At 68.2% G+C, this 53,809-nt stretch carries 60 protein-coding genes (1 of these 60 cut by a window edge); 23 read left to right on the forward strand and 37 right to left on the reverse strand.

Features of this window, described 5'->3' with window-relative positions; translation table 11 throughout:
* The 4 genes from QPK32_RS22695 to tsaB all read right to left on the reverse strand — a co-directional run.
* A partial coding sequence (locus tag QPK32_RS22695) for a DUF1853 family protein (RefSeq protein WP_290415055.1) occupies positions 1 to 325 on the reverse strand: 325 nt, incomplete at its 3' end.
* The gene (locus tag QPK32_RS22700; RefSeq protein WP_290415056.1) at positions 306 to 1,334 is read right to left on the reverse strand and encodes a uracil-DNA glycosylase family protein; all 1,029 of its coding nucleotides are present in this window, start codon (positions 1,332 to 1,334) and stop codon (positions 306 to 308) included. The genes QPK32_RS22700 and QPK32_RS22695, both read right to left, overlap by 20 nt.
* The gene (rimI, locus tag QPK32_RS22705) at positions 1,331 to 1,810 is read right to left on the reverse strand and encodes a ribosomal protein S18-alanine N-acetyltransferase (protein WP_290415057.1); all 480 of its coding nucleotides are present in this window, start codon (positions 1,808 to 1,810) and stop codon (positions 1,331 to 1,333) included. The genes QPK32_RS22700 and rimI overlap by 4 nt, the downstream gene beginning before the upstream one ends.
* A complete protein-coding gene (tsaB, locus tag QPK32_RS22710; protein WP_290415058.1) occupies positions 1,807 to 2,535 on the reverse strand; it encodes a tRNA (adenosine(37)-N6)-threonylcarbamoyltransferase complex dimerization subunit type 1 TsaB in 729 nt (242 codons plus the stop codon). The genes rimI and tsaB overlap by 4 nt, the downstream gene beginning before the upstream one ends.
* Positions 2,536 to 2,616: 81 nt before the next feature.
* Between tsaB and QPK32_RS22715 the strand changes: the two genes are divergently transcribed.
* Entirely contained in the window at positions 2,617 to 3,033 is a 417-nt protein-coding gene (locus QPK32_RS22715) for a thioredoxin family protein (RefSeq protein ID WP_290415059.1), read from the forward strand.
* Positions 3,034 to 3,070: 37 nt separating this feature from the next.
* Here QPK32_RS22715 and QPK32_RS26605 read toward each other — a convergent pair whose 3' ends face one another.
* Both QPK32_RS26605 and QPK32_RS26610 read right to left on the reverse strand, forming a co-directional pair.
* Positions 3,071 to 4,366 (reverse strand): EAL domain-containing protein, encoded by a 1,296-nt coding sequence (locus QPK32_RS26605; protein WP_308632653.1) that lies wholly within the window; start codon positions 4,364 to 4,366, stop codon positions 3,071 to 3,073.
* Positions 4,285 to 6,357: a PAS domain S-box protein gene (locus QPK32_RS26610; RefSeq protein ID WP_308632650.1), complete on the reverse strand. Its 2,073-nt coding sequence runs from the start codon at positions 6,355 to 6,357 to the stop codon at positions 4,285 to 4,287. Before QPK32_RS26610 ends, QPK32_RS26605 begins: the two co-directional genes overlap by 82 nt.
* A 227-nt stretch (positions 6,358 to 6,584) precedes the next feature.
* Between QPK32_RS26610 and QPK32_RS22725 the strand changes: the two genes are divergently transcribed.
* Positions 6,585 to 7,091 carry a DUF1993 family protein gene (locus tag QPK32_RS22725; protein WP_290415060.1) on the forward strand — a complete coding sequence of 169 codons (507 nt, stop codon included), beginning with the start codon at positions 6,585 to 6,587 and terminating at the stop codon, positions 7,089 to 7,091.
* A gap of 26 nt (positions 7,092 to 7,117) precedes the next feature.
* Here QPK32_RS22725 and QPK32_RS22730 read toward each other — a convergent pair whose 3' ends face one another.
* The 3 genes from QPK32_RS22730 to QPK32_RS22740 form a co-directional block, all read right to left on the reverse strand.
* On the reverse strand, positions 7,118 to 7,903 hold the full coding sequence (locus QPK32_RS22730; RefSeq protein ID WP_290415061.1) for a 2-keto-4-pentenoate hydratase: 786 nt from the start codon (positions 7,901 to 7,903) through the stop codon (positions 7,118 to 7,120).
* Positions 7,896 to 9,185 (reverse strand): MFS transporter, encoded by a 1,290-nt coding sequence (locus tag QPK32_RS22735; RefSeq protein WP_290415062.1) that lies wholly within the window; start codon positions 9,183 to 9,185, stop codon positions 7,896 to 7,898. Before QPK32_RS22735 ends, QPK32_RS22730 begins: the two co-directional genes overlap by 8 nt.
* 151 nt (positions 9,186 to 9,336) lie before the next feature.
* Entirely contained in the window at positions 9,337 to 10,554 is a 1,218-nt protein-coding gene (locus QPK32_RS22740) for an alanine--glyoxylate aminotransferase family protein (protein WP_290415063.1), read from the reverse strand.
* 191 nt (positions 10,555 to 10,745) lie between these two features.
* Between QPK32_RS22740 and QPK32_RS22745 the strand changes: the two genes are divergently transcribed.
* Positions 10,746 to 11,450 (forward strand): GntR family transcriptional regulator, encoded by a 705-nt coding sequence (locus QPK32_RS22745; protein WP_290415064.1) that lies wholly within the window; start codon positions 10,746 to 10,748, stop codon positions 11,448 to 11,450.
* 33 nt (positions 11,451 to 11,483) lie between these two features.
* On the opposite strand, the gene QPK32_RS22750 is transcribed toward QPK32_RS22745, so the two are convergent.
* Entirely contained in the window at positions 11,484 to 11,696 is a 213-nt protein-coding gene (locus tag QPK32_RS22750) for a DUF1289 domain-containing protein (protein WP_290415065.1), read from the reverse strand.
* A complete protein-coding gene (locus QPK32_RS22755; RefSeq protein WP_290415066.1) occupies positions 11,677 to 12,246 on the reverse strand; it encodes a DUF1415 domain-containing protein in 570 nt (189 codons plus the stop codon). Before QPK32_RS22755 ends, QPK32_RS22750 begins: the two co-directional genes overlap by 20 nt.
* A gap of 438 nt (positions 12,247 to 12,684) precedes the next feature.
* Here QPK32_RS22755 and QPK32_RS22760 point away from each other — a divergent pair, with 438 nt between their 5' ends.
* Both QPK32_RS22760 and QPK32_RS22765 read left to right on the forward strand, forming a co-directional pair.
* A complete protein-coding gene (locus tag QPK32_RS22760) occupies positions 12,685 to 14,031 on the forward strand; it encodes a transglycosylase SLT domain-containing protein (RefSeq protein ID WP_290415067.1) in 1,347 nt (448 codons plus the stop codon).
* A 414-nt stretch (positions 14,032 to 14,445) separates the two neighbouring features.
* Complete coding sequence (locus tag QPK32_RS22765; protein ID WP_290415068.1) at positions 14,446 to 15,957, forward strand: DEAD/DEAH box helicase; 1,512 nt, start codon at positions 14,446 to 14,448, stop codon at positions 15,955 to 15,957.
* 213 nt (positions 15,958 to 16,170) lie between these two features.
* On the opposite strand, the gene senA is transcribed toward QPK32_RS22765, so the two are convergent.
* Positions 16,171 to 17,391, reverse strand: a complete 1,221-nt coding sequence (senA, locus tag QPK32_RS22770; RefSeq protein WP_290415069.1) for a selenoneine synthase SenA — start codon at positions 17,389 to 17,391, stop codon at positions 16,171 to 16,173.
* 41 nt (positions 17,392 to 17,432) lie between these two features.
* Here senA and senB point away from each other — a divergent pair, with 41 nt between their 5' ends.
* Positions 17,433 to 18,446: a selenoneine biosynthesis selenosugar synthase SenB gene (senB, locus tag QPK32_RS22775; RefSeq protein WP_290415070.1), complete on the forward strand. Its 1,014-nt coding sequence runs from the start codon at positions 17,433 to 17,435 to the stop codon at positions 18,444 to 18,446.
* Positions 18,443 to 19,489, forward strand: a complete 1,047-nt coding sequence (gene selD, locus QPK32_RS22780; protein ID WP_290415071.1) for a selenide, water dikinase SelD — start codon at positions 18,443 to 18,445, stop codon at positions 19,487 to 19,489. The genes senB and selD overlap by 4 nt, the downstream gene beginning before the upstream one ends.
* Positions 19,490 to 19,644: 155 nt before the next feature.
* On the opposite strand, the gene QPK32_RS22785 is transcribed toward selD, so the two are convergent.
* On the reverse strand, positions 19,645 to 20,088 hold the full coding sequence (locus tag QPK32_RS22785; RefSeq protein ID WP_290415072.1) for a GNAT family N-acetyltransferase: 444 nt from the start codon (positions 20,086 to 20,088) through the stop codon (positions 19,645 to 19,647).
* A 26-nt stretch (positions 20,089 to 20,114) separates the two neighbouring features.
* Positions 20,115 to 20,348, reverse strand: coding sequence for a hypothetical protein (locus QPK32_RS22790; RefSeq protein WP_290415073.1), 234 nt, complete (start codon positions 20,346 to 20,348; stop codon positions 20,115 to 20,117).
* Between the two features lie 406 nt (positions 20,349 to 20,754).
* Between QPK32_RS22790 and leuA the strand changes: the two genes are divergently transcribed.
* The gene (gene leuA, locus QPK32_RS22795) at positions 20,755 to 22,446 is read left to right on the forward strand and encodes a 2-isopropylmalate synthase (protein ID WP_290415074.1); all 1,692 of its coding nucleotides are present in this window, start codon (positions 20,755 to 20,757) and stop codon (positions 22,444 to 22,446) included.
* 72 nt (positions 22,447 to 22,518) lie between these two features.
* On the opposite strand, the gene QPK32_RS22800 is transcribed toward leuA, so the two are convergent.
* The 13 genes from QPK32_RS22800 to QPK32_RS22860 all read right to left on the reverse strand — a co-directional run bounded on the left by QPK32_RS22800 (position 22,519) and on the right by QPK32_RS22860 (position 34,560).
* The gene (locus QPK32_RS22800) at positions 22,519 to 23,466 is read right to left on the reverse strand and encodes a type II secretion system F family protein (RefSeq protein WP_290415075.1); all 948 of its coding nucleotides are present in this window, start codon (positions 23,464 to 23,466) and stop codon (positions 22,519 to 22,521) included.
* A gap of 9 nt (positions 23,467 to 23,475) precedes the next feature.
* The gene (locus QPK32_RS22805) at positions 23,476 to 24,450 is read right to left on the reverse strand and encodes a type II secretion system F family protein (protein ID WP_290415076.1); all 975 of its coding nucleotides are present in this window, start codon (positions 24,448 to 24,450) and stop codon (positions 23,476 to 23,478) included.
* 12 nt (positions 24,451 to 24,462) lie between these two features.
* Positions 24,463 to 25,806 carry a CpaF family protein gene (locus tag QPK32_RS22810; RefSeq protein ID WP_290415077.1) on the reverse strand — a complete coding sequence of 448 codons (1,344 nt, stop codon included), beginning with the start codon at positions 25,804 to 25,806 and terminating at the stop codon, positions 24,463 to 24,465.
* Positions 25,803 to 26,984 (reverse strand): AAA family ATPase, encoded by a 1,182-nt coding sequence (locus QPK32_RS22815; protein WP_290415078.1) that lies wholly within the window; start codon positions 26,982 to 26,984, stop codon positions 25,803 to 25,805. The genes QPK32_RS22810 and QPK32_RS22815 overlap by 4 nt, the downstream gene beginning before the upstream one ends.
* Before the next feature lie 9 nt (positions 26,985 to 26,993).
* Positions 26,994 to 27,248 carry a hypothetical protein gene (locus QPK32_RS22820; RefSeq protein ID WP_290415079.1) on the reverse strand — a complete coding sequence of 85 codons (255 nt, stop codon included), beginning with the start codon at positions 27,246 to 27,248 and terminating at the stop codon, positions 26,994 to 26,996.
* The gene (locus QPK32_RS22825) at positions 27,245 to 28,717 is read right to left on the reverse strand and encodes a type II and III secretion system protein family protein (protein WP_290415080.1); all 1,473 of its coding nucleotides are present in this window, start codon (positions 28,715 to 28,717) and stop codon (positions 27,245 to 27,247) included. The genes QPK32_RS22820 and QPK32_RS22825 overlap by 4 nt, the downstream gene beginning before the upstream one ends.
* 14 nt (positions 28,718 to 28,731) lie before the next feature.
* Entirely contained in the window at positions 28,732 to 29,592 is an 861-nt protein-coding gene (gene cpaB / locus QPK32_RS22830) for a Flp pilus assembly protein CpaB (protein WP_290415081.1), read from the reverse strand.
* Complete coding sequence (locus tag QPK32_RS22835; RefSeq protein ID WP_374046779.1) at positions 29,568 to 30,953, reverse strand: ATP-binding protein; 1,386 nt, start codon at positions 30,951 to 30,953, stop codon at positions 29,568 to 29,570. Before QPK32_RS22835 ends, cpaB begins: the two co-directional genes overlap by 25 nt.
* Positions 30,941 to 31,495 carry a prepilin peptidase gene (locus tag QPK32_RS22840; RefSeq protein WP_290415083.1) on the reverse strand — a complete coding sequence of 185 codons (555 nt, stop codon included), beginning with the start codon at positions 31,493 to 31,495 and terminating at the stop codon, positions 30,941 to 30,943. Before QPK32_RS22840 ends, QPK32_RS22835 begins: the two co-directional genes overlap by 13 nt.
* Positions 31,496 to 31,574: 79 nt before the next feature.
* Positions 31,575 to 31,748 carry a Flp family type IVb pilin gene (locus QPK32_RS22845; protein WP_290415084.1) on the reverse strand — a complete coding sequence of 58 codons (174 nt, stop codon included), beginning with the start codon at positions 31,746 to 31,748 and terminating at the stop codon, positions 31,575 to 31,577.
* A gap of 37 nt (positions 31,749 to 31,785) precedes the next feature.
* Entirely contained in the window at positions 31,786 to 31,920 is a 135-nt protein-coding gene (locus QPK32_RS22850) for a hypothetical protein (RefSeq protein ID WP_290415085.1), read from the reverse strand.
* Positions 31,921 to 32,184: 264 nt separating this feature from the next.
* Positions 32,185 to 32,841, reverse strand: a complete 657-nt coding sequence (locus tag QPK32_RS22855) for a response regulator transcription factor (protein WP_290415086.1) — start codon at positions 32,839 to 32,841, stop codon at positions 32,185 to 32,187.
* 30 nt (positions 32,842 to 32,871) lie between these two features.
* Positions 32,872 to 34,560 (reverse strand): sensor histidine kinase, encoded by a 1,689-nt coding sequence (locus QPK32_RS22860; RefSeq protein WP_290415087.1) that lies wholly within the window; start codon positions 34,558 to 34,560, stop codon positions 32,872 to 32,874.
* 138 nt (positions 34,561 to 34,698) lie between these two features.
* On the opposite strand from QPK32_RS22860, the gene QPK32_RS22865 reads away from it, so the two are divergent.
* The 5 genes from QPK32_RS22865 (at position 34,699) to QPK32_RS22885 (ending at position 38,853) form a co-directional block, all read left to right on the forward strand.
* A complete protein-coding gene (locus QPK32_RS22865) occupies positions 34,699 to 35,169 on the forward strand; it encodes a TadE/TadG family type IV pilus assembly protein (RefSeq protein WP_290415088.1) in 471 nt (156 codons plus the stop codon).
* 2 nt (positions 35,170 to 35,171) lie between these two features.
* Entirely contained in the window at positions 35,172 to 35,777 is a 606-nt protein-coding gene (locus QPK32_RS22870; RefSeq protein WP_290415089.1) for a TadE/TadG family type IV pilus assembly protein, read from the forward strand.
* Position 35,778: 1 nt separating this feature from the next.
* On the forward strand, positions 35,779 to 37,164 hold the full coding sequence (locus QPK32_RS22875; protein WP_290415090.1) for a TadE/TadG family type IV pilus assembly protein: 1,386 nt from the start codon (positions 35,779 to 35,781) through the stop codon (positions 37,162 to 37,164).
* 113 nt (positions 37,165 to 37,277) lie between these two features.
* Positions 37,278 to 37,853 (forward strand): hypothetical protein, encoded by a 576-nt coding sequence (locus QPK32_RS22880; RefSeq protein ID WP_290415091.1) that lies wholly within the window; start codon positions 37,278 to 37,280, stop codon positions 37,851 to 37,853.
* A gap of 64 nt (positions 37,854 to 37,917) precedes the next feature.
* A complete protein-coding gene (locus QPK32_RS22885) occupies positions 37,918 to 38,853 on the forward strand; it encodes a cupin-like domain-containing protein (protein ID WP_290415092.1) in 936 nt (311 codons plus the stop codon).
* Here the strand turns inward: QPK32_RS22885 and QPK32_RS22890 are convergent.
* The 3 genes from QPK32_RS22890 to egtD are packed head-to-tail and all read right to left on the reverse strand — an operon-like array spanning position 38,850 to position 41,975.
* On the reverse strand, positions 38,850 to 39,770 hold the full coding sequence (locus tag QPK32_RS22890; RefSeq protein ID WP_290415093.1) for a YihY/virulence factor BrkB family protein: 921 nt from the start codon (positions 39,768 to 39,770) through the stop codon (positions 38,850 to 38,852). The genes QPK32_RS22885 and QPK32_RS22890 overlap by 4 nt on opposite strands.
* Positions 39,767 to 40,993 carry an ergothioneine biosynthesis protein EgtB gene (egtB, locus tag QPK32_RS22895; protein ID WP_290415094.1) on the reverse strand — a complete coding sequence of 409 codons (1,227 nt, stop codon included), beginning with the start codon at positions 40,991 to 40,993 and terminating at the stop codon, positions 39,767 to 39,769. The genes QPK32_RS22890 and egtB overlap by 4 nt, the downstream gene beginning before the upstream one ends.
* A 16-nt stretch (positions 40,994 to 41,009) precedes the next feature.
* Positions 41,010 to 41,975 (reverse strand): L-histidine N(alpha)-methyltransferase, encoded by a 966-nt coding sequence (gene egtD / locus QPK32_RS22900; protein ID WP_290415095.1) that lies wholly within the window; start codon positions 41,973 to 41,975, stop codon positions 41,010 to 41,012.
* A 219-nt stretch (positions 41,976 to 42,194) separates the two neighbouring features.
* On the opposite strand from egtD, the gene QPK32_RS22905 reads away from it, so the two are divergent.
* Complete coding sequence (locus QPK32_RS22905) at positions 42,195 to 42,842, forward strand: ABC transporter ATP-binding protein (protein WP_290415096.1); 648 nt, start codon at positions 42,195 to 42,197, stop codon at positions 42,840 to 42,842.
* A gap of 226 nt (positions 42,843 to 43,068) precedes the next feature.
* Complete coding sequence (locus tag QPK32_RS22910; RefSeq protein WP_290415097.1) at positions 43,069 to 43,380, forward strand: hypothetical protein; 312 nt, start codon at positions 43,069 to 43,071, stop codon at positions 43,378 to 43,380.
* Positions 43,381 to 43,391: 11 nt separating this feature from the next.
* On the opposite strand, the gene QPK32_RS22915 is transcribed toward QPK32_RS22910, so the two are convergent.
* A complete protein-coding gene (locus tag QPK32_RS22915; protein ID WP_290415098.1) occupies positions 43,392 to 44,012 on the reverse strand; it encodes a hypothetical protein in 621 nt (206 codons plus the stop codon).
* Positions 44,013 to 44,168: 156 nt separating this feature from the next.
* Here QPK32_RS22915 and QPK32_RS22920 point away from each other — a divergent pair, with 156 nt between their 5' ends.
* Positions 44,169 to 44,483, forward strand: a complete 315-nt coding sequence (locus QPK32_RS22920; RefSeq protein ID WP_290415099.1) for a PAAR domain-containing protein — start codon at positions 44,169 to 44,171, stop codon at positions 44,481 to 44,483.
* Between the two features lie 21 nt (positions 44,484 to 44,504).
* On the opposite strand, the gene QPK32_RS22925 is transcribed toward QPK32_RS22920, so the two are convergent.
* A complete protein-coding gene (locus QPK32_RS22925; RefSeq protein ID WP_290415100.1) occupies positions 44,505 to 45,674 on the reverse strand; it encodes a diguanylate cyclase in 1,170 nt (389 codons plus the stop codon).
* A gap of 127 nt (positions 45,675 to 45,801) precedes the next feature.
* On the opposite strand from QPK32_RS22925, the gene QPK32_RS22930 reads away from it, so the two are divergent.
* The 3 genes from QPK32_RS22930 to QPK32_RS22940 all read left to right on the forward strand — a co-directional run bounded on the left by QPK32_RS22930 (position 45,802) and on the right by QPK32_RS22940 (position 49,446).
* Positions 45,802 to 46,608: a methyltransferase domain-containing protein gene (locus tag QPK32_RS22930; protein WP_290415101.1), complete on the forward strand. Its 807-nt coding sequence runs from the start codon at positions 45,802 to 45,804 to the stop codon at positions 46,606 to 46,608.
* 124 nt (positions 46,609 to 46,732) lie between these two features.
* The gene (locus tag QPK32_RS22935) at positions 46,733 to 49,120 is read left to right on the forward strand and encodes a bifunctional diguanylate cyclase/phosphodiesterase (RefSeq protein WP_290415102.1); all 2,388 of its coding nucleotides are present in this window, start codon (positions 46,733 to 46,735) and stop codon (positions 49,118 to 49,120) included.
* Between the two features lie 110 nt (positions 49,121 to 49,230).
* Positions 49,231 to 49,446: a hypothetical protein gene (locus QPK32_RS22940; protein WP_290415103.1), complete on the forward strand. Its 216-nt coding sequence runs from the start codon at positions 49,231 to 49,233 to the stop codon at positions 49,444 to 49,446.
* A 21-nt stretch (positions 49,447 to 49,467) separates the two neighbouring features.
* Here QPK32_RS22940 and QPK32_RS22945 read toward each other — a convergent pair whose 3' ends face one another.
* Together QPK32_RS22945 and QPK32_RS22950 are read right to left on the reverse strand one after the other, a co-directional pair.
* Positions 49,468 to 49,842 (reverse strand): hypothetical protein, encoded by a 375-nt coding sequence (locus QPK32_RS22945; protein WP_290415104.1) that lies wholly within the window; start codon positions 49,840 to 49,842, stop codon positions 49,468 to 49,470.
* Positions 49,843 to 49,924: 82 nt separating this feature from the next.
* Positions 49,925 to 50,062 (reverse strand): hypothetical protein, encoded by a 138-nt coding sequence (locus QPK32_RS22950; RefSeq protein ID WP_290415105.1) that lies wholly within the window; start codon positions 50,060 to 50,062, stop codon positions 49,925 to 49,927.
* A 208-nt stretch (positions 50,063 to 50,270) separates the two neighbouring features.
* On the opposite strand from QPK32_RS22950, the gene QPK32_RS22955 reads away from it, so the two are divergent.
* Positions 50,271 to 50,474, forward strand: a complete 204-nt coding sequence (locus tag QPK32_RS22955) for a hypothetical protein (protein ID WP_290415106.1) — start codon at positions 50,271 to 50,273, stop codon at positions 50,472 to 50,474.
* A 72-nt stretch (positions 50,475 to 50,546) separates the two neighbouring features.
* Here QPK32_RS22955 and QPK32_RS22960 read toward each other — a convergent pair whose 3' ends face one another.
* Positions 50,547 to 50,714: a hypothetical protein gene (locus QPK32_RS22960; RefSeq protein ID WP_290415107.1), complete on the reverse strand. Its 168-nt coding sequence runs from the start codon at positions 50,712 to 50,714 to the stop codon at positions 50,547 to 50,549.
* Between the two features lie 38 nt (positions 50,715 to 50,752).
* Positions 50,753 to 50,932 (reverse strand): hypothetical protein, encoded by a 180-nt coding sequence (locus QPK32_RS22965; RefSeq protein ID WP_290415108.1) that lies wholly within the window; start codon positions 50,930 to 50,932, stop codon positions 50,753 to 50,755.
* Positions 50,933 to 51,056: 124 nt separating this feature from the next.
* Here QPK32_RS22965 and QPK32_RS22970 point away from each other — a divergent pair, with 124 nt between their 5' ends.
* A complete protein-coding gene (locus QPK32_RS22970; RefSeq protein WP_290415109.1) occupies positions 51,057 to 51,950 on the forward strand; it encodes a S9 family peptidase in 894 nt (297 codons plus the stop codon).
* A gap of 72 nt (positions 51,951 to 52,022) precedes the next feature.
* Here the strand turns inward: QPK32_RS22970 and QPK32_RS22975 are convergent, their stop codons facing one another.
* Positions 52,023 to 52,322: a 2Fe-2S iron-sulfur cluster-binding protein gene (locus QPK32_RS22975; RefSeq protein WP_290415110.1), complete on the reverse strand. Its 300-nt coding sequence runs from the start codon at positions 52,320 to 52,322 to the stop codon at positions 52,023 to 52,025.
* Positions 52,323 to 52,467: 145 nt separating this feature from the next.
* Between QPK32_RS22975 and QPK32_RS22980 the strand changes: the two genes are divergently transcribed.
* Together QPK32_RS22980 and QPK32_RS22985 are read left to right on the forward strand one after the other, a co-directional pair.
* Positions 52,468 to 53,499 (forward strand): L,D-transpeptidase, encoded by a 1,032-nt coding sequence (locus tag QPK32_RS22980; protein WP_290415111.1) that lies wholly within the window; start codon positions 52,468 to 52,470, stop codon positions 53,497 to 53,499.
* A 55-nt stretch (positions 53,500 to 53,554) separates the two neighbouring features.
* On the forward strand, positions 53,555 to 53,809 hold the start of the coding sequence (locus tag QPK32_RS22985; protein WP_290415112.1) for a M23 family metallopeptidase. 438 nt of this gene lie beyond the right edge of the window; the window shows 255 of its 693 coding nt (coding positions 1-255); its start codon is at positions 53,555 to 53,557; its stop codon lies beyond the right edge, outside the window.

The raw sequence follows: 53,809 nt of genomic DNA on the forward strand, positions 1-53,809 counted from the left end.
AAATCAAGGATGCGTTCCCCGGGAAAGCGCGATGAACCAAATAAAAGGCCATCAGCTTTTCCGCGTACAGGCCCAGGCGCGTGATCATTTTGGTGCCGAGGACGGCGTCCAGGCGCGACGGGTCGGCATCGACGTCGGCCAGCCAGCGCGCCGTCTCGGGCGATACGGGCCCCAGCGTGGCGATGCGCCCTTCCCAGTGCGGATCGTGGACGTCGAGCAGGTCGGGCGCGTCGAGCAGCCAGGCCAGCGCGCGTACGCGGGCGCGCCGCAGGTGGCCCCAGCGGCGCTCGAAGACGGCCTGGTAATTATCGGGCCGGGCGCGCACCGCCGGCCTTTTGCGCCGCCCTGGCGCGGCACAGGTCGGCCCAGGCCAGGGCCTTGTCGCCGCCGCGGCGCAGCAGCTCGCCCGGGTGCAGCGTGGCGACCAGGCTCACCTCGCTCTGCCCCTGGCCGTCGCCCTCCCCGCCTCCGATGGCGAGCGGATGCACGCTGCCGCGCGCGCCCGCCAGCGGCTCCTGCAGCGGCCGGCCCAGCAGCGTGTTCGCCGCGATCTGGCCGAGCGTGAGCACCGTGTGCGAGCCGGTCAGGACGGCCTCGCGTTCCAGGTAGGGACGGCAGGCCGCCGCTTCCGCCGCCGTCGGCGCGCGTTCGCCGCCGTTCGGCGAGGCGGGGCGGCACTTGATCAGGTTGGTGATGTAGACGTCGCGATCGCGGCCCATGCCCACCGCTGCAAGCATATTGTCGAGCAGCTTGCCCGGCTCGCCCGCCAGCGGCAGGCGCTCGCGGTCGTCCGCGGCCGTCGATGCGCCGGCGGCGACCAGCCAGCGCGCCTGCTTCGCCCCCGTCCCCGGCACCGGCGCGCGGCCGTCGCGGCAGGCGCTGCAGCGGCGGCACGAGGCGATGGCCACGGCCAGCTGGTCCCAGTCCATGCGCGCGATTTCCTCGGGGCTGGCGTCGGCCGGCAGCGCGGCATCGTCCCAGGCCGAGTCGAGGTCGGCGCCGTAGCCGTTGCCAGGCAAGGGCGGCTCCGGCACCGCTTCCAGCGCGGAGGCCGACTGGGCCACGCGCTGCAGCGGGCGCGGTCCGGCGGGCGGCGGCGCGGGCGGCGCCTCGGACGCCGGCGCGGGCTCGGAAGCCCGCGGCGCAGGCTGGGCGACGACGACGGGCGCCTCCGCTTCGATGGCCACGACCTCGACCTCGGCCACGGCCACGCCGCCGTCCTCGGCCACGGCCGCAGCGGCGGCGGCCTGTCCCGGCGCCGCGCGCAGCATCCACAGCGGACCCAGGCCCATCTCGTTCAGGAAGACGGTGTCGCGTTCGGAAAATCCATTCATAGTGCCATCCTCATCACGATCGCATCCTCGCGCCGGCCTTCGTGCGCCGGATAATAGCCCTTGCGGCGCCCGATCTCCTGGTAGCCGTAGCGCCGGTAGACGTGCAGCGCGCGCTCGTTCGACGGGCGCACCTCGAGCAGAATCGATTCCATGCCCTGGTCGCGGGCGCGCGCGGCGATGCGGTCCAGCAGGTAGCGGCCCAGGCCCGTGCCGTGGCGCTGCCCGGCCACGGCCACGTCCAGCAGGTGCGCTTCGTCGAGCGCGTACATCAACAGGAAATAACCGGCCAGCGCGCCTTCGCCATTGTCCTGCGCGGCTTCGCGCAGCACCCAGCAATCGTAGCCGCTGGAGAGCGAGTCGACGAAATTGGCGCGGCTCCACGGATGCGGGAACACGCTGCGTTCGAGCGCGTGCACGGCATCGATGTCATCGACGACCATCGGCCGCAGCGCCAGGCCGGCGGCGACAGCGCTCATGGCTCGCCGGCCTTGGCCGCGTTGATCGCCTGGCGCTCGGCGCTGGTGTAGGCGACCTTGTTGCGCAGGTACAGGGGCTGGGCCTCGTCGGCCGCGACGGCGCGGCCCGCGGCCAGCGCGCAAGCGCCCAGCACGGCCAGCTCGCGCGCATGCGGCAGGATGTCGGCGTGGGCATTGGCGGCGAAGCCGTGGCCCGCGAACGCGTCCGGATAGGCGGAGAAGCCGTTGCCGCAGGCGGCCAGGCCGTCGACGGCCACGGGCGCCACCGCCTCCGGCGCGCCCAGCGCCGGCGCGCACACGGTTTCCCATTCCCCGGCCCAGCGGTACTGGGCCCAGTACACCTCGTTCATGCGCGCATCGAGCACCGCCAGCACCTCGGTCGCGCCGGTGCGCGCGCGGCAGGCCTCGGCCATCGCTTCCAGCGTCACCAGGGGCAGCACGGGCAGGCGCGCGCCGAAGGCCAGTCCCTGGGCCACGCCGCAGGCCGTGCGCACGCCCGTGAAGGAGCCGGGGCCGGCGCCGAAGGCGATGGCGTCGCAGTCCGACAGCGAGATGCCGGCCTCGCGCAGCAATTCCTGCACCATCGGCAGGACGGATTGCGAGTGGGTGCGCACGCCGGAGGATTCGCGCGAGGTGACATGGACGTCGGTACTGGGTCCGGACCCGCGCGCAAGCGCGCAGGAAGCCAGCTCCGACGAGGTTTCGATGGCAAGAATGATAGGCATGGCGTATTTTAACCCGCCGGCGGCGCCGGCAAAAAGGCCGGGGAGGATGCCGGATCGGCCGGACCGTTGTAAAATCCGGCCATGTCCAGCATCACCCTCGAGCCCGATACCCGCGACCAGGTCGCCGCCGCCCTCGCCGGCGACGGCTGGATCGTCGCCTGCCTGTGCGCCGCCTGGTGCGGCACCTGCTCGTCCTACCGCGCCGGATTCGACGCCCTGGCCGCGCGCCATCCGGACAAGACCTTCGTCTGGATCGACATCGAGGACCAGGCCGCCACCGTGGGCGACCTCGACGTCGAGAATTTCCCCACCCTGCTGCTGCAGCGCGGCGACGACGTCGCCTTCTTCGGCACCATGGTGCCGGACCCGAACGTGGCCGACCGGCTGCTGCAGGCCCAGGCATCGCTGGCGGACGCGGACCTGGCGCGCCAGGCCGCCGCCCAGCCCGAGCGGCAGGCGTTCAACCTGCGCGTGCTGTTCGCCAACGCGGACGAATAGGCACGCGTTCGGTTGCCCACCGTGTTCGGCCCGGACGTCAAGCCGTGCCGTAGCCCCGCTCGTCCGCCGGCGCCTGCCCCCAGTCCTCCAGCACCCGGTCCGCCCCCACCGGCTTGCCATAGAAATAACCCTGCGCCTGGTTGCAGCCGTGGCGCAGCAGGAAGGCGGCCTGCTCGCTCGTCTCCACGCCCTCCGCGATCACCGACAGGTTCATGCTCTTGCCGAGCTGGATGACGGCGATGGCGATCGCCTCGTCGTTGGCATCGCTGTTGGCGCCGCCCGTGATGTCGCGGATGAAGCTGCGGTCGATCTTCAGCGTCTGCACCGGCAGCTGCTTCAGGTAGGCGAGCGAGGAATAGCCGGTGCCGAAGTCGTCGATGGCCAGGCCCACGCCGATCGCGTGCAGGTCGTTGATGTACTGGAGCGCGTCGCCCGTGTTCATGATGACCGACTCCGTCACCTCCAGCTGCAGCCGCCATGGCGCCAGGCCCGTGTCGGCCAGCACGCGCGCCACCCGCGGCGCCACGCTGCCGCGGTCGAACTGGCGGCCCGACAGGTTGACGGCCATCTTGGGGACCGACAGGCCGGCCTCTTCCCAGCACACCATCTGGCGGCACGCCTGTTCCAGCACCCAGTCGCCGAGCTGGCCGATGAAGCCGATGTCCTCGGCCAGCGCCACGAAACGCGACGGCGGCACCTGGCCCAGCTCCGGGCTGGTCCAGCGCACCAGCGCCTCGACGCCGATCAGCCGGCCGCTGTCGATCTCGACCTGCGGCTGGTAGGCCAGGCCGATCTCGTCCTTTTCGATCGCGCGGCGCAGCAGCGCTTCCAGGCGCAGGCGCTCGACGCCCTCGCCTTCCATCGACGGCAGGTACAGCTGGTAGCCGTTGCGGCCGCGCGCCTTGGCCTGGTACATCGCCAGGTCGGCATTCCGGATCAGCATGTTCAGGTCGGTGGCATCCTGCGGGAACAGGCTGATGCCGACGCTGGCGGTCACGAACAGCTCGTAGTCCGAGACCAGGATCGGGCGCTCGAACAGGCGCATCAGCTTTTGCGCGACCAGGCCGGCGCCGTCGGCGCCGTCGACGTCCTCGAGCAGCACGATGAATTCGTCGCCGCCCAGGCGCGCCAGCGTGTCGCCCTCGCGCAGGCAGGCGGCCAGCATGCCCGCCACCTGCTTGAGCAGCTCGTCGCCGACGTGGTGGCCGAGGGTGTCGTTGACGTTCTTGAAGCGGTCCAGGTCGATGAACATCACGGCCAGCTGGCGGTTCGCGCGCGCGGCGCGCCCCATCGCATGCTGCAGGCGGTCGTGGAACAGCAGGCGGTTCGGCAGGCCCGTGAGCGGGTCGTGGTGGGNAGCTGGCGGTTCGCGCGCGCGGCGCGCCCCATCGCATGCTGCAGGCGGTCGTGGAACAGCAGGCGGTTCGGCAGGCCCGTGAGCGGGTCGTGGTGGGCCAGGTGGTCGAGCTGGGCCTGTGACTGGCGCACCCTGGTGATGTCGCTGAACACGCACACGTAGTGGGTGACGGCGTCCCGCTCGTCGCGCACGGCCGACACGGTCAGCGATTCGAGGTAGGCCTCGCCGTCCTTGCGCAGGCTGCGCAGCTCGCCGCGCCAGAAGCCGCTCTCCTCGAGGTCGCGCCAGATCGCCTCGTAGGCGTCGTCGCCATTGCCGTCGCCGCGGTCCTGGCGGTTGCGGGCCAGGCGCGACCAGCCGCCCACCCGGTCCGCCTCGGTATAGCCGGTGATGCGCGTATAGGCCGGGTTGATGGCGACGATGCGCCCCTCCGGGTCGAGCACCATCGCGCCGTCGGCGATGTGTTCCAGCACGGTGGCCCACAGCCGCAGCTTTTCCTCGGCCGCGCGGCGCTCGCTGACGTCGGCGAACACCCAGATGCTGCCCTCGCCGGGCTGCTCGGGGTCGAGCATGCGTCCGCTCACCATGCACCAGAACAGGCTGCCGTCGCCGCGCCGGAACTGCAGTTCGCCCGTGAAGTCGCGGCCGGCCGTCAGCACGGGCATGCTGGCCGCCTCGCCGCGCTCGTAGTCTTCCACGGTGGGGAACAGCACGGCCAGCGAATCGCCGACCAGGTCGCCCTCGCGGTAGCCGAACAATTCGTCGAAGCGGCGGTTGGTCGAGACCACGTGGCGCTCGCGCACGTGCAGGATGCCGAACATGACGTTGTCCAGCACCGCGCCCTGCTCGGCCAGCAGGCCCTCGATGCGCATCTCGTTGTATTTGCGCTCGCTGATGTCGGAGATGATCCCGTCGATCCAGGAGCCTTCCTCGCCCAGCGCCGGCTGGCCGCTCTCGAGCACCCAGCGCTCGATGCCGAAGGCGTCGACGATGCGGTATTCGATCGCGTAGGCGCACTGCGCCTGCACGGCTTCGCGCACCAGGTGCCAGTAGGTGCGCCGGTCCTCCGGGCAGATCAGGTCGACCCAGCGTTCCGTGCTCTCGCCGATGAAGCGGCGCGCCGGGTAGCCGGCGATGGTTTCGATGGCGTCGCTGACGAAGTCGATCGTGCCGCCGCCGCGGGCGCGGAACACGGCCCCCGGCACCTGGGTCACGATCGAGCGGAAGCGTTCCTCGCGCCGGCCGATGTCCTGGAACAGTTCGCCGATGGCGATGCGCATGCGCTCCAGCTGGCGGCCCAGGCGCCCCAGCTCGTCATGGGCGGTCAGCACCAGCGGCGCGTCGAACTTGCCGCGCGAGAGGCGATCCGAAAAACCCATCAGGGCGCGCAGCGGCGCCACCAGGCGGTGCTTGAACAGCAGGACGATCAGCAGCAGCGACACGGCCAGCTGCCCCGCCAGCACCATCGCGTAGCGCCACTGCTTGACCCGCAGCGCCTGCTGGCTGCGGCTGTCGTCCAGTTCCAGCACCACGTGGCCGATGCGCTGGCCGCGCGCCACCACGTCGCGCTCGGCGCGCAGCACGCGGCCGGCCGGAGACATCGGGGCGCGCTGGTCGATCACGGCGGCCCCGTCCTGGGCATGCACGGCCACGCGCAGCACGGCCGGGTCGCGCATCAGCGAATCGACCAGCGAGCGGGCCGCATCGGGATTCATGTTCCACAGCGGTTCCTGCATGCCCAGCGCCAGGATCTCGGCGTCGCGCTGCAGGGTGTCGTCCAGGGTGCGCTCCGCTTCGCGCTGTTCCTGCACGCCGATCAGGAAGTAGCCGCCCACCAGCGCGGGCATCGCCAGGCCGGCGAACAGCATCAGGAGCAAGGCGCCGACCAGCGAACGGCCGTACAGGCGCGCAAGGCGCGACGGCAAGGCCCGCAGGGCAATCCTGGAAATGACATCCTTGATGAGCATGGGTGGTCGAGCGTACTTTCCGATAATCAATATTGCCGAAAATCAAATATGATTGTTCGCCATCGGATTATGCACGCAAGAATTGCCAAGAGTCACCAAGTTCCCGTGACCGACCGGGACAATGACGGCAGAACGTGTCCGCCCAGCCACGCTTGCCGGCGACCCACGTCCCGGCAGCCCGCGCCAGGCCTTGCTATCATCGCCATCTTTCACACAGGAGTTGAACGATGACGATGTCCTTGTACGGTGCCTCGGTGCCCGTGTTCCGCCAGATCCTGGGCAGCCTGGCGACCATCCTGGCCAAGGCCGAGGCCCATGCGGACCTGAAGAAGCTCGATCCGAACGCGCTGCTGCAGGCGCGCCTGTTCCCGGACATGCTGCCGCTGCTGCGCCAAGTGCAGCTGGCGACCGATTTCGCCAAGGGCGCGGCGGCGCGCCTGGGCGGCGTCGAGGTGCCCCGCTACGAGGACGTGGAAACGGACTTCGCCGGCTTGCAGGCGCGCCTGGAAAAGACCCTCGCCTTCCTCGACACCGTCGCGCGCGAGGCGATCGATGCCGGCGGCGAGCGCGACATCGTGATCGGCACGGGCGACAACCAGCGCCGCTTCAAGGGCACCGCCTACCTCGTGCACTACGCCCTGCCGAACTTCTACTTCCACGCCACCACCGCCTACGACCTGCTGCGCCACAACGGGCTGGAGATCGGCAAGCGCGACTTCATCGGCACCTTCTGATCCCGCGCTGGGCGCGGGCGCCCACCCTACACGATGTCGAAGCGGATCGGCGGCAGAGCGCCGATCCGGCCCTCCACCGTGCCCGCCTCCTGCGGGAAGAACATGCCCGTGTAGGAACCGGCCGTGATCGGCGTGCCGGCCGGGAGCGGGATGCCCTGCGCGTGGCAATGCCGCACGACCCAGAGCAGCAGGCGGCGCGGATCGCCGGCCGGATTGCCGCCGGCGCCGGCGAACACCTCGCGCCCGTTGAACGCGAGCCGCGCCTGCGGCGTCAGGAAATCGATGCCGTCCCAGCGCCCGACCCACTCGCCCACCACGAGGGCGCCATGGTTCTGCAGGTCGGCCAACTGGCTCGGCTTGGGCACGTCGGGCCAGCCGGCCAGCCGGCTGGACACGATCTCGATGGACGCGGCCACGCCGGCGATGGCGTCCCGTACCTCCTCCTCGCCCGGCGGCGGCGCGCCGGGCAGGAAGTCGCGGCCCAGGCGGAACATGATCTCCAGCTCGATGCCGAGCACGGGAAAGCGCGTGCGCGGCAGCATGGCGGCATCCGGATGGATCCAGGCCTGCGGCAGCGGCGCGCCCTGGATCGGGCCGTCCGCGGACTTCGCCCCGACCTTCCAGCCGCCGATGGGACTGCCCAGCTGGTGCAGGAAGGCTTGCTGCACCCGGTAGGCGTCGGCATTGTCCTGCGGGGCGAGCGCCGGCGGCACGGCGGCCTGGGTCTTCTCGCGCCAGGCGCCCGCCAGCAGGCGGGCCAGCTCCTCGGGCCGCGTCATGGCGCCCGGCATGGGGCCGATCGTATCAGGCATGGTGTTTCACCCCCGTGTCCGCTTCTTCGGGCATGGCCGGCACATGCTTGAACTTGCTCTCCGGCTGCATGCGGAACGCCAGCACCACGCCGATGCCCATCAGGATCATGCTGCCGACGAACGGCAGCTCCCAGCTGCCGGTCCGGTCGATCAGGTAGCCCGACACGACGGGCGACAGGATGGCCGCCAGCGCCGACCCCGTATTCATCATGCCGCTGGCCGTGCCGGCGCAGTCCGGCGCGATATCCATCGGCAGGGCCCACATCGGGCCGATCGTCATCTCGGCGAAGAAGAAGCCGGCCGACAGGCTCAGGATCGACACGACGATATTGTGGGTCATCATCAAGGGGATCAGCGACAGCAGCGTCAGCAGCATGCAGATCGACACCATATAGCTGCGCGCCTTCTTGAGGTTGTTCGTCCTCTTGAGGATGCGGTCGCTGACGATGCCGCCCAGCGTGTCGCCCACGACGCCGGCAAAGAACACGCTGGACGCGAACAGCGCCGACTTCTTGATGTCCATGTCGTAGCTGTGCAGGAAGTACTGCGGGATCCAGCTCAGGAACAGCCACAGCGTCCAGCCATAGCAGAAGTACACGATGGTGACGGGCAGCATGCGCTTGAACAGCGGCCCCCATGCCACCGTCACGTTCTTCTTCTTGACGTGCGACAGCGTTTCCAACTCCTGCGGCGTGATGCGCGGGTGCTTGGCCGGATCTTCCGTGAACACGAAGGCCCAGCCGACGACCCAGGCCAGGCTGATGGCGCCGCAAATATAGAAGGACTCGCGCCAGCCGTGCGTCGCCATGATCCAGACGACGGCCGCCGGCGCCACCGCATTGCCGATGCGCGAGAAGGCATGGGTGATGCCCTGGGCGAAGCCGCGGTTTTCCTTGGCGACCCAGCGCGACATGGCGGAGGTGGCCGCCGGGAAGGTGGCGCCTTCGCCGAAGCCCAGCAGCAGGCGCGCCAGCAGCAGCGAGACGAGGCCGCCGGCAAAGCCCGTGAGGATGGTGGCGACGGCCCACAGCAGGCCGCACCAGATCAGCGTGCGGCGCGCGCCGAAGCGGTCGCTGACCCAGCCGCCGATGATTTGAAAGACGAGGTAGGGATAGGCGAAGGCGGAAAAGACGAGGCCGACTTCGGTCTTGGAGAGATTGAATTCCTTCCCGAATCCGACCGCCGCCGTGCTGACGTTGACGCGATCCAGGTAGGTAATGAAGTACATCAGGCACAGCATCAACAGGACGACGGTCGTCGCCCGCAAGCGTAGAACTCTCATTGCTGTCTCCTCTAGGGATGCCCGCCCGCCGGCATGCGCGGCGCGTTTTCTTCGAAACGGATGCGCGGCATCGAAGCGTATCGATATGCCGGCGCCGGGTCGTGCCCGGGCCGGCTCGGTTCCTCCGTCTTGCTTCGGATTCGGCCGCGGATCACGCCGCCTTCAGTTCCGGCTTCTGCTTCTGGGCGGCAAGCACGTCCATGGCAGCCTGGACGCCGCTGCCCGCCAGCAGCACGCCCGCCAGCTTCAGGCCCATCTCGCAACCGGCCAGCGTGGCCATCAGCGTCAGGTCGTTCGCTTCGCCCAGGTGGCCGATGCGGAACATCCTGCCCTTCAGCTTGCCGAGGCCGGTGCCGAGCGACATGTCGAAGTTGTCATAGATGAGCTTGCGCACGGCGTCGGCGTCGATCCCGTCCGGCATCATGACGCCGGTCAGCACCGGGGAGTACACGGCCGGATCCAGGCAGGTGATCTCCAGGCCCCAGGCCGTCACGGCCTTGCGGCATGCCGCCGCCAGGCGCTGGTGGCGGGCGAAGGTATTGTCCAGGCCTTCGCCGAGGATCATGTCGAGCGCTTCGGCCAGGCCGTACAGCAGGTTCGTGTTCGGGGTGTAAGGCCAGTAGCCGGTGGCGTTCATCTCGATGATCTCGTGCCAGCCCCAGAACGCCTTCGGCAGTTTGGCGGATTTGCTCGCTTCCAGCGCCTTCTTCGAGACGGCATTGAAGCTGATGCCCGGCGGCAGCATCAGACCCTTCTGCGAACCGGACACGGTGACGTCCACGCCCCACTCGTCATGGCGGTAGTCGGCCGAGGCCAGGCCGGAGATGGTGTCGACCAGCAGCAGCGCCGGGTGGCCGGCGGCGTCGATGGCCTTGCGCACGGCGGCGATGTTCGACGTCACGCCGGTCGAGGTCTCGTTGTGCACGACGCACACGGCCTTGATGGCGTGGCCGCTGTCCTCGCGCAGGCGCGCCTCGATCAAGTCGGCCTGGACGCCGCGGCGCCAACCCTCGATGCCGGGCAGGCCCAGGAACTCCGGCTTCAGGCCCAGCGCCTCGGCCATCTTCTTCCACAGCGTGGCGAAGTGGCCCGTCTCGTACATCAGCACGTGGTCGCCGGGGCTCAGGGTATTGGTCAATGCGGCTTCCCAGGCGCCCGTGCCCGAGGCGGGGTAGATGACGACCGGCTGCTCGGTCTTGAAGATCTTCTTGATGCCTGCCAGGACCTGCAGGCCGAGGGCGCCGAATTCGGGGCCGCGGTGATCGATGGTCGGGTAGCTCATGGCCCGCAGGATGCGGTCCGGGACCGGGCTCGGGCCCGGGATCTGCAGGAAGTGGCGGCCGGCAGGGTGGAAATCCAGTTTCAGCATTACTCCTCCATCGTGTGAATTTAACGCATCGTTCCTTGTTTTGTATTTTGCATGCAAAATTCAGTCTAGACTTCGACGCTGCGGCCGTCAACGACTATTTCGTATGCCCCGAGATCGCTATGGCGGCGTGGGATGCGGTGATAGAATTGGCGAGAAAGCGTTGACTAAAAAGCGGTCGAAAAGGATTTTGCATGCAAGACTCAGTCGTCGAATTCGACAACGATACCGATGCCTCCGCGCCCGCCCTGCCGCGGCTGGAGCGGCAGCACCTGCACGACACCGTCGTCGGCCACCTGCGCAACCTGATCGTCGAAGGGACGCTGGCGCCCGGCACGAAGCTCAACGAACGCGAGCTGTGCGAGACGATGGGCATCTCGCGCACGCCCCTGCGCGAGGCGTTCAAGGTGCTGGCCTTCGAAGGCCTGATCGAGATTGCCCCGAACCGGGGCGCGTCTGTCTGCAAGATGTCGCGTACCGAGATCCTGGAGACGTTCGAATTCATGAGCGGCCTGGAAGCGCTGGCCGGGGAACTGGCTTGCGCGCGCATCGACGCGGCTGGCCTCGCCGACATCAAGGCGCTGCATTACGAGATGCTGGCCTGCAAGGCCAGGAGCGACCTGCCCGGTTATTACGCCCGCAACCAGGCGATCCACAACCGGATTGCCGAGGCCGCCGGCAATTCGGTGCTGTACCAGACCTACCTGATGATGAACCGGCGCCTGCAGGCGCTGCGCTTCAAGTCGAACTACAAGCCGACCAAGTGGGACAGCGCCGCGCGCGACCACGAGGAGATGATCGTGGCGCTGGAAGCGCGCGACGGCAAGCGCCTGGCTGCGATCCTGCGCCAGCACTTGCTGGACAAGCGCGACGCCATCATGGAGATGGCGCCGGTGTAAGCGCGTGGTGGACACCACGTGCCCACCATCGCATCACGTATTCCTGCGCGGGTAGCCCTGGGCCAGGATCCGCTGCCACACGACTTCCTTCTGCTCGGGCGTCATCGACACCCAGTGCGCCACTTCGACGACGGTACGGCCGCAGCCGCGGCAGACTTCGTCGAAGGTGGTCGAGCAGACCGCCACGCATGGCGTGTCCGGGCGGACGGGCGGCTGCCCCGCGGGTTCAGCGTGCGGGTCCGACATCGAGCTTGTCCCAGCCTTCGTGGCCCAGTTTTTCCATGGTCTCGATATTCTTCTCGAAGATGTCGGCGGCGTCGGGGATCGCTTCCACGGCGCGGTCGATGCTTTCCTCGCGCAGCAGTTGCAGGATCGGGTACGGCGCGCGGTTCGTGTAGTTCGAGATGTCGTTCGGGTCCGTGTCGGCGAACTGGTAATCCGGGTGGAAATTGGCGACCTGTAGTTCACCGTCGAGATGCATGTCTTCGACGGCGGCATCGGCCACGTCGAGGAATTCGTTGAAATCCAGGAAGTCCTGCAGCACGAAAGGGTGGATCAGCAGCGTGGTGTCGACCTTGGCCGGGTCGGTATCGGACAGCAGCTGGAGCTCGTCCATCAAGGTTTCCAGCAATTCTTCCGGGGTGCGCGCGGGCGAGACGACGTAGCGCACCTGTTCCTTCGTGTACACCGCCTTGGCGAACGGACAAAGATTCAGGCCGATGACGGCGCGCTCGAGCCAGCGCCGGGTGGCAGCGACGATCGCGTCGTCGTCCGCGTTGAGGTTGGCAGTGCTCATCTGGGGCTTTCCAAAGATACAAACAAATACGTGATGCAAAGACGGCATTGTACGCGCATTTGCGTCCCCTCATGCCCTCCGCGGCCCAGCACGCCAGGATGTCGAGCATGTGCCCGGTAACTGGTATTGCGCGCCGGGCCCGGCGGTCGGCGCCGCCACCTTGTCGAAGAAGCCATCCGCAGCACCTGCGCTCAGGCCGGCAATTTTTGCTTACTCCCGGGGTGTATCGACGCTTTTACGTGTCGCGTACCCCTTGTATCGGGGCACTTCACAGATACTCCCTCGATCAATATCGAATCAAAACAAGGTGTTGGCAAAAAGACTAGACAAGGTTTTTTGTAACCGCGCCGACTTACTTCTTGACTGACTTGGGAACTGGTCCGTACACTCCGTTTTTACTCGTCAGTCTGACGTTCCTGGACGCAACACTGGAAAGCCATGCACGAAACGACCCGCATTACGCAAGCCCTGGCCATCGCCCTCGTGCTGGCCCCTGCCCTGGGCCACGCCGCCGACTCCGCATCGACCGTCACCGCCCAAGGCAGCAGCGCCGCCGCGCTCGCCCGCGCCGCGCTGCCGACGGCGCTGGCTCCCGCCAAGTCCGACGACTACAGGGATCCGGACATGTGGGCGCGCATCCGCAGCGGCTATGCCATTCCCGACGTCGACAACGCGCTGGTCGCCAAGCACGTGCAGTGGTACGCCAGCCGTCCGGACTACCTGACGCGCATGTCGAGCCGCGCCTCGCTGTACCTGTACCACGTCGTCAAGGAGCTGGAAAGCCGCGGCATGCCGACCGAGCTGGCGCTGCTGCCCGTGATCGAGTCCGCGTTCAACCCGCAGGCGCTGTCGACCGCGAACGCGGCCGGCATCTGGCAGTTCATGCCGGACACGGGCAAGACCTTCAGCCTGCAGCAGAACATGTTCAAGGACGAACGCCGCGGCGTGCTCGCCTCGACCGACGCCGCCCTGACCTATCTGCAGCGCCTGTACACCATGTTCGGCGACTGGCAGCTCGCGCTGGCCGCGTATAACTGGGGCGAAGGCAATGTCCAGAAGGCGATCCAGAAAAACCGCGCGCTGGGCAAGCCGACCGATTTCGACAGCCTGGCCGATTTGATGCCGGCCGAGACGCGCAACTACGTGCCCAAGCTGCAGGCGGTGAAGAACATCATCGCCAACCCGGCCCAGTATGGCATCGTGCTGCCCGCCATCGACAACACCCCGTATTTCACCACCATCGACAAGACCTCGGACATCGACATGGCCGTGGCGGCCCAGCTGGCCGAGATGTCGCTGGACGAATTCAAGGCGCTCAACCCGCAGTTCAAGAAACCGGTCATCGCCGGCGACTCGAAGATCCTGCTGCCCAAGGAAAACGCGGAGAAATTCCACCTGAACCTGGCCTCGTGGACCCAGGCGCTGTCCTCGTGGACGACGCACAAGATCACCTCGGCCAAGGAAAGCATCGCCTCGCTGGCCTCGAAATTCGGCACCACGCCGGAAGTCATCCGCCAGGCCAACAACATTCCGCCGCAGATGCGCCTGCGGGCCGGCTCCACCATCCTGGTGCCGAAGACGGAAGCCACCGCCCACAACGACATCGCCGAGAACATCATCGAGAATGCCCAGGTGATGCTGGAAGCGGACCGCGGCAACAGCCGTGGCAAGAAGCTGAGCGGCGTGCAGCGCATCAAGGCGACGGCCGCCCACGCCGTGGCCGAGATCAAGAGCCGCGTCTCGCGCAAGCCGGCCGTGAATGCCAACGGCCGCAAGCGGCGCTGATCGCAGCCGCATAGTACAGTTGTCATGACGATACGCTCGCGTGCCCCTGCGGCACGCTTTTTGCGTAGTCCGTGCAGATTTGCCGGATTTGAGGTATAGTGTCGTTTGTGCGCTGCAAAACGCATCGGCAAGCGCCCGATGCCAGCAGTCGACCCAGCCCGGCAAGCAGCCGGGTAGCAGTAGAAAAAATCAGCAGCTTCGCAAGCCCCGGCGTTTCCGAAAACGCCCTTTCATAAAGCCCCCCGCCCTGCGTGCCGCCATAGGCACCGTCCCGGCGCAAAGCTTTTGTGCCGAAATTTCTTTCGTCTTTGAGTCATTTCGTTTGTTGGCTCGCGTTGCTATTTTGCGTTTCCGCGGTTGTGCGTCATTGCCATGCGTAAGCGCCCACAGATCTATCGAAAGCAAAGTTAAACAATGAGTTTTGAAGCATTAGGCTTACACGCGTCCATCGTCAAGGCAGTCGAGCAGGCCGGCTACGAAAAGCCGACGCCGGTGCAGGAGCAGGCTATTCCGGCGGGCATCGCCGGCCGCGACCTGCTGGTGTCCTCGCAGACCGGTTCCGGCAAGACCGCCGCATTCATGCTGCCGGCGCTGAACCGTTTCGCGAACATCGAACCGGCTCCCGCCGGCCGCACCCCGGCCCAGGAAGCCCAGGCGGCGCGCGCCCGTGGCGAACGCGTCCGTTTCAAGCCGGCCCAGCCGAAGATGCTGGTGCTGACCCCGACCCGCGAACTCGCGCTGCAGGTGACCACCGCGACCGAGCAGTACACCGTCAACATGCGCCGCATCCGCGCCGTGTCGATCCTGGGCGGCATGCCCTACCCGAAGCAGATGCAGCTGCTGGCCAAGAATCCGGAAATCCTGGTGGCGACGCCGGGCCGCCTGATCGACCACATGGAGTCGGGCAAGATCGACTTCTCGCAGCTGGAAGTGCTGGTGCTGGACGAAGCGGACCGCATGCTGGACATGGGCTTCATCGAGGACATCGAGAAGATCGTCGCCGCCACGCCGGACTCGCGCCAGACCATGCTGTTCTCGGCCACGCTGGATGGCGTCGTCGGCAACATGGCGCGCCGCATCACCAAGGATCCGATGGTGATCCAGATCGCCAGCGCCACCAAGCGCCACGAGAACATCGTGCAGAAGGTGCACTTCGTCGACGACCTGTCGCACAAGAACCGCCTGCTCGACCACCTGCTGCGCGACGAGACGCTGGACCAGGCCGTCGTGTTCACCGCCACCAAGCGTGACGCCGACATGATCGCCGACCGGCTGAACATCGCCGGCTTCTCGGCCGCCGCGCTGCACGGCGACATGCACCAGGGTGCCCGCAACCGCACGCTGGACGGCCTGCGCCGCGGCCGCGTGAAGGTGCTGGTGGCCACCGACGTCGCCGCGCGCGGCATCGACGTGCCGAACATCACCCACGTGGTGAACTACGACCTGCCGAAGTTCCCGGAAGACTACGTGCACCGCATCGGCCGCACGGGCCGCGCCGGCCGCAACGGCGTCGCCGTCTCGCTGGTGAACCACGCCGAGAACATGAACGTGCGCCGCATCGAGCGCTTCACCAAGCAGACGATCCCCGTCGACGTGGTGGAAGGCTTCGAGCCGAAGCGCGCTCCGGCACCCCGTTCGACCACCCGTCCGGGCTGGAAGCCGGGCGACGGCCGCAATGCCGGCAAGCCGGGCCAGCGCAGCTTCCAGGGCAAGGAAGGCGGCTACCGCGGCAACGGCGAAGGCCAGCGCCGTGAGGGCGGTTTCCGCAGCGAAGGCGGCTACCGCGGCGGCGAAGGCCAGGGCCAGCGCCGTGAAGGCGGCTACCGTGGCGCCAGCGAAGGCCAGCGCCGCGAACGCAGCGCCGGCTACGGCAGCGCCCACCCGCGCTCGGCCGACGGCGCCCGCCGCAGCTTCGGCGATCGTTGATCGACGACTGCACCAGGTAGTCAGCCTTACCCCGTCGCCCCCGCGCAGGCGGGGGTCCAAGTTCTGCAAGCCGTAACGCAACGCTTGCAAATTGGGCCCCCGCCTGCGCGGGGGCGACGTTTTTATACGCGAGCGCGGCTTTTATACGCGAGCGACGTTTATACGTGAACGCGATTTTTAGACGCGGGCGCGCCGTGTTTTATGCGCCGGTCCTTACAGCGCGCAAGTCCGGAACCCGCAATAGATATCGTCCCGCTCCGGCGTGAAGAAGTTGCGGAAATGCGGCGAGCGCAGGCGCGCCGGTGTCGCGAAGGAGGCGCCGCGCAGCGTGCGGCGCGTGCCGAACCACGGTGCCGAATACTCGCGGTAGCGGTCGGCCGCGAAGCCCGCGAACGGCAGGAAGGGCGAGGCCGTCCATTCCCACAGCCGTCCCCAGGCAAAACCGTCGCTGCCCGACGTGGCGGCGAACTCCCATTCCGTTTCCGTCGGCAGGCGCCGCCCGGCCCAGGCGCAATAGGCCTCGGCTTCGTGGCAGTTCACGTGGCGTACGGGCTGCGCCGGATCGAGCGGCGCCGCATGGCCGAGCGTACGGGTCATCCAGCCCGCATTGCCACCATCGGCGTCACGCTCCCAGTAGCGCGGCGCCGAGCGCTCCTGCCCCATCAGCCAGGTACGCCCCGAATCGCTCCAGAGTTCGGGGCGCTGGTAGCCGCCATCGCGCACGAAGGCGGCGAAGGCGCCATTCGTCACGAGTCCCGCATCGATGGCGAACGGCGCCACCTTGCACGCCGCCGCATCGCGCTCGTTGTCGAACACGAAGCCGCGCGACTGGTCGCCGCCGCGCACGAAGCTGCCGCCGGCAAAGGGGATCTCGCCGGCCACGGGCCCTGGCCGCTGCGCGGGCTTCACCCGGCGCAATGCGTCCGGGTCGACGGCGATGCCCAGCGTCTGGATCGTGTACAGCAAGGCCTCGCCGTGCATGTCCTCGTGCGCCAGCGCCAGGCGGTACGGGTACAGCGCGGCATCGTCGTCCGGCTCGCGGGACAGGCGCGCCAGGATGCGTTCCAGCACCTCGTTGCAATAGGTCTTGATGGCGCCAGTGGACGGCAGGTCCAGCGTCCAGCGCGTGCGGTGCGCCACGTTGCCCGAATCGAACCAGTCGTCGCCGCGCGCCAGCAGCGAGTGGCCGTCGGCCTCGCCCGGCTGGCTGCCGGTCGCGTCGCGCAGCACGAACCACTCGGCGAACCAGGCCGTATGGCCCAGCTCCCACAAGGGCGGGTTCACGATGGACAGGCGCGGCACCTGCTGCGCGTCGTCGTAGCCGGCGTCCGCGAGTATCTCGAACAGGGCCAGCGTATAATGCCGCGCATCCTGCAGCGCGGCGCCAAGGTCTTCCGGTCCCGCGGTGCGGAACGATGCATGCTTGTCGCTCATCCCCGCATTGTACTACCGGCATCCCTAGGCTTTCCAACCGCATGGCACGTCCTTCCATCTTCATCGCCAGCCCCGCCTCCGCGCGCGAGAACAACGGCAACTGGCAGACCGCGAGCCGCTGGCGCCGCTTCCTGCAGCGCGACTACCGCGTCGCCATCGGCGCCGGCTGGCAGCCGGGCGACGCCGTCCCCGACCTGCTCGTCGCGCTGCATGCCAGGCGCTCGGCCGCCGCGCTGGCCGCGTTCAAGGCCGCGCATCCTGACCGTCCCGCGCTGCTGGTGCTGACGGGCACGGACCTGTACCGCGACATCCACGCGGACGCCGCCGCGCGCGCCTCGCTGGCGCTGGCCGATGCCATCGTCGTGCTGCAGCCGCGCGGCCTGGACGAACTCGATGCCGCCGCGCGCGCCAAGGCCCACGTGATCTACCAGTCGGCGCCCAGCCTGCGTCCTGCCGTCCCGCGCCGCGGCGCCGCCCTGGACGTCGCGATGGTCGGCCACCTGCGCGAGGAAAAGGATCCGCTGACCTTCATGCGGGCCGCGCACCGGCTGGCGGTGCCCGGCCTGCGCCTGCTGCACGTGGGGCGTGCGCTCGACGAGTCACTGGACACGGCGGCGCGCGAGACGATGGCGCAGGTACCGGCCTACCGCTGGCTCGGCGCCCTGCCCCACGCGCCCGCGCGGCGCCTGCTGCGACGCTGCCATGCGATGGCGATCGCCTCGCGCATGGAGGGCGGCGCGAACGTGATCATCGAAGCCGTCACCTGCGGCGTGCCCGTGCTGGCTTCCGACATTCCCGGCAACCGCGGCATGCTGGGCGAGGACTACCTGGGGTATTTCGCACCCGGCGACGCGGCCGCGCTGGCGCACCTGATCGAACGCAGCAGCCTGGATGCGCGCTTCCATGCGCGCCTCGTGCGCCAGTGCGCGGCGCGCGCGCGGCTCTTCACCCCGAGGCGGGAGCAAGCGCGCCTCGTCGACTTGGTGGATAATCTGCTATTGCCACGGGCCCTGCACGGCGGCGCCCGCAACCTCACGAACGAAAGCGACGCATGACTGACCAACCCCTGAAACTGACCTCGTTCTCCCACGGCGGCGGCTGCGGCTGCAAGATCGCGCCCGGCGTGCTGTCCGAAATCCTGCAGAAATCGAGCGGATTCCCCGTGCCGAAGGAGCTCATGGTCGGCATCGAGACGGCCGACGACGCCGCCGTCTACAAGCTCAACGACGAGCAGGCGCTGATCGCCACCACCGACTTCTTCATGCCGATCGTCGACGATCCGTTCGACTTCGGCCGCATCGCCGCCACCAATGCCATCTCGGACGTGTACGCGATGGGCGGCACGCCGATCATGGCGCTGGCCCTCGTCGGCATGCCGGTCAACAAGCTGCCGCTGGACACGATCGGCAAGATCATCCAGGGCGGCGAATCGATCTGCGCCGAAGCGGGCATTCCCATCGCCGGCGGCCACACCATCGATTCCGTCGAGCCGATCTACGGCCTGGTCGTGATGGGCCTCGTGCACCCTTCCAAGGTCAAGCGCAATGCGGATGCGAAGGCCGGCGACGTGCTGGTGCTGGGCAAGCCGCTGGGCGTGGGCGTGCTGTCGGCCGCGCTCAAGAAGGACCAGCTCGATGCGGACGGCTATGCCGCGATGATCGCCAACACCACCAAGCTCAACAAGCCGGGCAAGGCCTTGTCCGAACTGCCGGGCGTGCATGCGCTGACCGACGTCACCGGCTTCGGCCTCCTGGGCCACCTGCTGGAACTGGCGCGCGGCGCCAAGCTGACGGCCAGGCTGGACATGGACAGGATCCCGCTGCTGCCGGGTGTCGAGGACCTGGCCCACGCCGGCTTCTTCACGGGCGCATCGGGCCGCAACTGGGACGCCTACGGCCAGGACGTCGAGCTGGGCGCGAACGTCTCCGACACCCGCCGCGTGCTGCTGACCGATCCGCAGACCTCGGGCGGCCTGCTGGTCTCGTGCGATGCGGGCAGCGTGGACGAGGTGCTGGCGTTGTTCAAGCGCGAAGGCTTCGGCGATGCGGCCGTCATCGGCCGGATGGAAGCTGGCGCCGCGCGGGTCGTCGTCGCCTGACGCCACCGTCGCCCCTGCGCAGGCAGGGGCCCATGCTAAAGAGCAGAATTCGGCCTGTCGGAAGCACCCGCAGGTTTCGGAGAAACGGACTTCGGATGTTCGGCATGGGTCCCTGCCTGCGCAGGGACGACGGATCTCGAAGCACGCTCAGTACATCAAGCCCGCAACTCCGCCACCATCTCCCCCCGCTCGTCCACGCCCGTCTCCACGAACCCGAAACTCGCATAGAACGCCTTCGCGCGCGCGTTGCGCTCGTGGTAGCAGATCGTGATGCGGCGCATGTCGGGCCGGGCGCGCAATTCCGCCAGCAGCAGTTCCATCGCGCGCCGCCCGATGCCGCGGCCCTGGCGCGCATGGTCGACCATGAAGCGGTAGATCGCGTAGTCGCCCTCGACGTCGCCGGCGCGGCGGTCGTACAGCAGGAAGCCGGCCGGCTCGCCGTCGCAATAGACGCCACGCGGGATGTAGTCCGGATAGAAGCGCGATTGCGCGATCGAATAGGCATTGCTGGCCAACAGCTCGCGCTGGTGCTCGGGCAGCTCCATGTCCATGAAGTCTTCGAAATTCTCTTCGGTGATGTCCTGCAGGGTGACGTCCAAGCGCGCTCCTTTCGAAAGCGGCTATCTTACACTCGGAACAACCCTGCCTCGTGCTCCGGGTGGCTGGCATCCGGATCGACGTGCAGCACGGCGCCGTCCTCGCCCAGGATACTTGCCGGCAGCATCTGAATCAGGTTATAGCGCTGCTGCTCGGCGTACCGCTTGGAGCCGGCGTACCCCTTCGCATTGTGGCTGTAGTAGCGCAGCACGACATCGTAGCCCTGGCGGGCCAGCGCGCAATAATTTCTGAAGAGAATCAATGTGGCGTCCGCAGAAGCCCGTGCCACGAAACGCTTGACACGCCAAACAAAATTCACTTAGAGTGAAGAAATGTTCTCCCAACTGCCTCTGTCGACTTCCCTACCGCTCGCCGGCGCGCTATCGCCGGCCGGCCTGCTACTACGCGCGTAAGCCGCGTTGTCCCGCCCGGCCCCGTGCCGGATCCGTAGCCCAAGGAAAGTTGCACCGATGTTAGTGTCCACCCAATCCTCATCCCGTTTCACCCCCGCCGGCCCGTTTGCCTTGTCGTCCGGCGCGCGTGCTTCGACCGCCCTGCTGCTAACACTACCGATCGGTTGCCGGGCCTAGCGTCATCGTGGCCCGTCCGGCAGCCCTCGCCACAGCATCGAACCGAACACGAACACACGAAAACCAGGAGCCAGCACCATGTTGACCAATCCCGCCGCCAAATACCGTCCCTTCCCCGCCGTCGACATCGCCGACCGCCAGTGGCCGAGCCGCAGCATCACCCAGCCGCCGATCTGGATGAGCACCGACCTGCGCGACGGCAACCAGGCCCTCATCGAACCGATGAGCCCGGAAAAGAAGCTGCGTTTCTTCGAGAAGCTGGTCCAGATCGGCATCAAGGAAATCGAGGTCGGCTTCCCCTCGGCCTCGCAGACGGACTTCGACTTCGTGCGCATGCTGGTCGAGGAGAAGCGCATCCCGGACGACGTCACCATCATCGTGCTGACCCAGGCGCGCGACGAGCTGATCCGCCGTACCGTGGAATCCTGCATCGGCGCCAAGCGCGCCATCGTGCACGTCTATAACTCGGTGGCGCCCGTGTTCCGCCGCGTCGTGTTCGGCATGAACGAGGACGAGATCGTCCAGATCGCCGTCAAGGGAACGCAGCTGATCAAGGAACTGGTCGCACGGCATCCGGAAACGCAATGGGGCCTGGAGTACTCGCCGGAATCGTTCTCGACGACCGAGCTGGACTTCTCCAAGCGCATCGTCGACGCCGTCGCCGCCGTGTGGCAACCGACCCCGCAGAACAAGATGATCGTCAACCTGCCGTCGACGGTGGAAGCGGCCACGCCGAACGTGTATGCCGACCAGATCGAGTGGATGTGCCGCAACCTGAACGACCGCGACAGCCTCGTCATCAGCGTGCACCCCCATAACGACCGCGGCACCGCCGTCGCCGCCGCCGAGCTGGCAGTGATGGCCGGCGCCGACCGCGTCGAGGGCTGCCTGTTCGGCAACGGCGAGCGTACCGGCAACGTCGACCTCGTGACGCTGGCCCTGAACCTGTACACCCAGGGCGTGCATCCGGGCCTGGACTTCTCGGACATCGACTCGGTACGCCAGCTGGTCGAGGAATGCAACCAGATTCCCGTGCACCCGCGCCACCCGTACGTGGGCGACCTCGTGTTCACCGCCTTCTCCGGCTCGCACCAGGACGCGATCAAGAAGGGCTTCGCCAAGCAGCAGGCGGACGCCATCTGGGAAGTGCCCTACCTGCCGATCGACCCGGCGGACCTCGGCCGCAGCTACGACGCCGTCATCCGCGTGAACAGCCAGTCCGGCAAGGGCGGCATGGCCTACCTGCTGGAGCAGGAATACGGCCTCGAACTGCCGCGCCGCCTGCAGATCGAATTCTCGCGCGTGGTGCAGAAGTTCGCCGACGCCAGCGGCCGCGAAGTGGCGGCGTCCGACATCCACGCCCTGTTCTCGCGCGAATACTTCGAGCAGGACGGCGCGGCCTACCGCTACGTGTCGCACCGCATGGTCGAGAACAGCGAAGGCGGCGAAGAGCGCGTGCAGATCGAGACGGCCGTGCAGCGCGAGCGCGTGACGGAAACCCGCCACGGCAGCGGCAACGGCCCGATCGACGCCTTCGTGGCCGCGCTCGGCCTGGACATCCGCCTGATGGATTACCACGAGCACTCGATCGGCTCCGGCGCCGACGCCCGCGCCGCCTGCTACGTCGAGCTGCGCCTGGGCAGCGGCCCCACCCTCTTCGGCGCCGCGATCGACAGCAATATCGTCACCGCCTCGTTCAAGGCCGTGCTGTCGGCGGTGAACCGCCACATCGCGATGGGTAGCGAGGCGCCGGCCGCACGCGCGGCCTGATTCCGGTTCCCTTGATACAAAAGGCCGCCGGCGCACTGCCGGCGGCCTTTTTTTCGTCCCGCGACGACGGCGTCAGCCCCCGTTCGACCCCAACATCGGTCCCAGCGAACGCATGATCTGCAGCACGGCTGGTCCCAGCAGCACCACCAGCAATGCCGGGAAGATGCAGAAGATCAGCGGGAACAGCAGCTTGGTCGCGATCTTGCCCGCCTTTTCCTCGATGATCTGGCGCCTGCGGGTGCGCAGCTGGTCCGACTGCACGCGCAGCGCCGTGCCGACGCTGGTGCCGAAGCGGTCGGCCTGGATCAGCATCTTGACGAGCCCGTCGACGTCCTCGACACCCGTGCGCAGCGCCAGGTTGCGCAAGGCCTTGTCCTTGGCGATGCCGGCGCGCAGTTCCAGCGTCACCAGCTGCAGTTCCTCGGCCAGCACGGGGCTTTTCAGGCCGATCTCGGCGCCCACGCGGGCCAGCGCCGCATCCATGCCCAGGCCCGCCTCCACGCACACGGTCATGAGGTCGAGCGCATCCGGGAAGCTTTCGAAGATGTCGCGCTGGCGCAGCGCCACCTTGCGCTTGAGGATGAGGTCGGGCAGGTAGTAGCCGGCGCCGGCCGCGATCGTCAGGGCGATCAGCATGGTCGATCCCGACTCGCCGGATTTCTCGCGCAGCACCAGCCAGGCGACCAGCGGCAGGCCGAGCGTCAGCGCCGTCTTCCCGGCATGGAACAGACCCGGTGCCGACGGCGCGCGCCACCCGGCGTTGATGAAGCGCAGGCGCAGCGGCGAGGTCTCCCAGCCTTCGGACGGCACCGACAGTTTCGCCAGCGGCGCGGCCACACGCGCCAGGCGCTCGCGCCAGCTCGTTTCCGGCGCGGCGGCGCCCTTGCCGGAATCGTGCTCGTCCAGCGCGGACAGGCGGTTCTTGAGCGGGTTGCGCGTCAACAGCAGCATGGCCAGGATGGCCGCGCCGAAGATGAGGATGAAGATCAGGGCCAGGAACAGGAGTTGCGACGGCTTCATGGACTTTCCTTACATGCGGATGCGGACGATCTTGCGGATCGCAAGCAGGCCGAAGGCCATCATCGCGAGCGCAGCGCCGACCAGCTTGCGCCCGGCCGGATCGACGAACAGGATGCTCATCGTCTCCGGATTCGCGAAGTACATCATGGTGGCGGCGCCGAACGGCAGCAGGCACAGCACCCAGGCCGAGATACGGCCCTCGGCCGACAGCACGCGCACGTGGCCGACGAGTTTCTGGCGTTCACGGATGATGGCGCTGATCGAGGCCAGCAATTCCGTCAGGTTGCCGCCGCTCTCGCGCTGGATCAGCACGGCGACGACGAAGTACTGCAGGTCCATGCTGGGCACGCGCACGGCCAGGTTGTTCAGCGCGTCGGCCATCGACACGCCGAAGTTGACCTCGTCGAAGGCGACCTTGAATTCCTCGCCCAGCGGCGCCGGAATCTCGTCGGTGACGAGCTTCAGGGCCGTGGGAAAGGCGTGGCCGGCGCGCATCGCGCGGCTCATCATGTCGAGCGCGTCGGGCAACTGCTTCTCGAAGCGTTCCATGCGCTTGATGCGCGCGCGCGCCAGGCGCAGCAGCGGCAGGCCGGCGGCGGCCAGCGCCAGCGGCAGCAGCGCCAGGCCTGGCACGCGCAGCCACAGCGCCACCAGGAAGCCGGCGGCAAAGCAGGCCAGGCACATGCCCACCAGGGCCGAGACCAGGTAGCGGGCCCCCGCTTGCAGCAGCATCCGGTCCAGGCGGCGCGCGCCCGGCATGCGGCGCAGCATCGCATCCAGGTCGGGGCTGTCGGACAGGCGCCGGTCCTTGACGATGGTGACGTCCGCCTCGCGCACCTCGCCGCCGATCACGCCGCGCAGGCGCCGCGCGATGCGCTCCGCCTCCGGGTCGCGGTGCGCGCGCCAGCCGACGTACACGCCCCAGACCAGCAGCATGACGGCGGCGAACAGCAGCACGACGAAGACGGTGAAGGTAATGTCCATGCGCGGCGGTCCTCAGCGCGGCTCGAAGACGTGGGCCGGCAGGTTCACGCCGTAGGCCTGCAGGCGCTCGGCGAAGCGCGGGCGCACGCCGGTGGCGGTCGAATGGCCCAGCACCGCGCCGTCGGGCGACACGCCGGTCTGGCGGAACGCGAAGATCTCCTGCATCGTGATGACGTCGCCTTCCATGCCGGTGACTTCCGAGATCGACATCACCTTGCGCTTGCCGTCCGTCAGGCGCGCCACCTGCACCACGACGCCGACGGCGGCGCTGATCTGCTGGCGGATCGCCTTGGCCGGCAGCGTGCCGGCGGCCATGCTGACCATGTTTTCCAGGCGAGTGAGCGCGTCGCGCGGCGTGTTCGCGTGGATGGTCGCCATCGAGCCTTCGTGGCCCGTGTTCATCGCGCCCAGCATGTCCAGTGCCTCGCCGCCGCGCACCTCGCCCAGGATGATGCGGTCGGGACGCATCCGCAGTGCGTTGCGCACCAGTGCGCGCTGCGTGACCTCGCCCTTGCCTTCGATATTGGCCGGGCGGGTCTCCAGGCGCACCACGTGCGGCTGCTGCAACTGCAGCTCGGCCGCGTCTTCCACGGTGACGATGCGCTCGCTGTGGCCGATGAAGCTGGAGATCACGTTGAGCATCGTGGTCTTGCCGCTGCCCGTGCCGCCCGAGATCAGGATGTTGACTTCGGCCTTGCCCAGGCCCTGCAGCACCTCGGCCATCTCGGCCGTCATGCTGCCGTACGAGACCAGGTCGGCGATGCGCAGCGGATCGGCGGAGAAGCGGCGGATCGACATCACCGGGCCGTCGATGGCCAGCGGCGGGATGATCGCGTTCACGCGCGAGCCGTCCGGCAGGCGCGCGTCGACCATCGGGCTCGATTCGTCGATGCGGCGACCCACGCGCGAGACGATCTTGTCGATGATCTTCATCAGGTGGGCGTCGTCGTTGAACGTCACGTCGGTCAGCTCCAGGCGCCCGCGCCGTTCGACGTAGACCTGCTTGGCGCCGTTGACCAGGATGTCCGACACGGTCGGGTCTTCCAGCAGCGGCTCGAGCGGGCCGAAGCCCAGCATCTCGTTCTGGATGTCGCGCGTGAGGGTCTTGCGCTCGGCGTCGTTGATGACGACCATCTCTTCCTCGAGCAGGCGCTCGACCAGGAGGCGCAGCTCCTGGCGGATCTGGTCCTGGTTCAGGCGCTGCATGCTCTCCAGGTCGACGCGGTCGAGCAGCGCCTCGTGGATGCGGCTCTTGAGCTGGTGGTAGGCGCGGTTGTCGATCGGACCGCGGGTCGCGGCCGGGCGCGCGCCGGCGCCGCCGAGGCGGTCGCGCAGGGAGACGGACGGGATGTTCATCGGGGTTTGCTCCTACGTTCGAACAGGCGTTTCATGAGGCCGCCGCCGGGCTGCACGGGAGCCGGCTCGCCGGTCAGGTCGCGCGCCATTTCCATCAGCATCAGCGACAGCAGGCTGTCCGGCACCAGGCGCGTGACGGGCACGCCCTGGTTGACCGACCTGGCGGCCGCGTCGTAGTGGTTCGGCACGGTGCGCATGCTCACGCCGTCGAATGCCTCTTCCAGGTCCTTCATGCGGATGTCGCTGTTCTTGTCGTGGCGGTTGACGATCAGCTCGATGCGCTCCTTGCCGTAGTCCAGGTTGCGGAACACCGTCAGCAGGCGCTTGCCGTCGCGGATGTACGGCAGCGTCATCTGCAGCACGGGATAGATGCGGTCGGCGTGGTCGAGGGCGCGGATACTGACCGGGTCCAGGCTGCGGCCGACGTCCAGCACGATGAAATCGTACTGGCGGCGCGCCAGCTTCAGGATGGCGTCCACGTGCTCCGGCTTGACGTCGCTCGCGTGGGCCGGATCGGACGGCGCGGCCAGGATGCTGAAGTTCGGCGTCACGGCGACCATGCTCGAGGTCAGGAACGACGGGTCGAGGCGGTGGATCTGCGTGGCGACGTCGGACAGCGTGGCCAGCGGCTTGGTGTCGGAGACGAACAGCGAGGCGTCGCCGAACTGCAGGTTCATGTCGATCAGGCAGACTTTCTTGGTGCCGCCGGCCGACAGCGCGTAGGCGAGATTGGTCGCGAGGAAGGTCGAGCCGCTGCCGCCCTTGCACGAGATGAAGGCGAGCACCTTGCCCTGGGCGGCGCTGGCGCTGCCGAGCTTTTCGGCGACGCGGTCCACGGCCTGCGTCAGCGCCGTTTCCGACGGTTGCGGCGGCAGCACCTCGCGCACGCCCGCGCGCATGGCGCGCAGCAGGAAGTCCTGCGACTGGTCGGCGGTGATCACGATGAACGCAAGGCGCGGGAACAGGTGGCCGACGCGCTCGAGCTGGTCCAGCTCACCCTCTTCCACGCGCGGCTGGTCGACGATCAGCACGTCGGGCACGGCGGCATCGTCCAGCGTGGACAGGCGCGCCGGCGTGCCGGGGATCATGTCGACTTCGTCCGAGCCGGGACGGTTGCGCAGCATGCGCGACAGCTCGATCAGGTGGCGGTCGTCGCGCGACAACACGGCGATTTTCATGGCTTCTCCTTACCGCTTGCCGACCATGGCGCTGTCGCCCTGCGGCGTCGGCTGCGCATACGACTGCTTGTAGTTGGCGTAGGCCGCGGCGGCGGCGGCGCCGTCCGTGCCCGTCTCCGCACGCGGCTGCGGCGGGATGACCTGGCTGGCCATGATGGCGCGCACGGCGCTGCCGTTGCCGGCCGGGCCTTCGTAGGCGCAACCTGCCAGCGCGGCCAGCGCGGCCAGCATGGCCAGCGCGATCGGAAATCGGATGTTCATCATTGTTGCTCCTTCTTGGCGCCGTCCGGGCGCCAGCCTTCGTGCTGGCCGCCGATCAGGAAGTCGACGCGGTTCGGCTGCACGTAATCGTCGGTCGGCAGGCGCGGCGTGGCCGCCAGCGGCTTGGCCAGGTGCGGCGTGACCAGGAACACCAGCTCGGTGCGGTCGTTCTGGAATTCGCTGCTGCGGAACAGCGTGCCCAGCACCGGCACGTCGCCCAGGAAGGGGAAGCGCTTGATGTCGCTGGTGACGTTATTCCGGATCAGGCCGCCGATCGCGAAGCTTTCGCCGTCGCGCAGCTGCACGGTGGTGGCCGCGCGGCGCGTGGTGAAGGCCGGCAGGATCGCGGTGGCGTTCGAGCCGCCGGTGGCGTTGATGCCGATGCCGTCGCGGTTCAGTTCCGACACTTCCGGCGCCACGCGCAGGTTGATCCGCCCGCCGGCCAGCACGGTCGGCAGGAACTTCACGGCCACGCCGTATTCCTTCTCTTCCAGCGTGATGGTGGTGGCCCCGGCTGCCCCGCTCTGCGCGACCGGGATGAAGATCTTGCCGCCGGCGAGGAAGCTGGCTTCCTGGCCGCTGATGGCCATGACGGTCGGCTCGGCCAGGATCTTGACCAGGCCGTCCTGCTTCTGGCCGTCGATCTGGAAGCTGCGCGCCGCGCCCTTGGCCAGGCTCACGCTGCCGGAGGCCCCGGACAGCAGGCTGGAAGCGATGCCGTAGGTCCAGCCGTTGGCCTTGCCGTAGGCGGCCGTGGCGCTGGCGCCGAGCTGGTCGACGAGCGACTTCGACACTTCGGCGATCTTCACTTCCAGCAGCACCTGCTGGGGCGCGGCGACGGACAGCATGTTGAGCACCTTGGCCGTGCTTGCGCCGGCAGCGGGAGCGGCCGGCGCGGCGGGCGCGCCGATCCCGGCCGGCGACGGCGAACCGGCGGCGGCGGCGCCCGCACCGGCTTGCGCCGTGCTTTCCTGGAACGCCGTGGCGATCTCCACCAGCTGGCTGGCCACGGCCGAATCGCTGACCATGCCCGACAGGACCAGCGTATTGCCGGCGCTGCCGATGCGGATGTCCTTCTCCTGCGGGAACAGCGTGTCGAACTGGGCGCGCAGCGCCGCGGTGTCCAGGCCGACGACGAGGTCCAGCACCGTCGAGCGCTGGTCGCGGCCCGAGACGATCAGGTTCGTCGTGCCCACGCTGCGCGCGACGATCACGACTTCGTTCGCGTTCGGCACGACCACGTTGGCCACTTCCGGCGCGCCCACGGTGACCTGGCTGGCCGGCGTGCAGAAGCGCTTGATGACCGACTTGCCGCGCACCAGTTCCAGGCGCTGCGGGCCGCTGCCGTGCAGGTCGATGCAGTCGGTGGCGACGGCGGCGGCGCGCACGGGCGCCACGGCCGCGGCATGGCCGGCGTTCCATGCCAGCGCGATCGCGCAGGCCAGCAGGGTCTTGTGGTTCAGGAGTTTCATCGCGTGCGTGCTTTTCATTGGGTTGCTTGCTGGGCGGCGTCCAGGCCGCGGATCACGAGGACGCCGTCGGCGCGCGGCGCGCCCTGGCGTGCGGGGGCTGCCGCCGGACGCGGCGCCGGGTCGGCCGGCGGGGCCATCATGGCGGGCGCCGGGGCCGGGGCAGGCTTCGGTTCCGGCAGGCCCAGCACCGATTCGCGCGTCGCACCGGCCGTATTCGCCGGCTGCGGATCGACCTGGTTGCGCAGCACCAGCGACAGCGAGCCGATGCTGCGCGCCAGGTCCAGCTTCTCGACCTGGTCCGGCGTCAGTTCCAGCGTGACGGCGTTCACCACGCGCGGCTTGCTGTCGTCGACGGCCGACTCCTGCGCGACGGCCAGCACGAGGATCCGCTCCAGCACGATCTTCGAGATCGAGCGCTGGGCGTTGAGGGCATCGCCGCCGGCCTGCAGGTTGACGAGGATGTCGACGTAGTTGCCCGGCAGCGCGAAGCCGGCCACGCCGACGACGTCGTTGACGCGCACGGTCATCGCGCGCTTGCCGGCCGCGACGACGGCCGACAGGCCGCCCGTCGTGCCCGGGGGCGCCAGCTTCGATTCGAGCACCGGCTCGCCGCGTGCGACGTCGGCGCGGGTGACGCGGCCTTCCAGCTGCTTCAGCTCGACGAAGGCGCCGGCAGGCAGCGAGCCCGACGGCCATTCCGTCAGCTGCAGGTTGGCGGCCGTCACGCGCGTGCCCTGGGGGATGTCGCCCACGGCCGTCACCACGAAGGTGCCGGCGGCGCCCTGCGCGTTCATCCAGCGCGCGGCCACCACGACGGCGGCCAGCGCCAGGAACAGCGCCACGCCGATGATCAGGAGGGCTCTCGAATTTCGCATTGCTGTGTCTCCAACTTGCCGCGTTCGCGGCGGTCCAGTTCCATGGCGCGGCCGCGCGGGGCGGCGGCCGCGAAATAGTTATCCCAGGCCCAGTCCAGCGTGCGGCTGGACAGTTCGGGGGCGCGGTCCTCGTAGCGCGCCAGGTCGCTCAGCTGGCGCAGCAGGTCGCGCGGATGGCAGGCCAGCAGCGGCACGTCGCGCTCGCGGTGCAGGCGCAGCAGGTAGTCGAACGCGCCGCCGTCGAACGCCACGCCGGTGCGCGCGCAGGCCTGGCGGAACAGCTGTTCGTATTCGTCGCGCGACGCCGGCGGCACCTCGATCTTGTAGCCGAGGCGGCGCAGGAAGGCGCCGTCGGACAGGCGCTGCGGCACGAAGTTCGACGAGAACACGACGATCACGTCGAACGGCACCTGGAACGTATGGCCCGTGTGCAGCGTCAGGTAGTCGACGTTGCGGTCCATCGGCACGATCCAGCGGTTCATCAGCGCTTCCGGGGTGCAGCGCTGGCGCCCCAGGTCGTCGATGATGAAGATGCCGTTGTTCGACTTCAGGTGCGGCGGCGCCTGGTACAGCCGGGTGTGCGGGTCGAAGCGCAGGTCGAGCATCTCGAGCGTCAGTTCGCCGCCGGCCAGCGCGGCCGGACGGCGCACGTCGCGCACCCAGCGCGCGTCCGGGGCGCTGCCGCGGTCGATGCCGGTCGGCGCCAGTTCGCACACGCCGGCCGGCACGTGCTGCACGCCGTCGAAGAACGGGATCACCTCGCCGTCCACCATCAAGGCGTAGGGCACGGCGATGGCGCCGGTGAGCAGGTCGCGCAGGCGCTCGGCCAGGTAGGTCTTGCCGCTGCCGGCCAGGCCGTACATGAACAGCGCGCGGCCCGAGTTCATGCCGGCGCCCAGCTGGGCCAGCACCTGCGGGTTGACGACGATGCCGCTGAACGCGTCCGCCATGGCGGCGCGCGTGACCTGCACGTTGCCCACGCTCTGCGCCGCCACCTGGGCCGTGTAGGCGGCCAGGGTGACGGGCGCGGGACCGGCGTAGGCATTGCGCGCCAGCGCCGTGGCGGCGCGCGCGCGGCCCGCGTCGGTCAGCTGGTAGCACAGGTCGGCGTCGGTGCCGCTGCTGCCGACACGCGCGACCTCGCACAGCTTTTCCGCCCGCAGGAAGGTAATCAGGGGGTCGATGACGCCGACGCCGAGCTTGAGGTGCGAGGCGAGTTCCGGCAGGCGCAGCTGGCCGCGCCGGTGCAGCACCTTGGCCACCAGTTCGACCAGGAACAGGAACGGCAGGCCGGTATCCTCGACGGTGCGCGGAGCGCGCGCGTCGGCCGGCGCAATCATTGTCTCGCTCACAGCGGCCATTCTCCAAGCAGTTGCACCCACGCCAGGCAGGCCCCGGTGCCGGCCGCGATCGCCACCGCGTACGGCAGGCGGCCGCTGGCCGGCGCGGCCGGCGCGACGGCCGGCGTCATGAAGCCGGCCAGCGCCGACATCCCGCCGTGCACCATCATCTGGCGCGTATTGCCCAGCAGGCGGCGCAGGCTGCCCTGCCACGCGGCGACCAGCAGGGCCAGCACCCCGCCGGCGAGCAGCGTGGCCAGCGCCACCGCCGCCACCTGGCCGGCACCCACGAAGGCGCCAACCATCGCCAGCAGCTTGACGTCGCCCGCGCCCATCAGGCGCAGCACGTACATCGGCATCAGGATGGCCAGGCCGAGGCCCAGGCCGCCCAGCGCCGACGCGATCCCCGATCCGCCCAGCGCGGCCGGCAGCAGCGCGTGCAGCGCCAGCGCGGCCAGCATGCCGGGGAACACCACGGCATTCGGGATACGGCGTGCTGCCACATCATGCCAAACGGCCACGGCCAGCAGCGCACACAAGAGGATCAGGGGAATCGAGGTCAAGATGGCTCCGTAGAAAACAAAAGTCCGGAACGAGGGGGCGTTCCGGACCGGGATGCGCCGGTCCGGCGCAGCGCTGCGATTACGCAGCCGGCATCACGATCTTCTTGGCGATACCCTCGAAGACGGCCTTGATGTTGCCACCCAGGGTCGTCACGACGCCGACGATCACGGCGGCGATCAGGGCGGCGATCAGGGCGTATTCGATTGCGGTGACGCCGTCTTCTTCGCGGATGAAGTTTTTGATGAAGTTCATGATGTTCCTTTAATAATTAACGAAATTGATTGTTTGTTTAGCTGCTCGTCCATGCGGCGAGTACCGCGATCAAACCGACAACAGCGACCAGCACGCCGAGAACGAGGTACGCGGTAGCGGGCGTCCCGCTCCTTTCGTACTGTAGTTCCGGGTTATCTTCCTTGTCGTACACGTTCGCTCCTGTCGTCAGCGCCGGACCGCATGTTTCGTTGCGCAGCGCATGAGTTGAACTATACGGATTTGCGGGTTTCGTCACATCCGGCAAATATCACTTTTTGCGTGGGAGCTGTTGCCGTGACGGGGCGGGACAAATGTACTAGGCGCCTGTCGGAGGGCGCCGACGCCAGCCCGTCGCCCCTGCGCAGGCAGGGTCGACGTTTCATGCGCAGTGGGGAGGCTTGCAAAATCGGGTCCCTGCCTGCGCAGGGACGACGGATCACGAGAGCCCGTGCCTGGTGGCGTAGACGTAGAGCTCGAGGCGGTTGGCCACGCCCAGCTTCTGGTAGATGGTGGTGAGGTGGTTGCGCAGGGTGCGCTCGGAAATGAAGATGCGCTCGGCCAGGTCCTTGTTCATGGCGCCCTTGCCCTGCACGATCAGGGAGATCACCTCCCGTTCGCGGGCGGTCAGCGCGGCGATGCGCTGGGCTTCCGGGTCGGCCTTCGGTGCCGGCGCCACGATCTGGCCCAGCAGCGCCTGCATCAGCGACTGGTCCAGCCACAGCTCTCCGGCGAATACCTTGCGGATCGCGGCCAGCACGTCCTCGGTGGGCGCCTCCTTGCTGACCACGCCGCGCGCACCCAGCTTGACGGCGCAGGCGAGCGTGGCCTGGTCGCGGTTGGCGGACAGGATCACCACGCGCGTGCTGCCGTTCGCCACCAGCGCGGGCAGGAAGTCGAGCGAGCTGCTGCCCTTGAGGTCGAGGTCGAGCACGACGATGTCGGGCGCCAGCTCCGCGCACAGGCGCGTCGCCTGCTCGCAGTCGCTGGCGCTGCCCACCAGTTCGAACGGCGGGCCCTCGGCCTGGATCAGGCGCTCCAGACCCCACAGCATGGTCTTGTGGTCATCCACCAGCAGGATGCGGATGGTCGTCATGTCCTCTCCTTGTCGTTCTTGGTCGTCATCTCAGATCGGCACGCGGATGTGCAGCCGCGTGCCCTGCTCCGTCGCCGCGACGTCGAGCGTGCCGCCCAGTCCCTGCACGCGTTCGGCGATCGAGACGGGCACGAAGGCCGCCGGCGCGCCGTGCCCGTCGGGCGGGTTGGCGATGACGATCGCGAGCTGGCCCTCCTCCTCCTTCAGCGTCACCGTCGCCTGCCTGGCGCGGGTGTGCTTGCAGATGTTGTTGACGCCTTCGGTGACGACCTGGAACACCTGGGCCGCCATGCGGTCGTTGATGGCCGGCGTGCCCTGCGCGTCGAGCGTCACGTCGACGTCGTAGAAGGTGCGCACCTTGTCGATCTGGCGGCGCAGCGCGACCTGCAGTTCCGGTTCCTGCTGGCGCCCGCTCTTGAACTGGTGGGCGAAGCGGCGCATGTCGGTCACGACGTCCGAGCACATGTCGACCAGGCGCTCCAGTTCCGGCGCCACCGGATTGTCGGCGCCGGCCTGGTTGCGGATCGCCGCCACCGCGTGGCGCAGGCCGATGTAGGGCTGGATCGTGCTGTCGTGCAGGTCGCGCGCGATGGTCTGGCGCTCGCGGAAGGCCGCCTCGGACGCCAGCCGGTCGAGCAGCTCGATGGTCTCGATGACGGGGAAGGCCTGCTGCACGATATGGTTCAGGAACGAGGCGTCGTTGCGCCGCAGGCGCTCGTTCGCCGTGACGAAGATGCGCCCGCTGCCCTTGCGCAGCGGCAGCGACACGGCGATGAAGGAACGGGCATCGAGCAGGTCGGCGACGGCGGCGCAGCCGGACGGGTCGATCGCGGTCCATGCCGTGGCGCCGGACGCCAGCTGGACGGCCGGCGCGCGGTCCGGCCCGAACAGGCGCGCGGGAACGCGGTACAGCACGGCCGCGCCACCCTCCAGGTCCAGCAGCGGCTCAACGGCCGCCGCGGCGACGCGGCTGCGCACGATGGCGCGGCCGTGGCTGGGGTGCCGCACGGTGGTCAGCATCCAGTCGTCGCCGTCCTGGGTCAGCAGTACGCAGGTCGTGCCGCCATAGAAGCGCAGGATCTTTTCCATCAGCGAGTCGAGCGTGTGCTGCACGCCGAAGCGCGGGTTCGACAAGCGGCTGACGTCGCGCAGCAGCGCCAGGCGGCGGCGCTGCTCCACCGCCAGGCCGCCCCAGAACGCGATCATGTAGCCCAGCGCCAGCACGAACGTGGCGCGCAGCAGCAGCAGGTGCAGCACGACGGCGCTGCGTCCGGCGAACACCGCGGCCGTGACGACGATGGCCGAGCCGAGCGTCAGCTTCGCGCCCGTGTCGAAGCCGTGGCGGAACGAGGCAGCCAGGATCGCGAAAAAGATGAACGCAACGAAGGGACTGGAGGCGCCGCCGCTGGCCCACACCATCAGGCCGTACCAGCCCAGGTCGACCCAGTACATGGCGGGCCCGTGCCAGAAGCCGGCGCGGTAATGGGCGATCACGAGCAGCGTCAGGCTGTGCAGCGTGTAGGCGGCGAAGATCAGCCACGACCAGCGGCCGGTGAGCACGACGCCGGAGCCGATGTACAGCGTGAGCAATGCGGACACGGCGAGCAGCAGGCGCATGCCGAACACCATCCACACTTCGGCGCCGGGTGGTGCAATACGGGTTGCGATGGCGCTGGGGCCGTCGAGGGAAGTAGCGGGTTTCTTAAGCGATGCAGTCAAAGCGATGCTGTCAATCCAACTCATGTTGTTCGGGGCAGACACTATCCGTGACACTTACTCAAGATTCGACCGGAGCGTAATTCTTGCCCTGTAGAATCAGCAAAATCTTACACCATATGCCGCGTAGAAACGGTAAAGATGATAAACAAGACAAAATTTCGCCGTCAGTCCGGTGCGACAATCGTCGAAATGGCGATCGTCGCGCCTGTCGTGCTGCTCGTCCTCCTGTCGCTGCTCGAACTCAGCCTGATGTTCTTCTCGACGTTGACGATGCAGTACGCGATCCGGGAAGGCGGGCGCTTTGCCCTTACCGGCCAGACCAGCCTCGATCCGGCTGTCGCCAGCCAGCGTTACAGCGCGGTCATCCAGAAAATCAAGAACAACTCGATGGGCTTCTACGACAAGCTCGGCACGACCATTTCCGTCAACGGCACCAAATACACGACGTCGACGTACAGCAATGCCATGTTCGGCAACGCCGGCGACATCATCGTGATGCGCCTCGACTGCGACTGGAAAGTCACGACGCCGCTGCTGGCCGCATTCTTTACTGACGGCAAATACCATTTCGCCGTCGCGACCGTCATGCGCAACGAGTTCTTCTTCTGACCATGTTTTATCATTTACGCCAGCGCGGCGTCGCCGCGGTCGAATTTGCCCTGCTGCTGCCGATCCTGATGATCCTGCTGTTCGGCATGATCGATGCGGGACGCGCCCTGCAGGCCAATACCATCATGGTCAACCTCGGCCGCGAAGGGGCCAATCTGGTTGCGCGCGGCAACGTCGACCTGGCCAGCAGCAGCCAGGACGTCATGTACGCCCTGATGGCGAGCGCCCCGCCGCTCAACGTCAAGCAGCAGGGAATGATCTACATCACGCGCGTCATGGGGGTGGTCAGCAACGGCGTTTCCAGGAGCGTCGTGCTGGACCAGTACCGCTGGGACGACGCGGCCCGCAACCTCGGCTACCGGGCCAGCAAGTACGGCCCGGGCAGCAAGGTGTATAGCTGTGGCGCCTGGAGCAACGGCGCCTGTACCTCGATCAGCAGCACGTCGCGCCCGGCGACGTCGATCATGAGCGGCCAGCTGGACGACGGCGAGATCGTGTTCGTCGTGGAGACCTGGTACCGCTACGACATGCTGACGGCCGGCACCGCCACCAGCTTCTTCGGCCTGCCCGTGTTCGGCCCCGACCTGTATTCGATGACGATCTTCTGACATGCACCAGCGCTACCCCACTCCCCGCCGTCAGGGCGGCGCCGTCGCCATCATGGTGGCCATCTCGATGGTCGTGCTGCTCGGCGCCGTCGGCCTCGTCGTCGATGCCGGCCTGGCCTACTTGGTCAAGGCGCGCCTGAACGCCGCCGTCGACTCGGCCGCCCTGGCGGGAGCCCGCGCCGTCACGGACGGCAGCACCCAGGCCGCCCAGATCGCCAGCGCGCAGGCGGCGGCCGCGACCTTCTTCGCGGCCAACATTCCGACGAGCTATATGTTCTCGAAGCCGAAGCTGCTCAGCACGAACGTCACTTTCAACGGCGGCCGCGCCACCATCGACGTCACGGCGGAGGCGCCGCTGGCGGTGTCCTTCATGCAGGTGCTGGGCTTCACGAGCCTGAAGCCGGTGGCGTATGCGCAGACGATCCGCAACGACCTCGACATGGCGTTGGTCATCGATACGTCGGGCTCGCTGAAGTCCGTGGGCAACACCGTAAAGGCATCGACAAAGACCTTTCTGAACAAGTTCAACAGCAGCCAGGATCGGGTGTCCCTGATCCATTTCTCCAGTGGTGCGGAGGTCGACAACCCGATCAACACAAGCGCACGGGGCTTCACCCGCACATCGATGAGCACGAACATCGACGCATTCCAATTTGAAGGCGGAACAAATTCCTCCGAAGGCATGTGGAACGCCCGAAACCAGCTGAATTTGATTCCATCCAACAACCGCTCCGTCATGCGCGTGATCGTGTTCTTCTCGGACGGGGTGCCGACTTCGTTTTCGTCATCGTTCACGTTCAATCCAGGCTACAACTGCTCGAAGGTCGGCGCCATCGATACATCGCCGCCCAACCAGTACGGCGGATACAGCGGTCTATTTCCGGTGACCGAAACTTATGGAACAGTTATGAGCGGTTGCACGGCGAGCCGAGTACAAACCACTTACACGTATTTCGGCTCCACCTCGCAAGCGGTTTCCAACATCAAGCGCATGCCCGATGCGTACAACGCCCATCCCGACACCGTGACCTATCCGCTGCTCACCGACACGCCCCGTCAAGTGACGACGACCGACCTCACGAACATCAGCGTCGGCCTCACCAATATCAGCCGCGTCGCGCGCAACCTCCCCGAGGCGATGGCCGCCCAGTCGCGCGCGGAAGGCGTCTACGTGTTCACGCTGGGCCTCGGCAGCGACCTGAAGAAAACCATCGATGGCGAGATCGGCGAGGATTTCCTCAAGTGCATGGCCAACGTACCCGACGCGCCGGCGCGTTGCTACAAGCCGAACCAGCCCGTGGGCATGTACTGCTACGCCGCCACCGAAGCGGACCTGACGCCCTGCTTCTCGCGCCTGGCCACGGCCATCCTGCGCATCACGAAGTAAGCCGCACCGGCTTTACTGCCGAGTCGCATTTCCGTGACAGCGGACGCGTGCGTCATTACGTGCGCCGCGTCCGGTGCTAATCTGGCCGATGCATCCACTACGGGAGCATCGCCATGCGCACACCCCTGCTTGCCGCCTTGTTTGGCGCCATCGCCCTGCCGGCGTACGCCGAGCCCACGACCTGGCAATTCACGTACACCGGCTTCTTCTCGACGGTCGACATCAGCTATCGCGACGAGACCACGCACACCGAAGCCTTCCTTCCGGACTACACCATCTACGGCAGCTTCACGGGATCCGATGCGGATGCGGACGGTATCGTCGCGCTGTCCGAACTCACCGGCTTCAGCCTGCGCGGCGAAGACTACTTCGACTGCATGGACAATCCGAGCCCCTACCGCCGCTGCAGCCTGTCGACGTTCAGCTACGCCGAGGATGGCACGCTGGCGTTTTCGGCAGGCGTCAGCGGCAATGACGAATACTACTCCGGCTGGAGCAGCGCCGTGACGAGCGGTTTGCAGGCCTCGTCGTATTCGTACGGCCAGTTCAGTGAAGAGCGTTACCGCTATTACTGGACCGACCAGACCCGGTTCGACATCGTGCCTGCTCCCGTGCCGGAACCGGGCGGGGCCGCCATGGCGGCCGCCGGCGTGCTGCTGCTGGCCTGGCGCCGGCGCCGACAGTCCTGAGGGATGCGCGAGGCGCCGGCGAAAACGCCCCGGGTGGATGGCTGTCGCTTACAATGCGCAGCCAATGAATACCGCACCCTTTCGATCCGACGAAAATGACCAGCCGCAGGACGCGCGCCGCCTGCCGCCGCTGGAGGCCTCGCGCCAGGCCGCGCCGCACGACGAGGCCCTGCAGCAGGAACGGGCCGAGCGCGATGCCCGGGCCCGCGGCGTCGTCTCCATGCAGGCCATGCGCGATGCCATCAGGGAGTCCGCACGCGCCCTCCCGCTGCTGGATAAGGTCCCGCGCATCAAGCGTCCCGACGCCGCCGCGTTCCGCGCCCGTGCCGAGCAGGGCCTGCCCTTCCTCGTCGAAGGCGTCGCCAGCCGCTGGCCGCTGGCCGCCCTGCCCCCGTCCGTGCTGCGCGAACGCTACGGCCACGTGCCCGTGCGGGCCCGCGTGGGCGACTACATCGGCACCGCGTTCGCCCCGGACCGCGCCATGCGGGACATGGCGATGCGCGACTACCTCGACCTCGCCGAGCAGGGCGGCCACGCGCTGCCGCCCTACGTCGGCAACCTGGAGTTGCGCGAACTGAACGCGCTGTGCCACTGGCCCGGCTGGTTCGAGAAGATGGGGCCGCCGCGCTTCTGGGTCGGCCCGGCCGGCACCGTCACGCCGCTGCACTGCGACTACGACGACAATATCTTCGCCCAGGTATGGGGCAGCAAGCGCATCTTCCTGGCCCCGCCCCACCACGACGCATTCCTGTACGTGAAGCCGGCGAACCCCGTGCTGTTCGGCTCCCCGTTCGACCCGGAACATCCCGATTTCGAGCGCTATCCGCTGGCGCGCCAGGCGCGGCTGGTGGACGTGGTCGTGCGGCCGGGCGAGATGCTGTACGTGCCGGCCGGCTGGTACCACCAGGTGCGCGCGCTGTCGTTCTCGCTGTCCTCGAACCGCTGGGCGCGCGCGATGCCGCTGGCGCTGCGCGACGATCCCGCGCTCAAGCGAGATTAAATGGGCTGGGGCGCCTCGCCCTCGCGCCCGCCCTGGCCCACGCGTTCGTATTCCGCGATCACCTGGGCGCCGAACAGCAGCAGCGCCGCCGCGATCTCCAGGCTGAACATGACGACGATGGCCGTGCTCATCGAGCCGTACACGAGGTTCACCTTGGACAGCGTGGAGAAATACCAGACCAGCACGTGGCGCGCCACTTCCCATAGCAGCGCCGCCGTGATGCCGCCGACGAGCGCATGCGACAGCGACAGGCGCCCGGCCGGCATCACCAGGTAGATCGAGGTCAGCACGAGGATCTCGCCGGCCAGGCCGAGCAGGTACAGCAGCGCGCCCGAGACGCCGTGCAGCGACCAGCTGTAGCCGAACAGGTCGACGCTCTCGGTGCCGATCACCTGCAGCGTGCCGGCGACGAGGGTCACGATCATCACGCCGAAGCCCAGCGCCAGGATGTAGCAGTACGGCAGCAACGCCGAGATCAGGAAGTGGCGCCGGCGCACGGCCACGCGGTGCACGAAGATCACGCTCATCGCGTTTTCCAGCACGGTGAAGGCGAAGGAGCTGAAGAACAGCATGGTGGCGGCCAGCACCCAGGTGATCAGGTCGCGCGTGTCGAGGAAGTGCGCGACCTCGGCGACGATCGAGCCGGACTGGCCCGGCACCAGCAATTCGAGATAGCGGCGCAGCGTCACCAGCAGCTCGCCCTGGTCGATGAAGTGCGACAGCGCGACCACGACCAGCATCAGGAACGGCACGATCGACAGCAGCGCGTAATAGGCGACGGCGCCGGCCAGCAGCAGGCCCTGGTTGGCGCGGAAGGCCTTCAGCACTGCCAGCGTGAAGTCGAGCGGGTGGGCGACGATATAGGCGTTGGCGCGCCGGTTCAGGATCCGCAGGCGCAGGCCGCGCGCACCCTTCATCGCGCCAGCCTGATCCCCGTGAATTGCCAGCGGGCGCCGGCCGGGAAGAAGTTGCGGTAGCTGGCGCGCGCATGGCCATGCGGCGTGGCGCAGGAGGAGCCGCGCAGCACGTACTGGTTGACCATGAACTTGCCGTTGTATTCGCCCAGGGCGCCGGGCGCGGGGGCGAAGCCGGGGTAGGGGGCGTAGCTGCTGCTGGTCCACTGCCAGCATTCGCCGAACATCTGGGACAGGCCTGCGGTGCCCGCCGCGCGCGGATGCAGGTCGCCACAGGCGAGCGCCACGTCGCGCGCAGCGAATTCCCATTCGGCCTCGGTGGGCAGGCGCGCGCCACGCCAGCGCGCATACGCGTCCGCTTCATACATCGACACGTGCGTGACGGGGCGGACCGGATCGAGCGGCTGCAGGCCGTGCAGCGTGAATTCGCGCCAGGCGCCGCCCTCCTCCTCGACCCAGTACAGCGGATGGCGCAGCTCGCCGCTGCAGACCTTGTCCCAGCCTTCGGCCAGCCACAGGTCGGGGTCGCGGTAGCCGCCGGCCTCGATGAATTCGCGGTACTCGGCATTCGTGACGAGGCGCGAGGCCAGCGCGAACGGCGCCACGTACTGGCGGTGGCGCGGCAGCTCGTTGTCGAACGAAAAGCCGCGGCCTTCGTGGCCGATCTCGGCCAGGCCGCCGTCGAAGGCGATCCAGGAGAGCGGCTGCGCCGGGTGCGAGGCCGGCAGCGGCGAGTCGTGGTAGGCCGGGTACAAGGGGTTCTGCGCCAGCAGGTGCTTGACGTCGGTGAGCAGCAGTTCCTGGTGCTGCTGTTCGTGCTGCAGGCCGAGCTGGACCAGGGCGGCGAGTTCCGCATCCTGGCCATGCGCCGCCAGCAGGCGCATCACGCGCCGGTCGACGTCCTGGCGATAGGCCAGCACCTCGGCGAGCGCGGGCCGCGTCAGCAGGCCGCGGCGCGGGCGCGGATGCTTGTCGCCGACATTGTTGTAGTAGGAGTTGAACAGCACCCGGAACGCCGGATGGAAGGGGTGGAAGCCCTGCTCGCGCGGTTCGAGGATGAAGGTCTCGAAGAACCAGGTGGTATGCGCCAGGTGCCACTTGACGGGACTGGTGTCGGGCATCGATTGGGCGCAGCAGTCTTCCGGCGACAGCGGCTCGGCCAGGTGGGTCGAGCGCTGGCGCACGTGGGCGAATTCCAGCTCCGGGCGGTGTTCATTGGCTCCCATGGCGTCTCCGGCAGGATCAGTGCGACAGCGCGCGCGCGTGGATCACGGCGAACCAGCCCTGCGGATCGGTCCACACCTTGGTGGCGGCAAAGCCCGACTGCTCGAGCAGGCCCACGGCATCGCTCTGGCGGTACTTGTAGCTGTTCTCCGTATGGATCCACTCGCCGGCCTCGAAGCGGCGGCTGCCGCCGCGCCAGCTGACCAGCTGCGCGGTGTTCGCCTCCAGGTGCATCTCCACGCGGCGCTCGGCGGCGTTGTAGAAGCCGCGGTGGCGCCACTGGCGGATGTCGAAGTCGGCGCCCAGCAGGCGGTTCACGTGGTTCAGCACATTCAGGTTGAACGCAGCGGTCACGCCCAGCGCATCGTCGTAGGCCGCGTCCAGCACCGCGTGGTCCTTGGCCAGGTCGATGCCGATCAGGAGGCCGCCGTCGTGGCCGCACTGGGCATGCACGCGCTGCAGGAAGTCCCGTGCCTCGTCCGGGCTGAAATTGCCGATCGAGGAACCGGGATAGAAGAACAGGCGGCGTTCCGGGCGCACCGTGTCCGGCAGGTTCAGGGGACCGGACAGGTCCATGCCCAGCGGCTGCATCTCGATGTGGCTGAAGCGCTGCTGCAGGCGCGCGACGGCGTCCTGCAGGAACTCGGCCGAGATGTCGATCGGTACGTACTGGGCCGGATGCAGCAGCGGGAACAGGCTGGCCGCCTTGGCGCAGTTGCCGGCGCCCAGGTCGATCAGCGTGCTGCCGGTGCCGACCGTGCGCGCGATCTCGCCGCCGAACGCGGCGAAGACGCCCGCTTCCGTGCGGGTCGGGTAGTACTCGGGCAATTCGCAGATCGCTTCGAACAGCTTCGAACCCAGCGGATCGTACAGGAACTTGGGCGAGATCCAGGCCTGGCGCGCGCGCAGGCTCGCATCCAGTTCGGCGGGAACGTGCAGGCGCTCCTGCTGGGCGGGGGCGTCGATCGACGTGGCATTGCGCATCGCGTGTCCTTGGTGGCGCCATGCCGCACCGTGCGGCATGACTGTCAATGTTGCTGTTTTAATTATGATACGCGAATTGCGTATAAGCGGACGCCACCCATGTGTAGGGGGCGGCAGGGATTGCGGGAAGCCTCTTGCCCTGCCATGCAACGTGGTTTCTATGCATTTTCCGGTACGATATATACTTTTGACGCATGCCTCGATGCCGCCGGAAAACCCATGCTTGAACTCGTCAACCTGAGCAAATCCTATGGCGGCCGCACCGTGCTGGCCAGCCTGTCGCACCGCTTCGAGGCCGGCGAATTCGTCGCCGTGATGGGCGAATCCGGCGTCGGCAAGTCGACGCTGCTGAACCTCGTCGCGGGCCTCGATGCGCCCGACGCCGGCGAGGTCGTCGTCGACGGCACGCCCACGACGGCGCTGGACGACGATGCCGCCACGCGCCTGCGCCGTACCCGCATGGGCTTCATCTTCCAGGCCTTCCACGTGCTGCCGCACCTGACGCTGGCACAGAACGTGGCCCTGCCCCTGCTGCTGAACGGCCGGCCCGACCCGGAGCGCGTCGCCCGGATGCTCGACGCCGTGGGCCTGGGCGGGCGCGACGGCGATTTCCCGCGCCAGTTGTCGGGCGGCGAGATGCAGCGCGTGGCCATTGCGCGCGCCCTCGTGCACCGCCCCGCCCTGCTGCTGGCCGACGAGCCCACCGGCAACCTGGATCCGGAAACGGCGGACGGCATCCTGCAGCTGCTGCGCGCCGAGATCAAGGCGAGCGGCGCCGGCGCGATCATGGTCACCCACTCGCATGCGGCCGCGGCGCTGGCGGACCGGACCATCGTGCTGACACGTTCCGGATTGAAATTAACGTAAATTCCCAGCAGAAAGACCGACGTTATGAAGTTTTATTCATGAACAGTGCGTCGAATCCGTCGAAACAGTAGTAGCATTCCAACAAAGCACACCGGCGTGGAGAAAAGCGGTGCCCTGTCGCATGGCGCGACGCGTGCACCGACACATCCACACGGGGACAACACCAATCAGAGTTTCTCCAAAACAGTCGATCTGTCTTGAATGTTCACCACTGTGGAGAAAATTCATGAGCGTACGGCAGAAGAAACAGGAGTTGCTCGAAGCAATGCATCGAGCGAGAGCGATGGAGCCATCGAGCTTCGTCCCCAATAAACTACTCGACACCTTGATCCAGCGCATGCAGCTGAAGAACGACGCGGAGCTGTGCCGCGTCCTCGAGGTCCAGCCTCCCATCATCAGCAAGATCCGGCACCGCAAGCTGAACGTCGGCGCCACCATCCTGCTGCGGATGCACGAGAAGTCGAACATTCCGATCCGCGAGCTGAAGGAGCTGACGGCGGAAGCGCGCACCCAGCCGGTGCCGCCCACGCGGCACTAGCGCGGCGCCGCCTACTCGGCCGGCGGGCGGCCCGTCCGGAGCTGCGGCAGCCCGTCGAGCACGGCGCGCAAGCCCTGCGTGTCGAGCTGGCCCAGCAAGGCCACGCCGATGCGCAGCAGCTCGCTCTTCTTGATCTCGAAGCCGGCCCGCAGGCATGCCTGCTTGACGGCGCCGAGCACCGCATATTCCTGTTCGGGCATCGTGAAGCTGTCGCGCACCAGGACCGGGCGCGCATCGGCTTCGGGGCGGGCCTGCGCCTTCGCCCCCTTGGCGCCGCCGGCCAGGCCGCGCGCCGCGTCGCGGGCCAGCCGGGCCACGGGAGCGGCTTTCGCGCGCGGCGCCGCGGGTGCGGCCTTGGTTGCAGCCTTGGTCGCGGCCCTGGTTGCGACTTTGGTTGCGGCCTTGGTTGCGGCCTTGGCCACCGGCCTGGCGGCCGTGGCCGCGGACTGGGCGCTGGCCTTGGCGGCGGGTTTCGTGGCCGCTTTCGTAGCCGCTTTAGTGGCCGATTTTGCGGCAGGCTTGGCGGCCGCCTTGATGCCTGGCTTCGCCTCGGTCTTCGCCACGGCCTTTGCCGCCGCCTTCGCGGCCGGCTTCACGGGGGCCTTGGCGGCCTTGGCACTCGTCCTCGCCATCGGATACTCCATCGTCAAACAAACCAAACAATATATATTATTTCGCGCTCGACCGAAAGAGCGCTTCGGCGGATGACGAATGCGCCTCTCCATGATAAGGATCAAGGCAAGCGCTGTCCGCAAGCCTAGATTGACGGTTTTGTCTGGAGGAACGCCATGCATGTCACCGCCATCAGGAGCCGTCGTTACATCGTGCTGGGCGCCGCGACCGAAGCCGGCGGCAAGGTGGTGACGGCCAGTTCGCTGATGTCGCTCGACGGCGTGCCGCGCGCGTTGGAAGGCGACCTGGTGTCCTGCCCCACGTGCGGCGCCGAAGGAAGGATCGCCTGCGCCGGCGCGCGCCTGGCGGTCAGCGAGAACGGCCGCCGGCCCGCGCTGGAAGACGACCTGTGCCTGTGCAACTGCTCGCCAGCACCGCGCCTGCTGGCCAACCAGGAACGCTGGCGCCAGTGGGTGAGCGACGCGCTGTGATCGCGTGACGTGATTGCTTGATTACTCTTCCGCCACGTCGGCGGGCGGCGCCGCCAACGCCACGCGGTCGCGTCCGGCGTCCTTGGCCGCGCGCAGCGCTTCGTCGGCGCGCGCCAGCAGGGTCACGGTGCTGTCGTCGGCGCGGATCGCCGTCACGCCGAAGCTGGCCGTCAGCGAGATCATCGCGCGCTCCGTCTTGACGCGCTGGGCCGCGATGGCGGCGCGCATGCGCTCGGCCACCATGGCGGCATCCTGCAGGCTGGTGCGGGGCAGCAGGATCGCGAACTCGACGCCGACCAGGCGCCCGAGCAGGTCGCTGTCGCGCAGCTGGCGCTTGCAGGCTTCGACGAGGGCCGCCAGCACGACATCGCCGGCCGGATGGCCGTAGCTGTCGTTGATGCGCTTGAAGCCGTCGAGGTCGAACACGACGAGCGCGGTCGGCTGGCCCGGACGGCGCGCCAGCGCCATCCACGGCGCCAGCGCCTGGAAGAAGCCGCGCCGGTTCGGCACGTCGGTGAGCGGGTCGACGACTTCCAGGCGCGCCAGTTCGTCCTGCAGGCGCTCGCGCCCCAGCAGCAGCCAGCCGAAGCCGCCCAGCAGCGCCAGCAGGTACAGGGCGCCGCCGTGCAGCTGGCGCAGCAGTTCGTTGCTCATCCAGCCCCAGCCCGCGGGCGAAGCCAGCACCAGCGCGCCACGCGCGCCGACGACCAGGGCCAGCAGCGCGATGGCCACGGCCAGGAAGCGCTGCAGCATCGAGGAGCCGGCCCAGCCGCGCGCCAGCGCCGCCGCCGCCGTCAGGTACAGGATGCCCAGGATCAGCGAAGCGGCGACGGCGCGCAGGCCGACCTCGTCGATCCACCAGCACAGCAGGAAGGCGACGATGGCCAGCACCAGCAGCGGCACGAAGACGCGGCGCCAGCGGCGCTTGCCCGCGCGTTCCCACAGCGCGCCCGCTTCCCAGGCGACGCCCGCGAACAGCAGCGCATAGGCGACCGGCAGCGCCAGGCCCTCCGGCACCACGCCGCCGGCGGCGATCGCCAGCAGCAGCCAGGCCGCGGCCTGGACCTGGCGCGCCCAGCCCCACGGGGACAGCGCCGCCGGCCGGCCCTCGGCATGTTCGAAGAAGAACAGGGTGGCGCACAGGGCCAGGTTGCCCAGTGCCAGCGCCAATACCATGGTGGTGGAGTCCATCGGCCCTCGGAAGTCGTGGTCGTTCGCGCCAGTCGCGCCGACGGCGGCCAGCTTATCAGAAATTCATCCTGGGCAACAAGCCGCCTCGGCCGGCCCGCCATGGCAGGCTTTGCCCTATACTCCGGCCATGCCCGGCCAACCCTACCGCCATGTCTACCAGGACGACGACCCCGCCCCGCTGGTGCGCACCGCGCGCGGCCGGCGCACGCTGGAATTCACGCCCGGCGACATCCAGAGCGAGATGCTGCTGTCGCGTCCGTACGCGCTGACGCTGGCCTACCTGCGCGCCATGATGTGCTTCGTGCTGTTCGTGCCGCGCCCGCGACATATCGTGATGGTGGGCCTGGGCGGCGGCTCGCTCGTCAAGTTCTGCCGGCGCCACTTTCCCGGCACGCGCATCACCGTCATCGAACTGCGCGCCGACGTCATCGCGCTGCGCGAACAATTCCACGTGCCGCCCGACGACGACTGCCTCTCCGTCGTCCACGCCGATGCCGCCGACTACCTGCCGCGCCTGGCCGGCCAGGCCGACGTGCTGCTGCTCGACGGCTTCGACGCCGCCGGCCTGCCGCCGCGCCTGGCCGACGCCGCCTTCTACGCCGACTGCAGGCGCGCGCTGCGGCCCGGCGGCGTGCTGGTCGCCAACGTCTTCAGCTACGACCCGCGCCACGATGCCGTGCTGGCCGCGCTCGGCGCCGTGTTCGACGGCCGCGTCTGCGCTCCCCGCGGCGTCGCGGGCAACAACCGCATCGTGTTCGCCGTCGCCGGCGGCGCGGCCACGCCGGCAGCCCCCATGCAGCGCTGCCTGGCCCGCCGCGGCGGCCTGGGAGCGGGATGGTTGAATCGGCTAGGCGTGCGCCTGGTACTTGCCTGGATCATAATGCGGACTGTCCTGCCCCTGCCACAGAGGGAACGCGCCCGTCCCGGCAGCTGACGATTTGTTTGCGGAAACAGGGGTTTCTGTGACAAACTGGCGCCCGCATTTGCTGCTTCTAAGCAAGCTATCGTTCCCTGGGAACCGGCGGTCGCCGGCCTCCCGTAACCCATAGGAAGCCTGGATGTCGCGTCGCCGACCGCCGTTTTCGTTTACGCCCGCGGCTGCCCTCACGCTCGTGGGCGGCCTGGTCGCGACAGCCGTGCTGACGGCTGCCGTCGGCCGCCTCGAATTCGACAAGGAGGCGCTTGCCTTCGCCCAGGACAGCGTCGTGCGCGTCGCCGCCCTGCAGCAGGGCATGGCGCAGGCGACGGCGTCCGGCGCGGCCGGACCGGGGGCGGAGAAGCTGGCGCGGGAGACGCTGACGCGTGCCGGCCTCGCGGGCGACGACCGCGTGCTGCTGCGCCTGTACGCCGGCCGCCAGGCCCTGCCCGCCAGCCTCGTCTTCGCCAACGACGCCCAGGCCGTGGCGCCGTCCTTCGTCCTGCCCTCGCTGCACTGGTTGAGCGGCGGCCACGAGGGCCACGCGCTGCACGGCTTTTCGGCCGGCGGCCAGGACTGGACCGTCGAGACGCTGGCGGCGCCGCACACCTGGACCGGCACCCACCTCGCCTCGACGCTGCTGCTGGGCGGCGGCATCCTGTCCACGCTGCTGCTGTGCGCCTTCGTGCAGGCGACCGGCCAACGCGCGCGTCGGGTGCAGGAACTGGTGCAGGAACGCACGGCCGATCTCAAGCTGACGAACCAGCGCCTGATCGACGACATGCTGGCGCGCAAGGAAACGGAAAAGGCCCTGCAGGAAAGCGAGCAGCGCTTCCGCCAGCTGGTGGCCATGTCATCGGACTGGTACTGGGAACAGGACGAGCAGTTCCGCTTCGTGTCGGTGACGGGCGACTTCACGGAAAAATCCGGCATCGGCATCGAGCGCGTGCTCGGCAAGTCGCGCTGGGACTACGTGCCCGCGCTGGTGGACACGGAGCTGGGCCGCGAGCACCGCGCCTGCCTGGAAGCGCACGAGCCGTTCCGCAACCTCGAATACCGCGCCGTCGACGACGACGGCCAGGAACGCTGGTTCTGCATCAACGGCCAGCCCGTGTTCGACGAGGACGGACGCTTCGCCGGCTACCGCGGCACCGGCAGCGACATCACCGCGCGCAAGATGACGGAACAGCGCGTGCACCACGTGGCCCAGCACGACGTGCTGACGGGCCTGCCCAACCGCTCGCTGCTGCAGGACCGCCTGGGCCAGGCCGTCGCCTACGCCAACCGCAGCGGCCGCCCCGTGTGGGTGATGCTCATCGACCTGGACCGCTTCAAGTTCGTCAACGACAGCATGGGCCACAAGGCCGGCGACGTGCTGCTGATGACGGTCGCCGCGCGCCTGCGCGGGGCCCTGCGCGACAGCGACACGGTGGCGCGCCTGTCCGGCGACGAATTCGTGGCCATCCTGTCCGAACACCGCGACGAGCCGCTCACCCCCGACATCGTGCAGCGCCTGATGGATGCGGTGGCGCAGCCGGTCATGCTGGGCACCAAGGAATTCTTCGTCACCTGCAGCATCGGCGTGGCCGTCTACCCGAGCGACGGCACCCCGTCCGAGAACCTGATCGAGCACGCCGACATCGCCATGTACCGTGCCAAGAAACTGGGCCGCAACAACTTCCAGTTCTACACGCCGGCCATGAACGAGGAATCGCTGGAGCGCGTGCGCATCGAGAGCGCGCTGCGCAACGCGCTGGAACGCAACGAATTCGTGCTGCACTACCAGCCGCAGGTCGACCTCAAGACGGGCCAGATCGTCGGCATGGAGGCGCTGATCCGCTGGAAGCATCCGGAGCTGGGCATGGTGCCGCCGGGCCGCTTCGTCGGCGTGGCCGAGGACACGGGCTTGATCGTCCCCATCGGCGCCTGGGTGATGCGCACCGCCGCTGCCCAGAACAAGGCCTGGCAGGATGCCGGCCTGGGCCGGCTGCGCGTGGCCGTGAACCTGTCGGCACGCCAGTTCGCATCGAGCGATCTGCTGGACAACATCGAATCGGTGCTGAACGACACGGGCCTGGATCCCGCCTGCCTGGAGCTGGAACTGACGGAAAGCCTGTTCATGAGCGACGTGACGCCGGCGGTGGAACTGCTGCACCGCATGAAGTCGCTGGGCGTGAACTTGTCGATCGACGACTTCGGCACCGGCTACTCGAGCTTCTCCTACCTGTCGCGCTTCCCCATCGACGTGCTCAAGATCGACCGCTCCTTCGTCAACGACATCGGCCACGACGCCAACGACGCCGCGATCGTCGCCTCCATCATCGCGCTGGCGCACAACCTGCGCCTGTCCGTGATCGCCGAGGGCGTGGAGACGGCCGAGCAGCTCGACTACCTGCGCCACCAGGGCTGCGACGAAATGCAGGGATATTACTTCTCGCGTCCGCTGCCGGCCCAGGAATTCGAGCAGCTGCTGCGCCAGCGCCGCGGCCTGGCGATGCTGGAAGACGAGACGCCTGCCGCGGCCGCTTGATTACACTGCAATATTTACATTTGGTCTATTTATTTGTAGCCCAAACGACATCGTTCTTCTACAATAGCCGGTAGCGCTTTAGCAAGCTTCAGCAAACCTAGGCAAAACCCATGAAGATGAACGAGATGAACAGCGCGACCGCCACCGCAGCCGCGCGGCGCCGCCCGCGGACCGACATGCGCACCCGCGACCTGGTGAACCAGGCGGTGGGGTCGATCCCGACCCTGGGCCTGCAGCGCGCCGCCGAATTCCTGGCGGCGATGAACGTGCCGGCCGAGATCGCCGTGCGCACCCTGGTCTATCCGGAGCGCCGGCGCGCCAGCTGAGCGCATCGCAGCGCAGCGGACTCAGCGCGGCTGCGGTTCCTGGGCGGCGATGTCGGCCAGCGATTCGCGGCCGCGCGCGGTCAGTTCGAAGCCGCCTTCGGCCCGTTCGGCGATGTGCGATTTGCGGCTGAGGAACTGGACGACGTCGGCATCGACGGGAGCCGCGGCATCGGCCTCGAGGGCGCGCAGGGCCTGCACGCAGCGGCGCAGGAACAGCAGTTCGGCGCCCTGCTCGGTCAGCGACAGGCTGCCGTTGCGCGCATACTGGATCAGCTTCAGGCCCGACAGGCGCTTGGCGTTGCGGCCGACGCAGGCGTTGACGCGGTCGCTCGTGGCGCCGCGCCGGATGAATGCGAGGGCGTCGTATTCGTCGCCCGTCAGTTTCAGGTTTTTCATTACCGCTTTCGATAGGAACAAGCCCGCCATGGTAACGGCGGCGAGCCTGCCGGGCAACTCCCGCTTGCCCGTCTTCCCGTCTTCAGCGCATCGCGCGCATGGTGGCCCAGACCAGGCTCAGCCCGGTCAACACACCGAGGGCCAGCGCGGCCTGCATGCGGCGCGAGCCGAACATCGTGTTGCGGCCCAAATAAATCTTGTTGTGCAAGGTGGTGCTCATGGGGTCTCCTTTTCAACGTTGTTCGACGGCTTGACGATAAAGCCATTATAAAAACTTTCCTGCCGCGCCATGCGCGCGCGTCCCGAAAGTCTTTCACAATGCATCTTCAGGGCAACATTTCCAAGGCAGCGGCGGAGCCTATCGGGCGCCGTGGCAACGTGCGGGCTGTTAGGATCGCGTCAACATCGACCACTCCAAGGAGCACGCCATGGCACCATCGAAAGTGAAACCGGACCCCGCGGCATCGGGCCCGGCCAACCTGCACGAAGCCGACATCGGCAGCGGCGAACGCACGCCGGCCCAGCAGGAAACCGACCAGATGATCAAGGAAATCCCGACGCGCGGCCACGGCAACCGGCAGGATGCCGGCGACGCGGGCAACCAGCAGAAGCAGGATTCATCGAAAGGCTGATTGTAGCGGCCAGCGTTCGAGCCGTCGCCCCTGCCTTCGCAGGGCGACGTTCGTCATGCATTGACTTTGCGTTCACGCCGCCTTGACTGGCGGCTGGGGCTGGTCCGGCTCTTCCACCGGCGCGCGTGCCGGCGCCGGCACGTCGTCCGGGTCGGGACGCGGATCCGGCGGCGGCAGGTCGGGGTCCGGGGTGGTATGGGCGCGCAGTGGCGATCGCGCTTCCTGGTCCTGCAGATTCATGCTTGTTCCTCCATCGCGAATCTCGATGCCGCGGCCGCTCAGCGGCGGTGCTTCTGCTTGGCGCCGCCGCCGGCGCCCGTGTCCTTGCCCGCCTTGACGGCGCTCTTGGCATCGTGGCTGCTCTTTTCCGGCTTGCCGGCACGGCTCTTGGCCATCTCCTCTTCGGACATGGTGGCCGACTGCTTGTTCTGGTTACCGCTGGATTTCGATTGGCTCATGGCGTTCTCCTTCCGTTGACACCGTTGACGTTGGGTGCAGCCTAGCATGGAAGATCGGGCCCGGTTTTTCAATCGTGCGCAGGCTGCTATAGTGGCGCATTGCCACTCATCCATTTGCCGACCGATGCGCCGCCTGCTTCCCCTGCTGTTCGCCACCGCCGTCGCGTGCGCCGGCACCGTCCACGCCGCCCCGATGAAACTGTCCGACTACATGGCCCTGAGCGGGCCGGCGCCGAGCGCCACCTTCCACTACGGCAGCGCGCCGTCGCAATACGCCGAACTGTTCCTTCCCGAAGGCAAGGGACCGTTTCCGGTCGCCATCCTCGTGCACGGCGGCTGCTGGACCAGGGAGTTCGGCGGCATCGTCCAGCTGCGCAATATGGCCGGCGCGCTGGCGCGGCGCGGCATCGCGTCGTGGAACGTGGAATACCGCCGTGTCGACGAGGCGGGCGGCGGCTATCCCGGCACCTACCAGGACATGAACGCGGCGCTGGACCTGCTGGCGCGCGAAGCCAAGCACCATCCGCTCGACCTGCGGCGCCTGGCCGCGGTGGGCCACTCGGCCGGCGGCCAGCTGGTGCAGTGGCTGGCGGCGCGGCCGCGCATTCCCGCGTCGAGCCCCCTGTACCACCCGGACGCCCTGCCCGTGCGCCAGGTCGTCAGCCTGGGCGGCCTGGCCGACCTGCGCCGCGAAGCGGCCCTGATCCAGACCAGCTGCGAGCGCAGCACCGAGCAGCTGGCGGGCACGCCCAGCAAGGCGCGGCCCGACGTGTTTTCCGACACCAATGCCGGCGACCTGATGCCGAACGGCAGCCGCACGATCCTCGTGACGGGCGAGCTGGACACGATCTCGCCGCCGCGCGTGGCGCACGACTTCGCGGCCCGGGCCAAGGCCGCCGGCGATGCCGCCGAGGTCGTCATCCTGCCGGGCGCCAGCCATTACGACGAAGTGGCGGCCACCTCGCCGTCGTGGCCGCTGGTGCTGCAGGCGATCGAATCGGCCTTGTCCGGAAAATAAGTCCCGTGGCCGCTTGACGCGAGACAGCGGCAGGCGCTCAATTGCCCTTCGCTTGTCCCCGCGGTGGCTCCTTCAGTCGCCCCAGTCGATGCGCCGGGCAAGGCGCTGCTCGAGCACGACGTCGCCCTGGGCCACGGCCACGCAGGGCAGGATATGGCCTTCGCGTTTTTCGTCGAGGGACAGCCCCGGCCACTCGATCGTGTGGCGCACGCTCCCCGACTGCACGCGGCAGATGCAGGTGCGGCACGTACCGTTGCGGCAGGAACTGGGCAGCTCGATGCCGGCTTGCTCGGCCGCATGCAGGATCGTGACGCCCTCCTCGGCCGTAAACGACCAGCCTGACGGCTGGAGGGTAATGGTCGCTGTGCTCATGCCGGCGATTGTACCCGCTGCGGCTGTTGCACCGGCAGCGTCCGCGGGCGGGCCGGCCATGCCGGCTGCATGGGTTCGTTCGCGCACAGACCCTGTATTTGCAGATAATTAATCTGGGCTCATGGAAGCAAGCAATAGGAAGCCCATGAAACAGCACAGCATCCCCCTCCTCGCCGCCCTGCTGGGCGCCCTGGCCGTCGTGCCGGCCCAGGCACGCCAGGCGCAAGCCGCCGCGCCGCAAGCGCAGCAGACCCAACAACCGCAGCAGCCCCAACAAGCGCAGCCGGCCGCGAACCAGGCGCAGGACCCGGCGGCTGCGCAAGCCCAGGCCGCCGAATTCGAACGCCTGCTGCGCGCCCAGGTACTGCTGGACCGCGCCCATTTCTCGCCCGGCGAGATCGACGGCGCCTACGGCTCGAACATGCGCCAGGCCCTGTCCGGCTTCCAGAAGGCGCGCAACTTGCCCGTCACCGGCAAGCTCGACGACGTCACCTGGAACGCCCTGAACGCCGACGCCGCACCCACGCTGCTGAACTACACGCTGGCCGACAGCGACGTCGCCGGCCCGTTCCAGCCGATCCCGAACGACATGATGGACAAGGCCAAGCTGTCCACGCTCGGCTACGCGACGCCCGTCGAGGGACTCGGCGAAAAATTCCACGCCAGCCCCGCGCTGCTGGAAAAGCTCAATCCGGGCAAGCCGCTGGGCCAGCTGGGCACGCAGATCCTGGTGCCGAACGTGGTCGGCACGGCGCCGCTGCCTCCGGCCGCGCGCGTCGTGGTGTCCAGGGACGCGCGCGTGCTGTGGCTGCAGGATGCGGCGGGCACCACGCTGGCCCAGTACCCCGTGTCGACCGGCAGCGAGCACGATCCGCTGCCGATCGGCCTGTGGAAGATCGAGGGCGTGCACCGCAACCCGACCTACCACTACAACCCCAAGCTGTTCTGGGACGCCCAGCCGGGCGACAAGAAGGCGACCGTCGCCGCCGGCCCCAACAACCCGGTCGGCGTGGTCTGGATCGACCTGTCCAAGCCGCACTACGGCATCCACGGCACCCCGGTGCCGTCGATGATCGGCAAGACGGAGTCGCACGGCTGCATCCGCCTGACCAACTGGAGCGCGGCGGAAGTCGCGGGACTGGTGCAGGCCGGTACCGAGGTCGCGCTGCAGGACTGACGCTTCCGGCCAGCGCCGGGCGAATCATTGATCACCCAAGCAAGAGGAGAAGACGATGAAATGGCTGATGACTTTCCTGCTCGGCGTGCTGGTCGGCGCCGGCGGCCTGTTCGCCTGGCTGCGCCAGATGCCGCATGAGGACGCCGCCACGGCCCAGGTGGCCACGGGCGCCCTGCCGGCCCCGCCCGGCCCCAGCCTGGAAGCCCAGTTGCCGCCGGCGCCGAAGGTGACGCCCGACCTGACGGAACTGGACCTGCCGCTGCGCCCGGCCAGCATGGACGCGCTGACGCCGGCCGCGAACGCGGTCCCT

The sequence above is a fragment of the Massilia sp. YIM B02763 genome (assembly GCF_030412015.1).
Lineage (GTDB): Bacteria > Pseudomonadota > Gammaproteobacteria > Burkholderiales > Burkholderiaceae_D > Telluria.

Excerpts from the sequence above, each read along its gene's own strand:
- QPK32_RS22740 (WP_290415063.1), bottom strand. The coding sequence starts at position 10,554 with ATGCTGAAACTGGATTTCCACCCTGCCGGCCGCCACTTCCTGCAGATC.
- QPK32_RS22760 (WP_290415067.1), top strand. The coding sequence starts at position 12,685 with ATGCACGAAACGACCCGCATTACGCAAGCCCTGGCCATCGCCCTCGTG.
- QPK32_RS22730 (WP_290415061.1), bottom strand. The coding sequence starts at position 7,903 with ATGCCTGATACGATCGGCCCCATGCCGGGCGCCATGACGCGGCCCGAG.
- QPK32_RS22700 (WP_290415056.1), bottom strand. The coding sequence starts at position 1,334 with ATGAATGGATTTTCCGAACGCGACACCGTCTTCCTGAACGAGATGGGC.
- QPK32_RS22930 (WP_290415101.1), top strand. The coding sequence starts at position 45,802 with ATGCCCGGCCAACCCTACCGCCATGTCTACCAGGACGACGACCCCGCC.
- senA (WP_290415069.1), bottom strand. The coding sequence starts at position 17,391 with ATGAGCGACAAGCATGCATCGTTCCGCACCGCGGGACCGGAAGACCTT.
- QPK32_RS22765 (WP_290415068.1), top strand. The coding sequence starts at position 14,446 with ATGAGTTTTGAAGCATTAGGCTTACACGCGTCCATCGTCAAGGCAGTC.
- senB (WP_290415070.1), top strand. The coding sequence starts at position 17,433 with ATGGCACGTCCTTCCATCTTCATCGCCAGCCCCGCCTCCGCGCGCGAG.
- QPK32_RS22885 (WP_290415092.1), top strand. The coding sequence starts at position 37,918 with ATGAATACCGCACCCTTTCGATCCGACGAAAATGACCAGCCGCAGGAC.
- QPK32_RS22800 (WP_290415075.1), bottom strand. The coding sequence starts at position 23,466 with ATGAAGCCGTCGCAACTCCTGTTCCTGGCCCTGATCTTCATCCTCATC.
- QPK32_RS22880 (WP_290415091.1), top strand. The coding sequence starts at position 37,278 with ATGCGCACACCCCTGCTTGCCGCCTTGTTTGGCGCCATCGCCCTGCCG.
- QPK32_RS22910 (WP_290415097.1), top strand. The coding sequence starts at position 43,069 with ATGAGCGTACGGCAGAAGAAACAGGAGTTGCTCGAAGCAATGCATCGA.
- QPK32_RS22950 (WP_290415105.1), bottom strand. The coding sequence starts at position 50,062 with ATGAGCACCACCTTGCACAACAAGATTTATTTGGGCCGCAACACGATG.
- QPK32_RS22755 (WP_290415066.1), bottom strand. The coding sequence starts at position 12,246 with ATGAGCACTGCCAACCTCAACGCGGACGACGACGCGATCGTCGCTGCC.
- QPK32_RS22865 (WP_290415088.1), top strand. The coding sequence starts at position 34,699 with ATGATAAACAAGACAAAATTTCGCCGTCAGTCCGGTGCGACAATCGTC.
- rimI (WP_290415057.1), bottom strand. The coding sequence starts at position 1,810 with ATGAGCGCTGTCGCCGCCGGCCTGGCGCTGCGGCCGATGGTCGTCGAT.
- QPK32_RS22835 (WP_374046779.1), bottom strand. The coding sequence starts at position 30,953 with ATGGCCGCTGTGAGCGAGACAATGATTGCGCCGGCCGACGCGCGCGCT.
- QPK32_RS22725 (WP_290415060.1), top strand. The coding sequence starts at position 6,585 with ATGACGATGTCCTTGTACGGTGCCTCGGTGCCCGTGTTCCGCCAGATC.
- QPK32_RS22940 (WP_290415103.1), top strand. The coding sequence starts at position 49,231 with ATGAAGATGAACGAGATGAACAGCGCGACCGCCACCGCAGCCGCGCGG.
- QPK32_RS22875 (WP_290415090.1), top strand. The coding sequence starts at position 35,779 with ATGCACCAGCGCTACCCCACTCCCCGCCGTCAGGGCGGCGCCGTCGCC.
- QPK32_RS22870 (WP_290415089.1), top strand. The coding sequence starts at position 35,172 with ATGTTTTATCATTTACGCCAGCGCGGCGTCGCCGCGGTCGAATTTGCC.
- tsaB (WP_290415058.1), bottom strand. The coding sequence starts at position 2,535 with ATGCCTATCATTCTTGCCATCGAAACCTCGTCGGAGCTGGCTTCCTGC.
- QPK32_RS22955 (WP_290415106.1), top strand. The coding sequence starts at position 50,271 with ATGGCACCATCGAAAGTGAAACCGGACCCCGCGGCATCGGGCCCGGCC.
- QPK32_RS22810 (WP_290415077.1), bottom strand. The coding sequence starts at position 25,806 with ATGAACATCCCGTCCGTCTCCCTGCGCGACCGCCTCGGCGGCGCCGGC.
- QPK32_RS22980 (WP_290415111.1), top strand. The coding sequence starts at position 52,468 with ATGAAACAGCACAGCATCCCCCTCCTCGCCGCCCTGCTGGGCGCCCTG.
- QPK32_RS22735 (WP_290415062.1), bottom strand. The coding sequence starts at position 9,185 with ATGAGAGTTCTACGCTTGCGGGCGACGACCGTCGTCCTGTTGATGCTG.
- QPK32_RS22915 (WP_290415098.1), bottom strand. The coding sequence starts at position 44,012 with ATGGCGAGGACGAGTGCCAAGGCCGCCAAGGCCCCCGTGAAGCCGGCC.
- QPK32_RS22890 (WP_290415093.1), bottom strand. The coding sequence starts at position 39,770 with ATGAAGGGTGCGCGCGGCCTGCGCCTGCGGATCCTGAACCGGCGCGCC.
- QPK32_RS22715 (WP_290415059.1), top strand. The coding sequence starts at position 2,617 with ATGTCCAGCATCACCCTCGAGCCCGATACCCGCGACCAGGTCGCCGCC.
- QPK32_RS22960 (WP_290415107.1), bottom strand. The coding sequence starts at position 50,714 with ATGAATCTGCAGGACCAGGAAGCGCGATCGCCACTGCGCGCCCATACC.
- leuA (WP_290415074.1), top strand. The coding sequence starts at position 20,755 with ATGTTGACCAATCCCGCCGCCAAATACCGTCCCTTCCCCGCCGTCGAC.
- QPK32_RS22920 (WP_290415099.1), top strand. The coding sequence starts at position 44,169 with ATGCATGTCACCGCCATCAGGAGCCGTCGTTACATCGTGCTGGGCGCC.
- QPK32_RS22845 (WP_290415084.1), bottom strand. The coding sequence starts at position 31,748 with ATGAACTTCATCAAAAACTTCATCCGCGAAGAAGACGGCGTCACCGCA.
- QPK32_RS22745 (WP_290415064.1), top strand. The coding sequence starts at position 10,746 with ATGCAAGACTCAGTCGTCGAATTCGACAACGATACCGATGCCTCCGCG.
- QPK32_RS22975 (WP_290415110.1), bottom strand. The coding sequence starts at position 52,322 with ATGAGCACAGCGACCATTACCCTCCAGCCGTCAGGCTGGTCGTTTACG.
- QPK32_RS22925 (WP_290415100.1), bottom strand. The coding sequence starts at position 45,674 with ATGGACTCCACCACCATGGTATTGGCGCTGGCACTGGGCAACCTGGCC.
- QPK32_RS22945 (WP_290415104.1), bottom strand. The coding sequence starts at position 49,842 with ATGAAAAACCTGAAACTGACGGGCGACGAATACGACGCCCTCGCATTC.
- QPK32_RS22965 (WP_290415108.1), bottom strand. The coding sequence starts at position 50,932 with ATGAGCCAATCGAAATCCAGCGGTAACCAGAACAAGCAGTCGGCCACC.
- QPK32_RS22815 (WP_290415078.1), bottom strand. The coding sequence starts at position 26,984 with ATGAAAATCGCCGTGTTGTCGCGCGACGACCGCCACCTGATCGAGCTG.
- selD (WP_290415071.1), top strand. The coding sequence starts at position 18,443 with ATGACTGACCAACCCCTGAAACTGACCTCGTTCTCCCACGGCGGCGGC.
- QPK32_RS22825 (WP_290415080.1), bottom strand. The coding sequence starts at position 28,717 with ATGAAACTCCTGAACCACAAGACCCTGCTGGCCTGCGCGATCGCGCTG.
- QPK32_RS22855 (WP_290415086.1), bottom strand. The coding sequence starts at position 32,841 with ATGACGACCATCCGCATCCTGCTGGTGGATGACCACAAGACCATGCTG.
- cpaB (WP_290415081.1), bottom strand. The coding sequence starts at position 29,592 with ATGCGAAATTCGAGAGCCCTCCTGATCATCGGCGTGGCGCTGTTCCTG.
- egtB (WP_290415094.1), bottom strand. The coding sequence starts at position 40,993 with ATGGGAGCCAATGAACACCGCCCGGAGCTGGAATTCGCCCACGTGCGC.
- QPK32_RS22905 (WP_290415096.1), top strand. The coding sequence starts at position 42,195 with ATGCTTGAACTCGTCAACCTGAGCAAATCCTATGGCGGCCGCACCGTG.
- QPK32_RS22935 (WP_290415102.1), top strand. The coding sequence starts at position 46,733 with ATGTCGCGTCGCCGACCGCCGTTTTCGTTTACGCCCGCGGCTGCCCTC.
- egtD (WP_290415095.1), bottom strand. The coding sequence starts at position 41,975 with ATGCGCAATGCCACGTCGATCGACGCCCCCGCCCAGCAGGAGCGCCTG.
- QPK32_RS22820 (WP_290415079.1), bottom strand. The coding sequence starts at position 27,248 with ATGATGAACATCCGATTTCCGATCGCGCTGGCCATGCTGGCCGCGCTG.
- QPK32_RS22970 (WP_290415109.1), top strand. The coding sequence starts at position 51,057 with ATGCGCCGCCTGCTTCCCCTGCTGTTCGCCACCGCCGTCGCGTGCGCC.
- QPK32_RS22805 (WP_290415076.1), bottom strand. The coding sequence starts at position 24,450 with ATGGACATTACCTTCACCGTCTTCGTCGTGCTGCTGTTCGCCGCCGTC.
- QPK32_RS22750 (WP_290415065.1), bottom strand. The coding sequence starts at position 11,696 with ATGTCGGACCCGCACGCTGAACCCGCGGGGCAGCCGCCCGTCCGCCCG.